This window comes from Pseudoalteromonas sp. OFAV1, from assembly GCF_021532595.1.
Lineage (GTDB): Bacteria > Pseudomonadota > Gammaproteobacteria > Enterobacterales > Alteromonadaceae > Pseudoalteromonas > Pseudoalteromonas lipolytica_C.
This window is the reverse complement of record NZ_JAKGBG010000009.1, coordinates 57,672-115,342: the sequence shown is the minus strand read 5'-3', so window position 1 is coordinate 115,342 and position 57,671 is coordinate 57,672. Positions and strand designations below refer to the sequence as shown.

The window sequence follows — 57,671 nt, the reverse complement described above, 5'->3', positions numbered from 1 at the left end:
AACAAAAGCTTTGGTACTTATTAACCCAAATAACCCAACAGGTGCAGTTTACAGCGATGATTTGCTTATGGAGCTTATTACCATTGCTCGCGAACATAAGTTGCTGTTATTGAGCGATGAAATTTACGAGAAGATTTTATACGATGGTGCAACTCACAGCTCAATTGGAGCCTTATGCGATGACGTGCCAATTATCACCTTTAATGGTTTAGCTAAAACATACCGCGCAGCAGGTTTGCGAATGGGGTGGATGGTGTTAAGCGGCCGCACTAGCATGATGGACGATTTAAGCCGTGGCTTGGATATGCTGGCATCAATGCGTTTATGTGCCAATGTACCGGCACAATATGCTATTCAGCAAGCCTTAGGTGGTGTGCAGTCAATTGACAATTTGATTAACCCTGGTGGTCGCTTGTATGTGCAACGCGACATAGCTTGGCGTGGATTGAATGCTATTGATGGCATTAGCTGTAAAAAGCCTAAAGGGGCACTCTACGCATTTGCGAAAGTAGATACGGCGCACTTTAATATTATAGACGATGAACGCATGATTTTAGATTTACTCAAAGCCGAGAAAATCTTACTTGTGCATGGTCGTGCTTTTAATTGGCCAGATCCTGATCATTTCAGATTGGTGTTTTTACCAAACAAAGATGATTTAACAGAAGCGATGAGTAAGATGCAGCGATTCTTCGCTGATTATCGACAAAGCTAAAAAAAGCGAGCCGAGGCTCGCTTTTTTAATAAGCTTTATCAACACGCACCGTGTTATCGGTGAGATACACAAGGCGAACTTTATCGCCTTGATTAAACAGCATCTGGTTGTCTTTATCTTGAACAACCATGTATTGTTCACCGTTTTCTACTTTTATCATTAATTCAACGAGTTGATATTGTATAACGCGACTGTTTTGTTGACGGTTGTGAGCAACAGAGCCACCAATCATTGAACCTAAAATAGTTGCGACGGTACGACCACTGCCGCCGCCAAACTGATTACCAATAACACCCCCGAGTAATGCACCGCCAAAGGTTTCCCAGCCATTAGTTTTGTCTCTAACTAGCTCTTGATCAGTAATCGTTCGTACCGATTGCACAGATCCAAATAACACCTGCTGTACTGGCACTGCTTTATTACGCTGATAATCAGCGTAACTAGGCGAGCTGAGTAATAAACAGCTTACCAGGATTGTTACTAAGTATTTCATACATCCTCCTGACTACCAGCCAAAAGTTGATTTCTCGCGTGTTTTACGGATTTCAGTTTCATCAGCCCATTCAACTAGGCCACTTTTTAAATCCATTAAACGCATAGTAAATTTGTAATACACATCAGCCTTATCAGCATTTGACTTAACAATGCTCGATAAGTTGCCGTATAACATGTACTGAGCCCCAACTTGTTGACCAAATGCAATCGCTGTACTTGGGTTAACTAGCGGGTCATCGTTTTGAAAATTAAGTTGCTCACGTACCGCTTCAACGCGTGTCATATCAACAAAGCGAAACTTACCACTGCGTAGTAATTGTGTTGAGATTGAATCGGTGATTGATTCTGTATCAATGTGTTCACTGGTTTTATTCTTAATACGCTCTACAAACACGACTGGGCGACTATTTGCTGTCATTGTGCCAACCACAGGTGAAGCAAGTAACGAGTCTGTCATTTGGCTTGCTACTTTTTGTAGATCGGTTGATCCAAAGTTGATATCAGTTGTTTCAACAGCCTGAGCATCGCCGTAGCTAACCACCGCTTTATTGGCACAACCAGAAAGCAGCAAAGTGCTAGTTATCGCAATGGCCGCAGCCGATTTAACAGAAAGTAATTTCATCATGGTTTCCTTAATCTTCAAATTCTTGTGCTTCTGTTGACACTTCACGCACTGCAAGCGAGAAGGTGACAGCATTTGCTGTCGGGGCTAAGCCCGGTAACTGTGTTTTAGCAAATCCAAATAAGGTAATGGGTTGCCAAGGAGAGTGATTGCCGCGTATAACAAAACCATCAGCGTCATACCAAGTAAATTGGTACTGTAAATACTGTGATTTTTTATATTGGCTTGCCAATGTTACAACCACATCTGTTAAGCCGTTTGTTTGGCGTGTTTTTACATCTGTAATTGCAAGTTTTTGCCCTAGTTCTGGGTTATTAACGATCAATTGTTGGTTATATTGTTTTGCAGTTTGCTCAACACCAATGCCAGAAGTGGTCGGGCGTGAGGAGCAGGCCGCAACAAGTAAAATGGTTAATAGTGGCACTAAATATTTCATCATTGCTCCTAAAGTTGAACGACATGTGTGTCATAGTAGCTATTAATAGAGGTTAGGAAAATTAAGGTTAACCCTTGCTTACTAACCGAAAAGTTTATTTCGCCACGACCTGGTACAGATAAAACATGTTCACCAGTTGTCATGGTATTTTGGGCAATACTTAATTGACTTGGTAAGGTAAGCCAACTTCTTGTATCTGCTTGTTCAGAGGCCATGTTATATATATTGGCTAAAATATTACCCACATCGCCGCCGCTTCTTGCCAGTTCAGCACGCATCTTTTCTTTTGCAACCAAGCGCATTACTTGTCTGGTAATTCTTCCTGTACTTTGATCTTTAAGTGTTTTCGCTGCTAGTGCCTCGAGCCTAACGATTGGTTTAAGGATGAAGTTGTCGCCATCCAATGTAATGTTCTTGTCGTTATTTGCATAAGGTGCGCCGCGGTATACAGGCATAGCGATACTATAAAAACGCGCATCTCCACGGGACGAATAAATAGGCAAGCGTAATTGAAACTCTTGTCTTGCTGGTATTAAACCTTGCTCTGCAATTACAATTACTTGGCCTGTGTTTGGCTTATGCTGCTTAAGTTCACCAAAGCGTTTACTAAATTCTTCAAAGTCTTGCTCAAAGCCTTGTTTTTTAGCAAGTCGTAAAACAGTTTGTTGTAGGTAGCTATTATCGCTATTTATTTCGAGCGCTTTTTTATAGTCGATATAGGCATCATCAAACTGTTTATCCGCCTCATAAAGCAGGCCCGACAAATAGAACGTAAAGGCATTTTGAAAACCATTTTTAACATTGCCAATTAACTCGGCCATATCGGGATAACCCTCAGCTGCATTTTCTGCTTGTTCATCAAGTACAGCTTGGTTGTCTTTTAATGCATCTTCTTGCACTTTATTTGCGCGTCTAACTTCAACTAATGCTGATTCAAGTTGGTTATCAAATACGTAGCTCAGTGCTTTGTAACTATGTAACATGGTCATTTCATAGGCTGCAGGCTCATAACCAATCACTGAATCATTTGTTAATAATGAATTTGTTTGTTCAAGACTTGTGCTTAGTTGTATTTTGGCTGCTTGACGCTTTTTTTCCATGTTTTGATAAACAGTTTCAAAGGTCTCATTGGCCTGAGAATTCTGTTTCGCTAAAAATTCAAGACGAGCAGTTTCAAGCTGATTCAATAAATAGTTACTGTGGCCACGGCTATTGCTCGGCAACAATTGCTGCGCATTTTCTATATTATTTTGAGATACAGCTTGGCGCACAGGTCTTAGCTGCGTCGCATAATCTTGGAATAGATCAGTAATACCTATGGTACTGCAGCCTGATAACAGTAAAACAGCGCCAATAAATAAACGTCGATGCACTGAACACTCCTTTTAAACAATGTACTCAGATTAGCATACGCGGCTTAACCTTCTATGATAAATTATGTAAAAAATCGTAAGTTAATAGACAACTTACTGGTCTAGTGTTTTTTAATGTTAAAGGAACACCACATTTGTTAAGTACTGTACTCTATACTTTAATTGCACTGTGTGCGTTTGCAGCTAACTCCTTGCTGTGTCGTATGGCATTACAAAGTGGTGATATCGACCCATTAAGTTTCACTGCCTTACGCTTGGTAAGTGGGGCATTGATGCTGCTTATACTGTTGCAGTGGCAATTAAAATCGCAAAGAGCTAAGCCTTTAACCGATAAAGGTAACAATATTAGTGCGCTTAGTTTATTTGTTTACGCGCTCTGCTTTTCAGTTGCCTACGTTGAGTTAAATACCGGCACGGGCGCACTTATTTTATTTTCTGCGGTGCAACTGACTATGATAGGCCACAGTGTTTTTAACAAAGAGCCGCTTAGTAAAGTGCAGTGGGGGGCGTTGTTTGTAGCCTTTGCTGGCTTTATTTATTTAATGTTGCCCTCTGCAACAGTGCCCTCTTTTTTACCCGCTATGCTTATGGCAATAAGTGGCGTAGCGTGGGGAATTTACAGCATTCGTGGAAAATCATGCAGATCACCGCTGCAAGCAACTAGTTTTAACTTTTTAAGAAGTTTAATACTTGTGCCGATTTTAGTCCTTGTAGCTGCTTTAGATTGGCAAGCAGTCTCAGCCACAGGGATTTGCTTAGCTATAGCCTCAGGAGCACTTGCATCAGGAGTCGGTTACAGTATTTGGTATGTTGCACTACCAAAACTAAAAAGTAGCCAAGCGGGTGTGGTACAACTAACAGTCCCAGTGCTTGCTACAATAGCGGGGGTGCTATTTTTAGATGAGCAACTGACAACGCGTTTAATAATAGCCAGCGCCTTAATTCTTGGCGCTGTTTTGGTGTTTTTAATGGCTAAAAAGCGCAGTCTTTAGATTTAGGGTCATTGATATTTAATACGTAGCGCTCATAAAGCGTGTTAAGTTCAGCTAACATCGCTTGTTTGCCGCTAAGCTCACTTTGTTCAATACATTGCTGTAATGTTTCAACTGACAAATACTGCATCATCTTTGCTGAAGCTCTGATATGGCTAATATGCCAAGGCTCAGGGGCAACCCCGCCTTTATATTCTTGGTAGGGGCGATAAAAACCATACTTTTCAAGGTTATTATCAAGCCATACAGCAAGCTTAGTAAATGGTCCTGTGGTCGAATACTCATCAGGTGTTAATTGCAGTTGATAATCATCGTCAATAGGGCGGGTATCGTAGATGTCGAGGTCGGTACCAAAGTGATGCCTGCTTGCCCCCGGTAGTGCAGAGTAAAGCATAATCGCGTGACACTTTTCAGTATCAGTTAAACGTTGTAAGTCTACCGTTTTTTGCTCAAGAGTATAAACTGGGCGAAGACCCTGAAATTTAGCATTCCAAATAGCACTTTGACGCTGAAAATCGCGAAAGCTTGAGGCTATCGCCAAATCAATACCTGCTTCTTTCGCGCCTTGTTGAAGGGCTAAAAAGTCATCGACAATATCACCATGCAAGCGGTGGTTTTGTAGCCCAACTAAATGTGAGCTACTTAACCCTGTGGCGCATTGTTTAAGCTCGGTTTGGTTCATGTAAGCAGTTGCTCTAAAATGATTTCATAAATATCTGCAAGCTGAATTAAATCATCTGTGCTAACACATTCGTTTACTTTATGAATGGTTTCATTACGAGGGCCCAGCTCAATAACTTTGGCACCTGTTTGCGCAATAAAACGGCCATCAGATGTACCACCGGTGGTTTCAAGCGCTGTGTCGCGTCCGGTTACCTGCTTAATAGCGTGTACCGTAGCATCAACTAACGGACCGTGATCGGTTAAAAACGGTAGTCCATTAACAATCCAACTTAGTTCATAATCAAGGTTATGTTTTTCAACAATATCAACAACTCTTTGTTGTAGCTGTTGATAGGTTACTTCGGTACTAAAGCGAAAGTTGAATTGAATGTCGAGCTCGCCTGGGATCACATTGCCAGCTCCGGTGCCACCATTTATATTTGAAACTTGAAAGCTTGTTGCAGGGAAAAACTCGTTACCCTGATCCCACTCGGTTTGGCTAAGTTCAGTTAACGCCGGTGCAGCTAAGTGAATTGGGTTTTGTGCTAAATGTGGATAAGCAACGTGACCTTGTACACCTTTAACGGTTAAAAAGCCTGTTAATGAGCCGCGACGACCATTTTTTACTACATCACCCAGTTTATCTCGCGACGATGGTTCGCCAACTAAGCATAAATCAATCTTCTCACCACGGGCTTCAAGGGTATCGATAACACGGGTTGTCCCGTTGATAAACGGGCCTTCTTCATCTGATGTAATTAAAAATGAAATAGACCCTTTATGATCTGGGTGTTTTGCAATAAAGCGCTCAGTGGCAACAACCATAGCTGCTAAGGAGCCTTTCATATCGGCTGCACCGCGTCCGTGTAGCATGCCGTCTTTTACCAGTGCCGAAAAAGGCGGGTGCTGCCAATTTTTTTCAGGACCTGTTGGTACAACATCTGTGTGACCAGCAAAACAAAAATGCGGTGACGCATCTCCCTTACGAGCCCAGGTATTTAGCGTATCGGTGAAAAACAGTGATTCAATATTAAAGCCAAGTTTTTCAAGGCGCTCGTTCATTAACGCTTGGCAACCAGCATCTTCAGGGGTCACTGATTCACGCTGGATAAGTGCTTGAGCAAGTTCAATAACAGCGTGAGTCATTAGGCAAAAATCTCATCGTATTGAGCTGCTTTAAAACCTAAGTGGTATTGGCCATTATGCACAAGTACCGGGCGCTTGATCATCGCAGGTTGCTCAACTAATAATGCTAATGCTGATTCTTTATCGAGATTTTGTTTTTGTTCATCAGATAACTGGCGATAAGTTGTGCCGCGTTTATTAACTAAATCTTGCCAATCAATATGCGCTGCAAATTCATTAACTAGCTCTGCACTGATGCCGTCTTTACGGTAATCATGGAAAGTAAACTCTTGATTATTATCAGATAAATATTTTTTCGCTTTTTTAATTGTATCGCAATTGCTGATACCATACATGATAGTCATAAATTCTACTTTTTAGTTACAGTGAGTAAAGTATCTACCCCAGCAATGACCTGAGATAGTGAATAATAAAGGGGGCCAAGATTATGGCTGTTGAGCACGCAAACTGTGCCTAGCATAGGGCTGCTTAGCTCGCGTAGGTCAAAATAGGCTAATCGCTCACCTTGGCTAATTTTACTGCCATTTAGCTTAGCAATGTTGGTGTGGCTAATATGCTCTTCTATAGATGAAAACGATAAATTTAATAATATTTTCAAACCATTTTTGGCCTGTAAAATATATTCTTTTCCTGCATTTTTAACTTGTAATAGTGTGCCATCGAAAGGGGCAATAATATTGTGGCTCGTTAGTTCTACACAAATCCCAGGACCAACGGTGGCATACCTAAAAAAAGGCTCTGGGTGTTCAGCCATACTTTTAACACGACCTGTAAAAGGGCTTTTGATTGCCATACAACGCGCTTTTCTTAGGCTGCGCTCAGGCAAATATTGAACGTCGATACTCATGGCTTATTTAACGTCACCTATCACATGGTAACCGTCTTTTCGAAGTGCTGTAATGGCTTTTGCCATGCTTTGCTTTTTCACCAAGACATAATCGGTATCGTACGTTGATAAAGCAAAAATCGAAATTGACGCTTTAGCAAGCACACCAGAAATGTTCGCCATAATACCCGTTAAAGAAAAGCCAAGAGGGCCAATCACTTCAAGTGCTAGCCAATCAGTTTCTTGATCTAAACTGTCTATTGCAAAGGTACTTGGGCATACAATTGATAGCTCATCGGCGGTTTTAGCAATAAAGAAAATAGCTTGTTGGAGTAGGGCAGGATCAATCGTTGCATCAACATCTAAACTATGAATGGTAAGTTCTTCACTATGAAGTTGTAACGTTTGTTTTGACATCTGTGATCCTATCTTTGAAGCCTTTGAATTTATAGTATAGGTAAACAAAGTTAAGATAAAGCGCAATAATTTTGATTGCTGGGGATTTGCTCAGTTTAGCCTTTAAATATTGTCCACAGATTCTGTGGATAAATATGGGAATAGCTCAGTATAAAGAAGGTAATAGGCTAATTTATAAAGAATTTATAAATTAGCCTAATTTTTGAAGGGTTAATTTTCTAAGCTTTCAACTTGCTTAGCTTGAATCGCCGTAAGGGCAATGGTGTAAACAATATCGTCTACTAATGCACCACGGCTCAAGTCATTTACTGGCTTACGCATACCTTGCAGCATTGGGCCAATACTAATTAAGTCAGCACTACGTTGCACGGCTTTATAGGTTGTATTACCGGTATTTAAATCTGGGAATACGAACACCGTCGCTTTACCTGCTACAGGGCTGCCAGGAGCTTTCTTAATCGCAACGTTTTCCATAATTGCAGCGTCGTACTGAAGTGGGCCATCAATCACTAAATCAGGGCGCTTTTGCTGGGCAAGCTTAGTGGCTTCACGCACTTTTTCTACGTCAGCACCTGAACCCGAAGTACCCGTACTGTAGCTGATCATTGCAACACGAGGCTCAATACCAAACGCGGCGGCTGAGTCTGCTGATTGAATTGCAATATCGGCTAGCTGCTCTGCGGTTGGGTCTGGGTTAATTGCACAGTCACCATAAACCAGTACTTGATCAGGTAACAGCATAAAGAATACCGATGAGACTAACGACGAGCCCGGTGCAGTTTTAATTAACTGTAACGGTGGGCGAATGGTGTTTGCAGTGGTGTTAACAGCGCCCGAAACTAAGCCATCAACTTTACCTTGCTCAAGCATCATGGTACCAAGTACCACATTGTCGAGTAGTTGCTCTTGGGCAATAACTTCAGTTAAGCCTTTGTTTTTACGAATTTCGACCATCGGCGCAACGTAATCGTTAATTACATCACTCGGTTCAATAATTGTAACGTTATCGTTGAGCTCTACACCTTGTTGCTCTGCAATACGTAAAATCTCTTCTTTGTCACCAAGCAGGATTGTTTTAGCAATACCACGTTGGCCACAAATTGCCGCAGCTTTAATCGTACGCGGCTCATTACCTTCAGGTAAAACTACGGTTTTATTCGCTTGACGAGCTTTGTCCGTTAGTAAGAAACGAAACGCAGGCGGTGACATTTTACGAGTACGGCCAACACTTTTCGCAAGGCTGTCTAACCAATCAGAGTCGATATGGCTGGCGTTATGATCTTTCACCTTATCGATACGTTGGTCATCATCACATGGTACTTCCATATTGAAGTTGTGCAGCAAGAGTGACGTGCGCCAAGTATCTTCCTCTGTTGCAAGAATTGGCAGGCCTGTGTCCATGGCTTGCTCGCACAATTTCATAATGCGATCTTCAGGCTTAAAGCCACCGGTTAATAAAATCGCCCCAAGTTTGGTGCCATTCATGGCCGATAAACAAGCCGCAACTAATACATCAGAGCGATCGCCTGGTGTTACCAGTAATGCACCCGGGGTAAAGTGGCTTAAAATGTTTGAAACCGTTCGCGCACAGAAAGTGACACGACGTAAACGACGGTGAGCCATGTCGCCTTCGTTAATGACTTCGGCTTTTAAGTATTCACATAAATCGCGCACACGCGGCGCTACTAGGTCGAAATCCCACGGAATTGAACCTAATAACTTAAATGGGTGCTTTCTGAAAATCGGCAGTGATGCTAAACGGTTTAATTCGTTTTCAAGTTGCTCAGGCTCATGGGCCTCAACAAGGTCTGCACGTGCGCGACCTTCGTCATCTAAAGGAGCATTTACTTTGTTGAAAATACAACCTAGCACGCGAGGGTGGTTAACACCGCCATAGTTGCCAGAGGCGATTTCTAAACGGTCTTCAATTTGGTCATTGCTATCGTTGCTTGGTGTTAATACAAAAACAATATCAGCACCCAGTGTTTGCGCGATTTCGCGGTTTACACGGCCAGCATAAGGCTGACGACGTGTTGGCACCATACCTTCGATAATCGCAATTTCGTCTTCTTTAATAGTGCTTTCAAAGCGCTCTACGATTTCTTCTAGTAAGTCGTCGCCTTTACCATCACCAATCATTTGCTCTGCATAGCTCAGCTCAAATGGTGTAGGTGGATTAATTGGCGAGCCATGGGTGACAATTTGCGTTGACTTTTCTGGGCCTGTATCGCCAGAACGAGGCTGTGCGATTGGCTTAAAAAAGTTTACCTTTAGCGCTTTTTGCTCAAGCGCGCGGACTAAACCAACAGAAACAGACGTTAAACCAACCCCCGTTGAAATAGGGATCAACATAATTCTATGTGCCATTTACTTAAGCCTCCTGTGCAATACGGGCTGCATCGTTTGCAATAACCCATTCTTCGTTGGTTGGGATCACAAACGCTTTCGCATGCGCTTGGCCTTTTGAAATTAGACCTTCTTTACCAAAACGTGCCGCTAAGTTTGCATCTTCATCACACTCAAGGCCTAAAAAGCCTAATTGAGTGATGACTTTGTCACGAATAATATCTGAGTTTTCACCGATACCGCCGGTAAAAATAAGTGCATCTAAACGTTGTAGAGGAACTAAAAAAGCAGCTATTTGTTTAGCTAAGCGGTAACAGAAGATATCGAGTGCAAGGTTTGCTTGCGGGTGGCCTTCAACGGCGGCTTCTTCGATAGTGCGGCAGTCATTTGATAATTCACTAATACCTAGCAAGCCACTTTGCTTATTGAGTAAATCATCAATTTCTTGAGCAGTGTAATTAAGTTGCTGCGTTAAGAAAGTGAATAAACCCGGATCGATGCTACCACTGCGAGTACCCATCACTAAGCCTTCAAGCGGCGTAAGACCCATACTGGTATCTACGCTCTTGCCATCTTTAATCGCACACACTGAGCAACCATTACCTAAATGTGCACTGATCACATTAGTTTGCTCGCGCACTTTGCCTAATAATTTTGCTGCTTCACCAGCAACGTAGTAATGACTGGTACCATGAAAACCATAGCGTCTTACGCCATGCTCTTTATAAAGCGAGTAAGGCAAAGCATATAAGTAAGCAATATTTGGCATGGTTTGGTGAAACGCAGTATCAAACACGGCAATTTGTGGCAGCGCTGAGAACGCTTGCTTTGCAGTGCAAATACCCAATAAGTTTGCTGGGTTATGAAGTGGTGCAAGTGCCGCTGTTTTTTCAATAGCTGCAAGTACATCATCGTCGATAAGTACAGATTCAGTGAAATGCTCGCCACCGTGCACAACACGATGACCTACAGCGATTAAATTATTTGCAAGACCTAAGTTATTGACTAGCTTAACTAATTCAGCAATCGCCGCATCGTGGGCTTGACCTTTAGCAAGTTCAATCAGCTTTTTTTCACCATTATATTTATATTTGATTGAAGGCGTGTCTGAGCCAAGGCGCTCAGCTAAACCTGAAATAACTTCGTCAGAAGTGGTGGCATCTAAAATGGCAAATTTTAAACTTGAACTACCACAGTTCAGTACTAAAACATGGTGTGGTGGGTAAAGGGGCGTTGGCATAGCTAGGTCCTAAAAGTACGATATCAGTCAGTGTATATTAAGGCTTGATAATTAGAATTCTTTGCCAGTATAGTAAATAAGTATTTTGTTGCTACACTTAACAAAGGTGGGCTGTAATTATACTAAAGTCTCGTTGACTTAAGCCGATAACATTTTATCTCATTTAGACTATTAACGTTAGTGTCATTGACATAAATTGTTATAAAAACGAGGACAGGTTTTGCAGGGATTGTATCCGGGAGTGTGTTACACTCAGTTGTGAAACAGTATGAAAACCCGAGGAGTGATGATGCAAAAAGGTGTCATGTCACAAGTGCAAACAGGTCGTCAGTACGCGAAAAAATGGCCAATGCGACAAGAGCTAGCTCCAATGTTTGCTGAATTCAGAGTGATCAAAGCCACTGACTTGGCGATCACAGTCATGCCTATTCTGGCTATGTTCACAGTGTTCATGCAAGTAAACTATTTAGGTAGTGATTACTTCCCTCAAGCTATTACTATCGCTTTATTTTTTCTGTCGTTACCTTTTCAAGGCTTGCTGTGGTTAGGTCGTCGCGCTCAAACCCGTTTAGAACCAGCTATGTTAAGTTGGTATACCGAGCTGCATAGTAAAATGAAGGCACATGGCTATCAGTCACAACTCACAACTGAAAAACCATGCTACACAGATTTAGCTCAACTTTTAAAAGATATGTTCGAAAAGATGGATAAAGCGTTCACAAAAGAACACTTTTAATCACGAATAAACTGGCTCACATAAAACGATAACGTTACTTTTTGTGGGCCTTGTTGCTCTATCTGCTGCCAATGCTCTGGGCGAAACTTCCAAGCAAACGGTGTCATCATAATTAAATGTTTAATCTCATCAATAGGCAATAGCACCTGTTGCTCTAGTAAGTTTATTGACTCTTTACTAAATCCTGCTGGTGGCTCTATCTCTGTATGTGGTTTTACATCCGCATAAATAAACGCTTTTAATTCTTTAAGATGCCAAGGTCCTGGGCTTGCAACAATTAGACTGCCTTGCGATTTGGCAAGTCGAGCAAGTTCTTGTGCAAATAAGGGGGCAAACACACTGACAAGCACATCGGCAGATGCGTCAGCAAAAGGGGCTTGACTAATCGAGGCAACACTAAAGTTTGCATTTTCATAACGCTTAGCCGCGTATTTTACCGCCGGCTTCGAAATATCAACACCATATACTTCGGCACTCGATTGCGCTGCTATTGCTTGGGTATAAAAGCCTTCGCCACATCCTAAATCAATTACTGTATTTGGTTTCAGTGATGCCACTAACTCAGCTAAAGCTTGCTGTAAAAAAAGGTAGTGCCCCGCACTTAAAAAAGCTCGGCGTGCTTGCACCATTTCAAGGTTATCACCCGGTTGTTTCGACTTTTTATTTTGCACGGGTAGTAAATTGACATAACCCTCTTTGGCGATATCAAAACTATGGTTGTTGTCACAGCGGTAAGTTTTATCGGTTAGCGTAAGTTCAAGTTTGCAAAGCGGGCAGTGATAGTGAAGACTCATGAGTCTAAATAGTCCTTATCATAAAAGGTTTTAACCCAGTGCGGGCGATAGGTGATCAACAAGGTAATAGCCATGCCATTGAGCATTGCTTCAGGAAACCAAATTATGGCACATAGAATGAGATAGTTTTCTGAAATCTCAATAAAACTGTAATCACCCAATAAGTAATAAAACACACCACTGGTAAGTATTTTGATACAAGCGATAACAGCCGCGGTTAGAAATGCGCATAAAAAGATATAAATAAAAAAGTGTCTTGGTAAATAGCTATAGCAAAGTACAAAACACAAGTAACTCAGCGTGATAGGTATAAATGCCGTAAATAGTAAATGCACAGGTAATAAGGGCAGTGGTAACTGAGCGACTAACACCAGCAGTAGACTTGCAAGGCTGCTTGCAAAAATAGCTAGTCGCCAACCTAAAATCAGGGTCACTGCGGTGACCCCTAATATATGCAATTCGAGGCCCGGCAATATTCCCGCTTTAATGCGCCATAATATTGCAAGTACTAAAGCACACGCGAGCACACCCACTTGTCTTATTGGTGTTGCCAATAATTGGGATGCGCTTTGCTTATCAAAGCTTAGCCAAAGTACTAAAGCCACACAGCTCCACAAAGGGAGCTGCCATTGCATCGTCTCTATCATGCGTTAAATGTTGACCAAATTGGCGCATGATCAGATGGTTTTTCGATACCACGTAATTCGTAATCGATACCTGAATCAACACAACGCTCAGCAAGCGCTGGGGTTGCTAAAATCACATCAATACGTAAACCGCGATTGTCATCAAAACCTTTTGAGCGGTAATCAAACCACGAATATTGTTCGGTTTTTTCTGGGTATAGTTCACGGAAGGTATCTTTAAAGCCCCAGTTTAATAACGTGCTTAACCATTCACGCTCTTCTGGTTGAAAAGAACATTTACCCGTTTTTAACCAGCGCTTACGGTTAGGCTCTCCAATACCAATGTCGAGATCGGTTGGTGAAATATTAATGTCGCCCATCACAATAACATCTTGCTCTGGTGTGTGATTATCTTCTAAGTGGGTCATTAGATCTTTATAGAATTGACGCTTATATGGGAACTTGGTTTCATGGGCAATATTATCGCCTTGTGGGAAATAGCCATTCATTACAGTAAGATCGCGACCATTTTCTTGGGTCACTGTTACGCTGATCATTCGACGCTGTGATTCATCTGTATCGGTTGCAAAACCTTTTACAACCGATTTAGGTTCTTGCTTACATAGCATTGCCACGCCGTAATGCGCTTTTTGACCATGGAAATAAACGTGATAACCCATTTTTTGTACATCCTCAAGCGGGAAGGCTTCATCATGCACTTTGATTTCTTGTAAGCCAATGATATCTGGTTGATGTTTATCAATCACCGCTTGCAACTGGTGTAAACGGGCGCGCAGGCCGTTAATGTTAAATGAGATTACCTTCATGGATTACCTATCTGAATTTTTGTTTATTCGTTTAGCGCAATTCTACCATCAAAATAGGGCTTATTCATGAGCAAATTACGAAAATCAAATTGAATAAATGTTGAACAATTGCTGCTTATTTTAAAAACATTGTTAACTCAGTATTAATAATTAAATTAAATAAATAATTCAGTTGATCTACTTATTTTTGGTTATATAATGCGCGCAAATCACCCGTTCATATTATGTACTATTTAAAGGTAAACCATGAAAAAACAATTAGTGATGCTTTCTCTTGCATGTATCTCATTTGGCTCATTAGCAAGCAACCCGCACTACTTTTCAGCTGATAACCGTATTGAATCAAAGTTATGTAGCTTAAGTGCGAACGAAGGGTTTACCGCTGCACGTAAAGAAGCAGCAAAGCATGGCATTTCAATGTCACGTTTTTCAAAGAGCATTTTATGTAACGGTACTGACATCCGTGAAATTGCTAAAAAAGCACAATCACAAGAAGCTGCAACAAAGGCAGCTGTTGAAGTGTTTGCTAAAAATGAGCAAAAAGAGACTCAACTTTGTATCACTGCACTTAAAAAAGGTTTAACACCTGTGCGTGAAAAAATTGGTAACTTAAATACTTTAAAATGTAATGGCGAAGCAGTAACAGATTTCGTTAAGCGTTACCAAAACGCAGCTATCTAATAGCAACATTATAGTTAGATTGAAAAAGCGCTCTTTAGAGCGCTTTTTTTATGAAAAAATTACAGTAATTAATGAAAAGCTTGCTAAATTATAGGCTTAACCTTAACTTAACTAGGTTGTAAGTGCTTGATTTTAGCCAATAAGGCATTTTGGCATTCAACTTGTAACAGTCGAAGTGAATCTAATCGACTACAAGGAAATGTCTTATGAAAAAGTTAACTTTAGCATCAACAATTTTAGCAGCATTAAGCCTATCAGCCTGTTCTGCGAGTAACTCTTTAGCAAAAATCGACAGCGATTTTGGCAGCCTAGATAATGACAACGACGGTTATATCTCTAAAGTAGAAGCTGACGACGGTGCTATTTGGGAGCACTTTTCAAATATCGATACCAATATGGATGAGCAAATCAGCCGTACTGAATTTAATGCTTACATGCAGTTAAATACAGGTAAGGTGGCAACTGATAGTGAGGTATCTGAATCAGCATTTAAAGCTGAAATCGCTAAATTTGACCCAATCGAAAATGACTTTAAATCGTTAGATAACGATAAAAATGGCTATATTTCTATTGAAGAAGCGGATGACGACGACATTGCAAATCACTTTGGCTATATGGATAGCAACAAAGATAAGCGTGTAAGCCGCAATGAGTTTATTAGTTACATTAATAAATATGGCAGTGAAGTTGCCGAAGACGATGCGTTAGAGATGCTTAACAAGAGCTAATTTTATAAAGCAGCTATTAAATACCCCAAAAGCCAGTGTTTTACGCTGGCTTTTTTATAATAATTTTTCCAACCTTGGTCGACTTCTGTCATAATAGAGCGTTAGTGAGTAAAAATGACCTTTAGTAGCAATGGCCGCAAAACGTATCAGTGACGAACAATTAGTCGAAATCATAGAAGCCGCGATTTTTGTTGCCGGAAAGCCCGTGTCTAAGCGTCATTTAAAAGAGACAGTATTAGCTGATTTAAGCGTATCTATGCCACGCATAAATAATGCAATTGACCAAATTCAAACGCATTATCAAACTCGAGGCATTAAGCTTGTTGCCGTTGGCAGCGGTTATCGGTTTCAAGCATGTGCAAGTTTAGCACCTTGGCTTGCAAACTTATGGCAAGAGCGAGCACCGAAATACTCAAGAGCACTATTAGAAACTTTATCCTTGATTGCCTATAGACAACCCATAACCCGTGGTGAGATTGAACAAGTACGGGGGGTTACAGTTGGCTCAGGGATAATTAAAACATTATTAGAAAGAGAGTGGATAAGAGTTGTTGGCCACAAAGAAGTGCCGGGGCGTCCTGCTTTGTACGCCACCACTGCTGCTTTCTTAGACTATTTTTCATTAGCTGGTTTAGATGAATTACCACCACTGCCTGAGCTTCAGGAAAGTAAAATCAACCAGTTATTGAGCGATCCTTCTGTGAGAGAACTATCTGAATGAGTAATTTAGAAACTGAAAAGTTACAAAAAGTATTAGCCCGTGCTGGTGTGGGTTCACGTCGTGAAATGGAAAAATACATTGATGCCAACCGCGTAAGTGTTAACGGTAAAGTTGCCCGTTTAGGTGACCGTGTAGAGGCAAGCGATGTAATCCGTGTTGATGGTCACGTTGTGAAAATTGAAGACAAAGCTGAGCGTATTTGTCGTGTGCTTATGTACAACAAACCCGAAGGTGAATTATGTACACGTAAAGACCCAGAAGGTCGTCGTACCGTATTTGACCGTTTACCACGCGTTGATGGCGAACGTTGGATTGCGGTGGGTCGATTAGATATCAACACTGCAGGTTTAATGCTTTTTACTAACGATGGTGAACTTGCTAACCGTTTAATGCACCCAAGTTACGAAGTTGAGCGTGAATACTCAGCGCGAGTGTTTGGGGAAGTAACAAACGAGACTTTACGAACATTAACCAAAGGTGTTGAACTTGAAGATGGTCCAGCAAAATTTTTAAATATTAAACCGCTTGGTGGTGAAGGTATCAATCGTTGGTTTAATGTTACGTTGACTGAGGGACGTAACCGCGAAGTACGTCGTTTATGGCAATCGCAAGATGTAGAAGTTTCTCGTCTTATTCGTATTCGCTACGGTAAGTTAGAGCTTGATAAGCGTTTACCACAAGGTGGTTGGGCTGAGCTTGATTTAGATACCGTTAACTATTTACGTAAAACAGTACAGTTAGGTCGAGAAACACAAACTAAGTTGTCGGCTATTCCTGAAAAACGTAAAGACAAGCGTGCTAAAATTAACCAAATCCGTAAGGCGGTTAAAAAGCACAATCAACGCGCTAAACAAACTAAGCGTCGTTAATCAGCAATATCATTGTTTGCAGATAAACAGATTTATTTGCAAACAGGCATAAAAAAAGCAGCGATTCGCTGCTTTTTTTGTTTCACAATGCTAATTAAGCATTTTCAACTGCTGTACGCGGGTCAACATATTCCATGTTGAAAGCTTCTGCTACTTCTTTATAAGTAACTTGGCCTTTGATCACGTTTAAGCCTTTTAAGAAATGTGCATCATCAAGAAGCGCTTTCTTATAGCCTTTGTTAGCAAGGTTGATGATATACGGTAATGTTGCGTTGTTAAGTGCAAACGTAGAAGTACGTGGTACAGCACCTGGCATGTTAGCAACACAGTAGTGAACAACGTCATCAACGATGTAAGTAGGATCTGCGTGAGTTGTTGCTTTAGAAGTAGCGATACAACCACCTTGGTCGATCGCAACGTCAACGATAGCAGAACCAGGCTTCATTGCTTTGATGTGCTCAGCTGTCACTAGTTTAGGCGCTGCTGCACCTGGGATTAGTACGCCACCGATCACAAGGTCAGCTTCTAGTACGTGTTTTTCTAACGCATCAGCAGTAGAGTAAATAGCTTTAACTTTGTTACCGAACTGTGCGTCTAATGCACGTAATACGTCGATGTTACGGTCAAGAACAACAACATCAGCACCTAGGCCAACTGCCATTTGCGCTGCGCTACGACCAACCATGCCGCCACCGATAACAACAACTTTAGCTGGCTCAACACCAGGTACACCACCCAATAACATACCACGGCCGTGGTTTGATTTTTCAAGCGCTTGTGCACCAGCTTGGATAGACATACGACCAGCAACTTCACTCATAGGAGCAAGAAGAGGTAAACCGCCACGAGCGTCAGTTACAGTTTCGTAAGCGATACAGATTGCGCCGCTTTTAACTAGGTCTTCAGTTTGTGGAAGATCCGGTGCTAAGTGAAGGTAAGTAAATAGAATTTGGTCTTCGCGTAACATTGCACGCTCAACAGCTTGAGGCTCTTTTACTTTAACGATCATTTCAGCTTTAGCAAAAACGTCAGCAGCGGTTGGTAAAATTTCAGCACCAGCTGCAACATAATCTTCGTTAGTGAAGCCAATGCCCATACCTGCATCAGTTTCAACAAACACTTGGTGGCCATGGTTTACTAGTTCACGAACACTCGCAGGAACCATACCTACACGGTATTCATGGTTTTTAATTTCTTTAGGTACACCAATAATCATAGTTTTTCGCCTTAATAGAACGGGATAAAATTTTTGACTATTATATTCATGACATGCCAGTGTGTCTCACCTTTTTTAAGTTGTATTCTAGTGATATAATCTAAAAAATTAATTTTAACAGTTTAAAACTCTGGTTTGTCTTATGCACCAATTACTCGACCGAATTGACCGTAAAATTTTAATGGAATTACAGCTCGATGGTCGGATCTCTAACGTAGAGCTGGCAAGGCGTGTAGGCCTAAGTGCAACACCCTGTTTAGAGCGGGTAAAAAAGCTCGAAAGGGAAGGGTACATACTCGGTTATAAAGCCGTGGTAGATCCAGCAAAACTCGGGCAAGGATTGTCGGTTTATGTGGAAGTGACTATCACTAAAACATCACCCGATGTATTTGAAGAATTTAACGCTGCAGTTAAAAAGCACGATGAAATTATTGAATGCCATTTAGTATCAGGTAATTTCGACTTTCTATTAAAAACGCGGGTAAACGACATGTCGGAATATCGAAATGTTTTAGGGGATATTCTACTAAAACTTCCTAATGTCAGTGAAAGCCGAACCTATGTGGTAATGGAAGAAGTAAAAGGTGAGCAAGGGGTCATTATTCGCCCATATATTGCCTAAACTGTTAAAATACACATTGAGTAACAAAAACTTGTTCATTATCAGTCCATCAAGGTTAAGATAAAGTGCATCAAACGGCATTTCCTGCTAAGGTATTTCACTGCTAATCGATGAGTAAAGAATAATAAGGAATAGGGAGCTATGCGCCTAAATGGTGTTCAAAGACTGTTAGAAACGGGGCTAATTATTAGTACCTTTGCAGCAGTATTTATTTTATGTGCATTAATCAGTTTTGATCCAGCCGATCCTTCTTGGTCGCAAACCGGTGAATTTGTTAATGTTAAGAATATTACCGGCACCGCAGGTGCATGGATTGCGGATATCCTTTTGCTTAGTTTTGGCTGGCTAGCTTATCTTGTGCCAGTAGCCATTCAGCTGTTTGGCTATTTACTGTTTAAACAACCTCATCGTATTTTACAGCTTGACTACACCACGCTTGCTCTAAGAGTCATTGGCTTTGCGTTATTCATTACCTCAGCCACGGCAATTAGTAGCATCAATTTTGATGACATATATAATTTTTCATCGGGCGGGGTAGTAGGTGATGTGATTGCCACAGCCATGATGCCTACTTTTAATTTCACTGGCACCTCTATTTTATTGTTGTGTTTCTTTTTTGCCGGCCTAACGCTACTAACAGGAGTTTCTTGGGTTCAGTTTGTTGACTTTGTTGGTAAGTGGGTGATGAAAATATTCTACTTCTTACGCGCGCAGTTTTCTGCATGGTTAAATCGCGAAAGAGAAGCGGTTAAACCAACGTCAGCCGAGCCAGACGCTAACTTTGAACAGCAAGATAGCAACCCAGCTATAGGTTTCAATGACATAGACGAGCCAGCAACAAAGCCATCACAAACACAGAAAAAACAGCCAAGCAGTAGTGATGATGAATTTGAAGGTTTTGATGAGCTTGACGATATTCTTGACCAAGAAATTGGCTTTAGTGCGCTTGATGACGAATCATTCGATACTGTATCGGCACTTAATGCGCTTGATCAAAGCCCAGTCGTTGAGCCAGAAAAACCTGTAACAACGGTTGTATCGCCTGCGCGCCCAATGCCAAAGGCAAAACCTGCGTACCAGCCACCGCCAACGGCAAAAGAAAAGTTTGAAGCCTTACTAGATGAGCAACCGCCTACAAACCCATTACCATCGCTAGATTTACTCGATCGCCCAGATAAAGCGAAAAATCCATTATCACAAGAAGAGCTCGATGGTATCTCACGTTTAGTTGAAACCAAACTACTTGATTTTAATATTCAAGCTGCGGTTGTGGGTGTTTATCCAGGTCCGGTTGTAACTCGCTTTGAGCTTGATTTAGCGCCGGGTATCAAAGTAGCCAAAATCACTGGCCTAGCGAAAGATTTAGCGCGTTCACTGTCTGCTGTGAGTGTTCGTGTTGTAGAGGTTATTCCGGGTAAAACCTATGTTGGTTTAGAGCTACCTAACAAACACCGTGAAATCGTGCGTCTAAGTGAAGTTATTAACGCACCTAAATTTGAATCAAACCCATCACCACTCACCATGGTGTTAGGCAAAGACATTGCTGGTGAGCCAGTATGTGCTGACCTTGGCAAAATGCCGCATTTACTCGTTGCAGGTACCACAGGTTCAGGTAAGTCAGTGGGCGTTAATGTAATGATATTAAGCTTACTGTACAAATCGGGCCCTGATGATGTTCGTATGATCATGATTGACCCGAAAATGCTTGAACTTTCGGTGTACGAAGGCATCCCACATTTATTATGTGAAGTTGTTACCGACATGAAAGAAGCAGCCAACGCTTTACGTTGGTGTGTAGGCGAAATGGAACGTCGTTATAAGCTAATGTCGGCGCTTGGGGTGCGTAACTTAAAAGGTTACAACCAAAAAGTGCTTGATGCGAAAGAAGCGGGTCACCCTATTTTAGACCCACTTTTTAAAGACACAGATGGCATGGCCGATGGCCCTGAAGAGCTTGGTAAATTGCCAAGTATTGTGGTGGTGATAGACGAATTTGCCGACATGATGATGATCGTGGGTAAAAAAGTGGAAGAGCTGATTGCTCGTATTGCACAAAAAGCTCGTGCTGCAGGTATTCATTTAGTGCTAGCAACACAGCGCCCATCGGTTGACGTTATTACAGGTTTAATTAAAGCGAATATTCCAACGCGTATGGCGTTCCAAGTTTCAAGTAAAATTGACTCGCGTACCATTTTAGATCAGCAAGGTGCCGAAAACTTACTGGGTATGGGTGACATGCTTTACTTACCGCCGGGTACCAGTGTGCCAGTGCGTGTACATGGCGCGTTTGTCGACGACCACGAAGTTCACGCGGTTGTAGATGATTGGAAAAAACGTGGTAAACCAAATTATATAGATGAAATTTTAAGTGGTGATGCCACAGAAGAAATTTTACTACCTGGAGAAACCAGTGAAGACGGTGATGAAGAGTCAGATCCGCTTTACGATGAAGCAGTATCATTTGTAATTGAAACCGGCAAAGTGTCGGTATCGAGTGTGCAGCGTAAGCTTCGCGTAGGTTATAACCGCGCAGCTCGCTTAGTTGAACAAATGGAAACATCAGGCATTGTTAGCGCACCGGGTCATAACGGTGCTCGCGAAGTCTTAGTGCCAAATGGTGGAGCAAATTAATGAAAAAAATTAAATACCTAGCCCTAATTATGGGTTGTTTATTAAGCGGTCAAAGTTTTGCAGACGACAGCGAAGCGTTGCAACAACAACTGGCTGCGATTAAAAGTTTTAAAGCACAGTTTTCGCAACAAGTGACCGATTCTCAAGGTGAAGCTATCATGCAAGGTGAGGGGAACATTGCCCTTCAACAGCCTATGATGATCCGCTGGCAACAACAAAGCCCAGATGACACCTTGTTTGTATCAAATGGCGACAAAACTTATTACTTCGACAGCTTTGCTGAACAAGTAACCATTATGAATACCCACAGCCTAATTGATTCAACACCGTTTGTATTGTTAACCTCAAAAGATCCAGAGCAGTGGGCTAAATACCAAGTTGTGGCAACCGATGCTGGCTTTAGTGTCACGCCAAACAAAGGCGTTGAGAGCCAAGTTGAAAAGCTAGACATTCGCTTTAATGCTAAAGAGCAAGGCCTCTCATCACTAACGGTATTAGATACCTCAGGTCAGCAGTCTTTATTTACCTTTAAAGATGCCAAGGTAAACGAAGCACTGGCAGCTCAAACCTTTGAATTTACGATTCCTGAGGGCGTTGAAGTTGACGACCAAAGCCAAGGTGATTAAGGCTTGAGTAACCTCGGATTTAATTTTGGTCCTGATGTGCGTCCACTAGCGGCGCGCATGCGACCTGAAACACTTAATGACTACATTGGTCAGCAGCACCTTTTAAGCCCCGATAAACCTCTTTACCAAGCGATTCTTGCAGGCCGATGCCACAGTCTTATTTTGTGGGGGCCGCCAGGCGTTGGTAAAACTACATTAGCGCAAATTATTGCAAACCATGCCGATGCCAGCCTTATTCAAATGTCGGCGGTCACAGCGGGTGTTAAAGACATTCGTGAGGCAGTAAGCGAAGCAAAAGCAAACCTTGCCGGGCGAGGGCAACGCACCTTATTGTTTGTTGACGAAGTACACCGCTTTAATAAATCTCAGCAAGATGCATTTTTACCGCATATTGAAGATGGTACCTTTATTTTCGTAGGCGCAACCACCGAAAACCCATCATTCGCACTTAATAACGCGATACTGTCTCGTGCTCGTGTGTATGTTTTAAAAGCGCTTGAACAAGCCGACTTATTTACCGTGATTGAGCGTGCTTTACGTGAAGACGTAGAGCTTAGCCAAAAACACATAGACATTGCCGATAACGCTAAACAAGCGCTTTGCCAAGCAAGTGATGGCGATGCGCGTAAAGTGCTGAACCTGTTAGAACAAGCGGTTGATTTAACTACGGAGCAGCAGGGCAAATACCTTGTTGATCAACATGTGTTAAGCCAAGTTTTACCAACTCACTTAGCCAAGTACGACAAAGGCGGTGATGAGTTTTATGACTTGATTTCAGCGTTCCATAAGTCAGTACGAGGTAGTTCACCTGATGGCGCCTTATATTGGTACTGCCGTATTTTAGCCGGTGGCGGCGATCCACTTTATGTTGCAAGGCGCTTATTAGCGATTGCTACAGAAGATATTGGCAATGCCGACCCGCGAGCAATGGAAGTGGCACTCAACGCGTGGGATATTTTTCAACGTGTTGGCCCAAGTGAAGGTGAGCGTGCTATCGCACAAGCCACCATTTACTTAGCCAGTGCCCCGAAAAGTAATGCCGTGTATATGGCGTTTAATCAAGCGCTGCAAGATGCTAAAAATGAGCCGAGTTATCCGGTGCCTGAGCATTTACGTAATGCGCCAACCAACTTAATGAAAGACTTAGGTTATGGTGCTGAATATCGTTATGCACACAATGAAGAGGGGGCATTTGCTGCAGGTGAAAAGTATTTCCCTGAGGCAATTAATGATCGCCAGTATTACTTCCCAAGTGACCGTGGGCTTGAACAAAAAATAAAACAAAAGCTGGACTATTTAAGCCAGCGCAACGAGCAAAGTGATATTAAACGGTATGAATAGTTTGAAACTTTACATGATGATTGCGCTAGGTGGTGCATCGGGAGCGTGTTTACGCTATTTTCTTAGCGAAACCATGCTAAAACTGCTCGGTAGGGGATTCCCTTTTGGCACGTTGACAGTTAATATTCTTGGTTCATTGTTAATGGGCATTTTATACGGCTTGATTGAAAAAGAAATAATCGCTGTTAGCCCCGCTAAAACCTTAATTGGTATTGGCTTTTTAGGTGCATTGACCACCTTTTCAACATTCTCAATGGATTCGTTGTTGCTCTTGCAACAAGGTCACTTTTTTAAAATGGCCCTCAATATCACCTTAAACGTGGTGGTGTGTATATTTATGGCTTGGCTGGGCCTTCAGCTGGTAATGCAAAAAGGTTAAAAATCAAACATGTTAGATTCTAAATATTTACGTCAAGATATCGAACAAGCGGCTGCACGTTTAGCAACTCGCGGTTTCGAACTTGATATTGCAGCGGTAACTGCACTTGAAGAAAAACGCAAAACATTACAAGTACAAACGCAAGAACTTCAAAGCGAGCGTAATGCAAGTTCCAAAGCTATCGGCCAAGCAAAAGCGAAAGGCGAGCACGAAAAAGCACAACAGCTGCTTGATTCAGTAAGTAACCTTGGTGATCAACTAGACAGCGTTAAAGCTGAGCAAGACGCAGTACTTGAAGAGCTTAAGCAAATTGCACTTGCTATTCCAAACCTACCTGATGAGTCAGTACCAGTAGGTGAAGACGAAGACCAAAACGTTGAAATTTCAACCTGGGGTACGCCTAAGTCATACGACTTTGAAGTAAAAGATCACGTTGATGTTGGTCAAGATGTAAACGGCCTAGACTTTGAAATGGGCGTTAAAATCAGTGGTGCACGCTTTACTGTTATGCGTGGTCAAGTTGCACGTATGCACCGCGCTCTTACGCAATTCATGCTTGATACGCACACAGACAAAAACGGCTATACAGAAATGTATGTGCCTTACCTTGTTAATAGCGCAAGCTTATACGGTACAAGCCAATTACCTAAATTTGCTGGTGACTTATTCCACACATTAGGTTTAGTGGATGACGACGGTCAGCAACAGCCTGGTTTTAGCTTAATTCCTACAGCAGAAGTGCCACTTACGAACAGTGCTCGTGACGAAATTTACGACGAAAGCGACTTACCAATTCGTTTAACAGCGCATACGCCTTGTTTCCGTAGTGAAGCGGGTAGCTATGGCCGTGATACACGTGGTCTTATTCGTCAGCACCAATTCGACAAAGTTGAATTAGTACAACTAGTAAAACCAGAAGATTCAATGCAAGCGCTAGAAGAGCTAACAGGTCACGCTGAGCAAATCTTACAAGCATTAGAACTTCCATACCGTAAAGTGATTTTATGTACGGGTGATATGGGCTTTGGCGCTGCTAAAACTTACGATTTAGAAGTATGGTTACCTGCACAAAACACTTATCGTGAAATCTCATCATGTTCAAACATGGTTGATTTCCAAGCTCGTCGTATGCAAGCGCGTTTCCGTCGTCAAGGCGAGAAAAAGCCAGAGCTACTTCATACACTAAATGGTTCAGGTTTAGCGGTTGGTCGTACATTGGTAGCAATCTTAGAGAACTACCAGCAAGCTGACGGCTCGATTGTTGTACCAGAAGTATTACGCCCTTACATGGGTGGCTTAGAAGTTATTAAATAACATTTAAGTTCATAACGTTTAAAAACCGTATTTGTGTAAGCAAATACGGTTTTTTTATGCCTAGCAATAATAATTAATTGCGGTACAGAGAAATTTTAGTAGACTGAAAAACGTACAATAAATTTTATTAGTACTCACTCACAATACACGAAGGACTGCTGTTATGAAAAAACTACTCGCCGTAGCATCTGCTGCTTTGTATTTAGCAAGCTCTGTCGCTTTTGCTAAAGACAAACCTAATATTTTAATCATATTCCCCGACGATGTTGGCTGGCAAAACGTAAGTGCTTATGGACTAGGTACCATGGGTTACAAAACGCCAAACATCGATAAACTCGCCCACGAAGGCACAATGTTTACCGATCATTATGCGCAGCCATCATGTACTGCAGGGCGCGCAGCACTTATCACAGGCCAATATCCAATTCGTAGCGGCATGACCACGGTAGGCCGACCTGGCGCAGAGCTTGGTTTAAAAGCGGGTTCTTATACGCTTGCTGAGGTTTTAAAAGAGCAGGGTTATGCAACAGGACAATTTGGTAAAAACCACTTAGGTGATCGCAACGAGCACTTACCAACCGTCCATGGTTTTGATGAGTTTTTCGGGAATTTATATCACTTAAATACTCAAGAAGAGTTTGAGCAACGTGATTACCCAAAAGATCCAGAGTTTTTCAAAAAGTATGGTACCCGAGGTGTTTTACATACTTACGCAACTAATGTAGATGATAAAACGGTTGATCCACGTTTTGGTAAAGTAGGTAAACAAAAAATTGAAGATACCGGCCAGCTTTCTCGCGAACGTATGAAAAACGTAGATAAAGAGTTTATGGCTGCGAGCCTAGATTTTATCAAGCGTGCAAAAAAAGCTGATAAACCTTTCTTTGTTTGGTTTAATCCAAGTCGTATGCACATGTATACGCGTTTAAGTGACGAAAGTCGTTATTTAGCTGAAGAGTACACCACAGAGCATGATTTATACGGCAGTGGCCTAATTGAACATGACCAGCAAGTGGGTGAGTTAATGGCTGCGCTAGATGATATGGGTGTACTTGATAACACTATCGTTATTTACTCAACAGATAATGGTCCAGAGCACAGCGCTCGATTACACGGCGGTACAACACCTTTCCGTGGTGAAAAGATGACAACTTACGAAGGCGGCGTACGCGTTCCTATGATTGTTCGTTGGCCAGGTAAAGTCCCTGCAAATACGATACTAACGGGTATTCAATCGCACATGGATATTTACACAACCCTTGCAGCAGCAGCGGGTGAACCAAATATCGTGAAAAAAGCGCTTAAAGAACACAAGCAACCGATTGATGGCGTAAACAACTTAGATTACTGGTTAGGTAAAACAGACGAAAGTGCGCGTGATAGTTTTCTGTATTATTACGAATCAAGCATTAAAGCCGTACGTTACAAACAGTGGAAGCTTCATTTCGAAACAAGCGAAAACTATTACGCTCAGTACGAAAAGCAAAAGTTCCCGATCATCTATAACTTACGTATGGACCCATTTGAAAGCTTTGATGGCTTAACAGACCGTTCAGACATTGTGCAAGCTAAGCAATGGCTAAATGAGCCTGTGCAACATCTACTTGGTGAACACATTAAGTCATTGACTGAATATCCACCACTGCAAAAAGCAGCGAGCTTTGACTTTAGCCAACTGATGGAACAGTTGATGTCTGGTAAGCAGTAACACTCAATAAAACGATTTATTAAGTTGTTAATCTAAATAAATAGCCGCATCGGGAAACCATGCGGCTTTTTTAGTTTTATGCTAATGGGCAAAAGATTGTAAAAGCTAAAGTGGATCTAAAACCGAGCAATCAACGTATTCAAAGCATTAAGTTAATAGTGTGAAACATTATGAGTAATAAACAAAAGTCTGTGCCAACATCACGGTTTTCACGCGCTGTTCGGCTTGGCTCTTTAGCTAGTAAAGTGGCGGGTAATATGTTGTTTGAAGGCACAAAAGCATGGGCGACGGGCAAGCAAACATCACGACAAGAGTTACTGTTACAGCCCAAAAATATTCAGCGCTTTGCCGAACAGCTTGCAAACCTGCGTGGTGCCGCAATGAAATTGGGCCAGCTGTTATCCATGGATAGTGGCGAATTACTTACTCCTGAGCTATCTGCAATTTTAGCAAGGCTGCGTTCAGAAGCGACACCTATGCCGCAAAAGCAGCTAGTTAAAGTAATGCGTGAGCATTGGGGTGATGCGTGGTTAGAGCAATTATCGCATTTTGAACTCAGACCATTTGCTGCGGCATCAATAGGGCAAGTGCATATTGCTTATCGAGAATCGGGCGAAAAGTTAGCAGTTAAAGTGCAATACCCAGGTATTGCAAAAGGCATTGCTAGTGATGTTGATAACTTAGCTTACCTTCTGAAGCTCAGTGGCTTATTACCCAAAGAGGTAGAAATACAGCCTCTTATCGATGAAGCAAAACAACAGCTTATAAACGAAGCTGACTACGAATTAGAAGCAAATTATTTAAAACGCTACAGCGAGTGTTTAAAGGGTGACGACAATTACCTTATTCCAACTGTGGTAGATTCGCTTAGTTCTTCTCAAGTTTTAGTCATGAGTTTTGTTGAAGGACAAGAGCTCGATGAACTGGTAAACACAGAGCAAGCGCTACGTAATAAAGCTGCTCAGCAGTTAGTAAGCTTGTTTTTACAGGAGCTATTTAGCTTTAAATTAGTTCAAACAGATCCAAACTTTGCCAACTATCAATATCAAGTCGACAATCAACGCTTAGTACTTTTAGACTTTGGCGCCACCCGCGAACTACCTCAGCATATTAGTGCTGGTTACTTACAGTTATTATCTGCCGCGATTAGTAACGACAGAGCAGGTGTTGCAACAGCAGCACAGCAAATTGGCTATTTTCAACAAGGGCTTGCGCAAGAATATATAGATAATGTCGTTGATATATTTCTCCTTGCCTGCGAGCCACTGCGTCACCAAGGTGAGTATGACTTTGCAAATAGCGACTTACCAAAACGAATCAAAGAGCTCGGCCTAAAAATGAGCACCGCTTCAGAGCATTGGCACGCACCACCCGTAGATGCCTTATTCGTACACAGAAAACTAGCAGGCCTGTTTTTAATCGCTGCAAAGCTAGGCGCAAAAGTGAATGTGAACAGTATTTTTAAGGAGTTTAAAGCACAGAGGGATAAATAATAGAGCGGGAGTTTGGGGTGTAGAAAAAATGGTCGGCATAGCAGGATTTGAACCTGCGACCCCTGACACCCCATGACAGTGCGCTACCAAGCTGCGCTATATGCCGACGTTGCAAGCCATAGTACGGCTTTTTTTATAAAAATCAATACACCTGCGGTTTGTTTGGCTGTTTATTGTCCAGCTCTAATTATAAAGTGATCAGGCTAGCAGTTAATCTAGCCAATCGTTGATCGTTTTGTACATAAAGTCGCGTATTAATGGTTGAGCATCGGCGTTAGGGTGTAAGTTATCGTTTTGCATAAGCTCTGGTCGGCCAGCAATATCGATCATAAAAAATGGCATAAGTTCTGAGTTTGTTTCATTGGCAATGGTTTTAAAGCTGTCGGTAAAAAGCTTGGTATAACGCGGGCCATAATTTGGCGGGATCTGTACCTCCATTACGGCGGTTTTCGCCCCAGTTTGTTGGCTTTTTGCTATTAAATCACGTAGGTTAGCTTGTAAGCGCTTGATTGGAAAACCGCGTAAACCATCATTTCCGCCAAGCTCTATAAGCACGTGCGTAGGTTCAAACTCGGTTAGTAATGCATCGAGTCGTCTTAATGCACCGCCTGTGGTTTCACCGCTAATACTGGCGTTTACTAGGTATACTGATTGGTCTTTTTCATCGTACTTATCTTGTAACAATTTAACCCAGCCTTGCTCTTGTTTAAGGCCATAAGCGGCGCTTAAACTGTCACCTAAAATTAAAATTGTGTTGTCAGCTGCTGCCGTAAGTGGTTTGATTACTAACAGTAAAACGAATATAAAACGTAGGATTGGATGCATCATATGTCAGCGCTTTCTCAATTAAACATTATTCAAGTTAAAGGACTTTCTAAAACGGTCACCACGGTTGAGGGCGACCTCACCATCCTCAGTGACATCAGCTTTAATGTCAAGTCAGGAGATTCGGTTGCGGTAGTGGGCACATCTGGTTCGGGTAAGTCTACTTTATTAAGTTTATTAGCCGGCCTTGACCAATCAACCAATGGCAGTATTCATTTAGATGGTGCTGCATTACACGAATTAGATGAGGAAGCACGTGCTGCACTTCGCGCAGAGAAAGTGGGATTTGTATTTCAATCTTTCATGCTCGTGCAAAGTTTAACAGCTCTAGAAAACGTGATGCTACCGGCTGAACTTGCTGGAAGCAAAAATGCTAAACAACAAGCACTTGAGCTACTTGAAAAAGTAGGCTTAAGTCATCGTGTTGGCCATTATCCGTCGCAATTGTCGGGCGGTGAGCAGCAACGTGTAGCGATTGCTCGTGCATTTATTGGTACACCTAAAATTTTATTTGCCGATGAACCTTCAGCCAACCTTGATAGTAAAAACGGTAAGCTCATAGAGTCGTTATTATTTGAACTTAATCAAGAACACGGTACGACACTTATTTTAGTAACCCATGACGAGCAGCTTGCGCAAAAATGCCAGCAAATATTACATATTGAAGCAGGGCAATTAGTAACAGTAAAAGAAAGCGAAGGAGTGCAAGCGAATGTGGGCTAAATTAGCACTAAAACTGTTTTCACGTGAGTTTAAGCGCGGTGAGTTAACAGTGATCAGTGCAGCCATAGCTTTAGCTGTACTGACTGTTTTAACTTTATCTATGGTTACTGACCGTATCGGTCAAAGTATTGAGCAAAAAAGCAGTGCCTTTATTGCTGCAGATCGTGTCTTAGCAAGTAACCATGCTTTACCTGCTGAGTTTTTAGATAAAGCCGCCCAAGATAACATTCGCACCGCAAAAATAACCTATTTCGATACCATGCTATTTGCTGGTGACGAAATGCAGTTGGGTTCGGTTAAAGCGGTATCAAACACTTATCCATTAAAAGGCGAGCTAAAGATAAAATCTAGCTTAACTGCTGAGCCTCAGGTAACTGAAGACATTCCAACTCGCGGTGAAGTTTGGCTCAGTGAGTCGGTGTTCTATGCGCTTAATATTAAAGTTGGCGATAAAGTAGAGTTAGGAGCCGCCACTTTTGTTGCCAGTCATGTTGTAGCTGAAGAGCCCGATGCACCGTTTAATGTGTTTTCTAGTAGCCAACGTATTTTAATTAACGAAGACGATATTGCAAAAACTCAGGTTATTCAGCCGGGTAGTCGAGTGTTTTACCGCCAACTCTATGCTGGGGACGAAAGCGATATCGAAAATTTTTATAGCTGGTTAAAACCTCAAATGAAAGAAAACCAGCGTTGGTATGGCGTTAAAGACCGCCAATCGCCTATTTCTAATAGCTTAAACCGCGCCGAAAGCTACTTATTATTGGCAGGCTTACTTGGCATTATATTAGCTGCTGTGGCTATCGCGGTATCGGCAAAGCGCTATTGTGAACGCCAATACGACCCTGTTGCCATGATGAAAACACTCGGCGGTAGCCGCGCTATGATCCGTAAAATATATTTACTTCATTTGAGCCTTGTTTGTTCAATGTCGGTGATCGTTGGTTTGCTGATTGGTTATGGATTACAAGCCATTGCAACAGATTATCTAGCACAAAGCATGGGCTCAGTACTTCCTAGTGCATCGGCTAAACCGTGGATTATTGCAATTAGCACAGGTTTAATTTGTGCAATTATGTTCTCGATTAAACCATTACTCGATTTATTTGATATTCCGCCGCTGCGCGTACTGCGTCGTAACTTAGGCGATCGTTTATTGGTCAGTAAAATACACCTTGCTATGTCTGCACTTACCGTGTTTTTACTGATGTGGTTATTTAGTAATAATATTAAAATAAGCGCTATTTTGTTTCTCTCTACAGCGTTTTTAATTGCTGTGTTGTTTGGTTTATCAAAGGTTATATTTGGTGGCGGTCGAAAGCTCGGTTTAAGCCCTGGTAATAGCTGGTCTTTGGCAATTGCGTCTATCCAAAAACGCGCCAATGTGAATGCTGTACAATTGATTAGTTTTGCTTTGGCTATCAAACTGTTGCTGTTTTTAATTGTACTTAAAAATGACATGATCTCTGACTGGCAATCGCAATTGCCGGTTGATGCGCCCAATTCATTTTTAGTGAATATAACAGAGCAAGAACTAGAGCCAATAACGAGCTTTTTAGCAGAGCGAGATATGCCAACCTCTGACTTTTACCCGGTTGTCCGTGGCCGCGTAAACGCCGTTAATGGCGAGTTGGTAGCTCGTGAAGTCTCACAAGAAGACAATGAAAAGAAAGATGAAGAAGCCCGTTCCGGTATTGGTCGTGAGCTAAACCTAACTTGGCGTGAAGATTTACCAAGTCAAAATGAGCTTATTGACGGCACATGGTTCACAAAAGATTCTGTCGCAGAAGCTTCAGTTGAAGAGTCTATGCTTGAACGCCTTGATGTTAAATTAGGTGACACATTAACCTTTTTGATTGGTGCACAATCGTTTGATGCCAAAATCACCAGTGTGCGCAAGGTTAATTGGACAACATTAAAGCCGAACTTCTTTATTATTCTAAGTCCTGATGTATTGGCGAGTTTCCCTGCTACTTATATTTCATCGGTAAATGTAAAAGCAGATAAAAAGCGCGAGTTTAATGAGCTAATGCGCCAGTACCCAACGGTTAATGTGATTGATGTTGAAAGCTTTATAAAGCAAATCCGCTCAACCATAGAGCAAGTATCGTTAGCGATAGGGTTTGTGTTGGCAATTGTTGTTGCCTGTGGTGCTCTAGTGCTTATTTCACAAGTACAAGCAAGCCTAGGCGAGCGTATGCAAGAGATTGTTATTTTGCGAACCTTAGGTGCGAAAGGGCGCTTAATTAAAAATGCCACCTTATATGAGTTTTTACTATTAGGGGTCACAGCAGGCTTAGTCGCTGCCATTGTTAGTGATGTTGCATTATTAATAGTACAAAGGCAGATGTTTGAATTAGCAGGCAAACTGCATCCGCATATTTGGTTAATTGGCCCTGCGGTAGGGGGCTTATTTGTGGCATGCTTGGGTTATTTAATGATAGCCAGAACAATGCGCAAAAATACTCAAGGCTTATTGCGCTCGTTGGCATAAGAGAAAGCTGTGTGAAAAATGCTCGCAATTGCGGGCATTTTTTATGAATTGCAATTGGTTACTGGTAATTTATACAGTGCTCTGGCATTATTAACTGCAGATAATAATGATAATAGACGGGTCAGTTAGTTGGCGATTATTTTAGGAATTGATCCTGGTTCACGATTAACAGGGTATGGTGTGATTGCCCATCAAGGTGCAAAGTTTACCTATTTAGGAAGTGGTTGCATTAAATTAGCCGATCACGATTTTCCGGTGCGCTTAAAAATGATTTACCAAGGTATTAGCCAGTTGGTAGAACAATTCTCTCCAGATAGCTTTGCTATCGAAAAAGTGTTTATGGCACATAATCCAGACTCGGCACTTAAACTAGGCCAAGCCCGAGGTGCTGCAATTGTTGGTGCTTCAATGGCTGAGCTGCCAGTTTATGAGTATTCGGCAAGACAAATTAAGCAAGCAGTTGTGGGTAATGGTGGAGCCGATAAGTCACAAGTACAGCATATGGTTAAAAATATATTAAAATTACCGGGCACTCCGCAAGCCGATGCTGCTGATGCCTTGGCTATTGCTATTTGTCATGCTCACTCAGAACAAAATTTAATAAAACTTGCGGGGAGCGCTAGCAAAACCGTAAGAGGACGATTAAGGAAGTAATATGATTGGTCGATTAAATGGCTTACTAGTTGAAAAACAGCCACCAGAAATTCTTATTGAAGTAAGTGGTGTAGGCTACGAAGTACAAATGCCAATGACCTGTTTTTATGATTTACCGGCAGTGGGTGAGCAAGCGATTATTTATACCCACTTTGTAGTTCGTGAAGATGCCCAGCTATTATTTGGTTTTAACAATAAAACCGAACGCGCTTTATTTAGAGAGCTATTAAAAGCCAATGGTGTTGGCCCTAAACTTGGCCTTGCCATTTTATCGGGAATGTCGGCGCAGCAATTTGTAACGTGTGTAAATAATGAAGATGCGACTACTTTGGTTAAACTACCGGGGGTTGGTAAAAAAACCGCTGAGCGTTTAGTGCTTGAAATGAAAGACAGACTTAAAAATTGGGGTAATGACTTATTTACGCCATTTAGCGATAATGCGGTTATTGAGCCTGCAAGTAATAATACACTTGTGGCAAATAATGCTGCCGATGATGCTGTTTCAGCGCTTGAAGCATTAGGTTACAAATTACCGCAAGCACAAAAAGCGGTTAAAGCAGTTAATAAACCAGATATGACGACCGAGGTTCTAATTAAAGAAGCTCTAAAATCAATGTTGTGAGTAAACCATGATTGAAGCAGATCGCTTAATTGATGCATCTGAGCAAAGTAACGAAGACAGTGTTGACCGTGCTATACGGCCAAAGCTTCTTAACGATTACACAGGCCAGCCGCATGTTAAGCAACAAATGGAAATTTTTATTGAGGCCGCACGGCACCGTGGTGAAGCACTCGATCACTTATTAATATTCGGTCCACCGGGTCTTGGTAAAACGACTCTTGCTAACATTGTTGCTAACGAGCTTAACGTAAATATTAAAACTACCTCTGGCCCTGTACTCGAAAAGGCAGGGGACCTTGCTGCACTTTTAACAAACCTTGAAGAAGGTGATGTACTTTTTATTGATGAAATACATCGGCTAAGTCCACAAGTTGAAGAGATTTTATATCCTGCGATGGAAGATTATCAGCTAGATATTATGATTGGTGAAGGCCCTGCTGCGCGCTCAATAAAACTCGATTTACCGCCATTTACATTAATTGGCGCAACAACACGGGCAGGATCACTTACCTCACCGCTAAGAGACCGTTTTGGTATTGTACAGCGCTTAGAGTTTTATTCTGTTGAAGACTTATCAAAAATTGTTGCTCGTTCTGCCAGCTTTTTAAATTTAACCATGTGTGATGAAGGCGCGGCAGAAATAGCCAAGCGCTCGCGTGGTACCCCTCGTATTGCAAATCGTTTGTTGCGCCGTGTGCGTGATTACACCCAAGTACGCTCAGACGGTAAAGTAAATGCTTCGGTGGCTGAGCAAGCACTCGATATGATTGATGTTGATAAAAGTGGCTTTGATTATATGGACCGTAAATACTTGCTTGCTATTATCGAAAAATTTATGGGTGGCCCAGTTGGTCTTGATAACCTCGCTGCTGCCATTGGCGAAGAAAAAGAAACCATAGAAGATGTAATAGAGCCTTTCTTAATACAGCAAGGTTTTATTCAACGCACTCCACGCGGACGACTTGTCTCGGATATTGCCTACCTTCACTTTGGTTTAACACCCGATAAATAATCAAACCTAAAGCTTAGTTACAAGCTTTTTATTTATAAGTTTCGAGCAGCTCAAAAGGGCTGCTTTTTTAATTTAGGTAACTTGGTTTTATTTATTAGCAAGATAGGATTTACCGCTTACCGCTTACCGCTTACCGCTTACCGCTTACCGCTTACCGCTTACCGCTTACCGCTTACCGCTTACCGCTTAGTATCATTTTAACATCTGTAATTCACATGCTGTTAAGTTAGCTGTAGGTATTCTCGTTCACGTTTGCTCAGGCAAAAAAAAGCCCGCATAAGGATGCGGGCAAACAACAAGTTGAAGGAAGTAATCTTGGAAACTATGGTCAATTTGAACGAGGTTTTATCCTGTGCAAATTAACCTGGAGCAATACGAAACATCATAATGCAAAAAACTGAGCTTAATGAAAGACTCTTTCATGAGGTTGCTAGCTCGGTATAAGTAAATAATACGCAATGAAGGATTTTTCTTCAAACTAGAAAAATTTTATTTTCAGATAAAAAAAACTAATGTGAGTGAAAATTTAAGTTGTGTGCTTTTTGTTCGCTTTTTGGTGTTTTTATATTTAAGCTCATGAATAAAGTGGGTTTTAAAAATTTTATGAACTTCATTCAGGATTAGTTTAAGTATTCTGTAGTAGATTTGCAAAACTGCTTTTGGGTGTTTATGCGTGTTTTTTGAATAAAAGCGCTATTTTTTGAGGTTTTATTAGCTTTTTAGGATTTTTGTAATGACTTTTTATTAAGGTAAAAATATGCACAAAAAGACGAGTGAAACTTAATATGACTAAAAAATAGCTAAGCAATTTGCTTTTTACCGTTAATTGCCGCTAATTCACAGCAAGAGCGTTGTCAGTTTATAACTGACTATATACACTAGGCACAACTTTTGGCCTCATTTATGGTCAAACAGTGCGCATGTAAAAAATATAACAAATTATATAGAAATCTATTTTAGGAGTTTAACGTGGGATCAGGGCTTAACTTTTTAGATCTTATTCTAGAAGCCAGTGTACTTGTCCAGCTAGTAATGTTGGCATTAGTCGGTATGTCGGTAATGTCATGGGCAATTATTTTTCAACGTAAAAAAGCGATTTCTGATGCACTTAATGGCGCAAAGCGTTTTGAGCAAAAGTTTTGGTCAGGCGTTGATTTAAGTAAACTATATAATGAAGTGTCAGCCCGTCCTGGAGGCGCTTCTGGTGTTGAGGCACTTTTCGTCGCAGGTTTTAAAGAATTTGCTCGCCATAAGAAAAATTCAATTCAAAGCGCAAGTATTGTGATGGAAGGAACGCATCGTTCTATGCGCGTTGCTTTGTCTCGCGAAGTAGAAAAACTAGAATCAAGTCTTTCATTTTTAGCAACAGTAGGTTCAATTAGCCCATATATCGGCCTATTTGGTACGGTGTGGGGTATCATGAATGCGTTTATCGCGTTAGGCGAAGTTAAGCAAGCTACGTTACAAATGGTTGCACCAGGTATTGCAGAAGCACTCATCGCTACAGCGATGGGCTTATTTGCGGCAATCCCAGCTGTTATCGCTTACAACCGTTTTGCAAACAAAGTAGAAAAGCTTGAAGGTAATTACATTAACTTCATGGAAGAGTTTGCTAATATTTTACACCGCCAAGCAGCTACACAAATAGAGGCTAAAGCGAATGTATCAGCGTAAGAAACGTCGCCCTGTAGGGGAGATAAACGTAGTACCTTACATTGATGTAATGTTAGTACTGCTAATTATATTTATGGCAACAGCACCACTTATCACCCATGGTGTAAAAGTCGACTTACCGAAAATGGAAGAGTCTGATCTTGTTGATACCAAAGATACACCACCGATCATTGCTTCAATTGATGCCGAAGGTAAATATTATGTCAGTATTGGTACTGACCCTGAAGCGCCGATGGAGGCCCTTGATGTGGCGGCGGTTATAAAGCTACAGCTGCAGAAAAATCCAGATACTCCGGTTATGATTAAAGGCTCTGGCCGTGTTTCTTATCAAGAAGTATTGCTATTAATGGACTTTTTGAAAAACGCGGGTGTTCCGTCTGTTGGTTTAATGACTGAATCATTCGAGGAGTAGTATGCGTGCATCAATAATAAAATCGGTTATTTTGCACCTTGCTATCGTTGGTTTTTTAGTAGCGAGTGCAAACTTTCATATGCCAGCTCCTAAAGTCATGGAAGTAAACCTTAATCCAGCGTTACCTGCACCAGAAAAAGCTGTGTCTGCTGTTACCGTTGATCAACAACAGGTTGAGCAGAAAATTGCAGAGCTTAAAAAGCAAGAAGAAGCAAAAAAACAAGCCGAAGCGAAACGTATTCAAGAGCTAGAGCGTCGAGCTAATGAAGCGCGTAAGCAAAGAGAAGCTGAAGACCGTCGTCTTAAAAAGCTAGAGCAGCAGCGCCGTGCTAAGGAAAAAGAAAAAGCAGAAGCTGAAGCACAAGCGAAAAAAGCACGTGAAATTCAAGAGAAAGAACGTGCAAAAGCCAAACAAGCTGAAAAGCAAAAGCAAGAGGCTGAAGCTGCAGCAAAAGCAGCCGCTGATAAACGTAAAGCTGAAGAAGAAGCGTTAAAGAAAGCGGAAGAAGAGCGTAAGCGTAAAGCAGCTGAAGCAGAAGCTGAGCGTAAACGTAAAGCTGAAGAAGCTGAACGTAAGCGTCAACAAGCTTTACAAGAACAAATGCTGCAAGAACAGTTAGCAGCAGAGCAAGCTGCACGTAACAAGGTACGTCAACAACAAGTTCTAGGCGAAGTTGAAAAATACAAAGCGTTAATAATGGCACGCATTCAGCAAAACTTCTTAAAAGATGAGAAGATGAAAGGCAAAGAGTGTCGCCTTAATATACGTCTTGGTTTTAATGGCCTTGTGACTCAAGTAAAATCGCTTGGTGGTGATACCTTAGTGTGTGAAGCTGCAATGCGTGCAGTGCGTATGGCAGATACATTACCAGTATCACCTGATCGTGACGTATTTGAGCAACTAAAAAATATAAACTTAACCATAGCACCTAAATTTTAAAGGAATGATATGTTTAACCAGATAAAAACTGCGTTTTTTATTGTATTACTGGGCTTTCATGGCATTGCCAGTGCTGCCTTAGAAATTGTAATTACCGATGGTATCGATGGCGCTCGCCCAATTGCGGTTGTGCCTTTTAAATATCAAGGTGTTGGTCCTATCCCTGAAGAATTAAATAAAGTGATTGCAGCTGATTTAATGCGCAGTGGTAAGTTTAAGCCAATCGATGTAGCAAACATGCCGCAGTTACCGGGCAAAGATGCTGATGTTGACTATGGCGCATGGGTTAACCAAGGCGTTGAGGCTGTGCTTGTTGGTCAAGTAGAGCAACAGCCAGGCGGTCGCTACCTTGTAAAATATGAACTTATTGATGTTATTCGTGGGCAAATCACTGGCGGACAAACAAAAATGATGGCTAATGGCAAATTAATGCAAAGCCAAGATCATATTTTAGACGCCCGTGAAAGTGTGATTTCTGAAACCGGTTTTCGCCGTTATGCACATCGCATTAGTGATGTGGTTTACGAAGCGCTAACTGGCGAAAAAGGCGCATTTTTAACAAAAATTGCTTACGTTATCGTGCGTGATGATGAGCCAAAACCTTATCAGCTCGTTGTTGCAGATTACGACGGTTATAATGAACAAGTTCTACTTCGCTCTAAAGAACCTCTTATGTCACCAGCGTGGTCACCAGATGGGACTAAGCTTGCGTATGTAACTTTTGAGAATCGTCAAAGCCAAATTTACATCCAAGATCTTTACACTGGTAAGCGCGAGTTAATCACAAGCCATCAAGGTATCAATGGTGCACCACAGTTTTCACCAGATGGTAAAAAGCTACTTTTAGTACTTTCGAAAGACCGCAATGGTGCAACCGAAGTATACCTTTTAGACCTTGCTACGCGTAAAGAAACACGCCTAACAAATCACCGCAGTATCGATACAGAGCCTTCTTGGTTCCCAAATGGTGAAGATATTGTGTTTACGTCTGAAAGGGGTGGTAATGCCCAGATTTATAAGTTAAATTTAAAAACAGGCAGAGCTAAAAGAATGACGTTTGATGGTGATATGAATTTAGCAGGTTCTATTTCACCTGACGGAAAAGAATTAGTGATGGTGAATCGAACAAACGGTCGATACCATCTTGCTAAAAAAGAGCTAGCTACTGGTGCGTTCCAAGTGTTAACGAGAACACGCCTAGATGAATCGCCAAGTATCGCGCCAAACGGTTCGATGATTATCTATAGCACGCTTCATAATAATAAACAGGTATTAGCGTTAGTTTCTATGGATGGTCGCTTTAAAGCACGTTTGCCTGTACTAGACGGACAAGTTAAGGCACCGGCTTGGTCGCCTTATTTACAGTAATTTTACTGGTTTACTCAATATAGGAATCAATTAAATGCAACTTAATAAAACTTTAAAAGGCCTGCTAATTGCTGTGCCAGTGATGACATTAGCAGCATGTAGCTCTTCTTCTGATCTTGATGAAGGTGCTGCAAACCAATCTAACCAAGGTATGGTTGAGCAATCAAACAACAATGATACAGTTGAAGTTGCAACACTTACTCCAGAGCAGCAAGCTGAAGAAGCACTTCGTCAAAAATACGAAGCGTTACGTCAAGAGCAAATCATTTACTTCGGTTTTGATAATGCAAAAATTCAAAGCAAATATGCTGAGCTTTTACAAGCACACGCTGAATTCTTAGTACAAAACCCATCAGTTAAAGTACTAATCGAAGGTCACGCAGATGAGCGCGGTACACCTGAGTACAACATCGCGTTAGGTGAGCACCGTGGTCAAGCAGTAGAAAAATATTTACAAAGCTTAGGTGTTTCTGCTAGCCAAATGTCAGTAGTGAGCTATGGTGAAGAAAAGCCAATGGTTAAGTCTCGCACTGAAGAAGCGTTCGCGAAAAACCGTCGCGCAGTATTAGTTTACTAATAAAGAGTCATTATGAAGCCGAAAATTATTTTGGCAGCAATGATCTTAAGCGGGAGCACCCAGTTATGGGCTGCTCCCGCTCCTGTTTCAGAAGCTGCAAGCTCACAATCGAGCATTGAGAAGCGTTTAGTCGCGTTAGAAAACATGATGAAGTCACGTAATTTATTACAAGCTGAGCTTCAGCAGCAGCTTAATATATTACAAGACGAAGTAAGCCAAGTTCGTGGTATTACGGAAGAGCAAAGCTATAAGCTTGAAAAAGTACTTCAGCGCCAACGCGAGTTGTACCAAGAAATCGAGAATCGTGTAAGCCAAGCATATAGCCAACCTGCTACGCCAGCTCAACCTACAAACAGCTATACCGATGTAGGGGCTACGCAAGCGATTAGTTCAGACTTATCAGAAAACGAGGCTTATGAGCGCGCTGTAGCGTTAATCATGAAAGATAAACGTTATGAGCAAGCGATTCCTGAGTTTCAAACATTCTTAACGACTTATCCTAATTCAGTATATGCATCTAATGCACATTATTGGTTAGGTCAGTTGTTAACAATACAAAATGATCAAGCGGGTGCGACTGAACACTTTAAAAAAGTAGTCAATGAGTATCCTAATTCTAACAAGCGCCCAGATGCGATGCTAAAGTTAGGAAACTTATTAGCTGATCAAGGTTTAAGCGAGCAAGCACTTAAAACCTTTAATGATTTAATTAATCAGTACCCAAGTACGACTGCTGCAAAATTAGCCACAGAACGTCTGTCGCAAATGTAGATTTGACCTGATTAGACTGCTTTTTGACTTAAGCGGTCTAAAATTAGGCATCTAGACATAAAAACTTAAAAAAAGAGATATTTTCTGTTGCACTCAGCATTTAAATAAGTATTATAAGCGCCCGCAGCAGGCGATTGGTAACAACAGCCGAATTGCGGAAAAAAGAGCGGGTCATTAGCTCAGTTGGTAGAGCAGTGGACTTTTAATCCATTGGTCGATGGTTCAAGTCCATCATGACCCACCATTCTATTATAATGGTAATCTTTAATCGACGGATTTACGTATAGCTTTTATAAGCATCAGAGCGGGTCATTAGCTCAGTTGGTAGAGCAGTGGACTTTTAATCCATTGGTCGATGGTTCAAGTCCATCATGACCCACCATTCTTTGAATGGTTCTATATCGGCGGATTTACGTAGCTTTTAATAAGCAGCAGAGCGGGTCATTAGCTCAGTTGGTAGAGCAGTGGACTTTTAATCCATTGGTCGATGGTTCAAGTCCATCATGACCCACCATTCTTTTTGAATGGTCATATCGGCGGATTTACGCAGCTTTTTTACAAGCATCAGAGCGGGTCATTAGCTCAGTTGGTAGAGCAGTGGACTTTTAATCCATTGGTCGATGGTTCAAGTCCATCATGACCCACCATTCTTTTTGAATGGTCTTATATCGGCGGATTTACGCAGCTTTAATTAAGCGACAGAGCGGGTCATTAGCTCAGTTGGTAGAGCAGTGGACTTTTAATCCATTGGTCGATGGTTCAAGTCCATCATGACCCACCATTCTTCGAATGGTCTTATATCGGCGGATTTACGCACTAAATACCAGAGCGGGTCATTAGCTCAGTTGGTAGAGCAGTGGACTTTTAATCCATTGGTCGATGGTTCAAGTCCATCATGACCCACCATTTTAAATGGTATTTTACATCGGCGGATTTACGTATCTAAATATCCAGAGCGGGTCATTAGCTCAGTTGGTAGAGCAGTGGACTTTTAATCCATTGGTCGATGGTTCAAGTCCATCATGACCCACCATTTCTAAAAATGGTATCTCACATCGGCGGATTTACGCATCTAAATATTCAGAGCGGGTCATTAGCTCAGTTGGTAGAGCAGTGGACTTTTAATCCATTGGTCGATGGTTCAAGTCCATCATGACCCACCATCTCTTACTTACCTTTTCTATCTAAGTTATCCTTTATTTATCTTAACAGCGCACAGCAATACTGTTCTTTAGCTTAAGATTCTCGTATAATTCGCGCCATGAATGCACTGTGGACTAAGTGGTCGAGAAATGAGTCTAGCTGAACAAATTATGCCTGAAGATTATATCTTCCCTCCAAAGCCAGCTCCGTTATCAAAAGACGAGCAAGCCGAGTACAAGGCACGTATCAAACAATTATTGAAAGATAAGAACGCCGTTCTTGTTGCCCATTATTACACTGATCCTGAAATTCAAGCGCTTGCTGAAGAAACAGGTGGTTGTGTTGCTGACTCGCTAGAAATGGCGCGTTTTGGCGCTAAGCACGACGCAGATGTAATTGTGGTTGCGGGTGTTCGCTTCATGGGCGAAACAGCAAAAATCCTTACGCCAAATAAAACAGTTGTTATGCCAACACTTGCTGCAACCTGTTCATTAGACGTAGGTTGCCCAATCGAAGAGTTCTCTGCGTTTTGTGATCAGCATCCAGATCGCAAAGTAGTAGTGTATGCAAATACATCAACTGCAGTTAAGGCGCGTGCTGATTGGATAGTGACTTCTTCATGTGCCCTAGAGATCGTAGAGCACTTAGACGAGCAAGGCGAAAAAATCATTTGGGGTCCTGACAAACACTTAGGTTCTTATATTCAAAAGAACACAGGTGCTGACATGATCATGTGGAATGGCGCCTGTATCGTTCATGACGAGTTTAAAACCAAAGCACTTAAGGATATGAAAGCCTTACACCCAGATGCGGCTGTATTGGTTCACCCAGAGTCACCTGCGGAGATTGTAGCCTTAGCAGATGCAGTTGGTTCAACAAGCCAACTTATCAAAGCAGCGCAAACTATGGACAACAAAAAGTTCATCGTCGCGACTGACCGTGGCATTTTCTACAAAATGCAGCAGTTATGCCCAGAGAAAGAATTCTTTGAAGCACCAACAGCAGGTGAAGGTGCAACGTGTAAAAGCTGTGCACATTGCCCGTGGATGGCAATGAATGGCTTAAAAGCGATTGAAGAAGCACTGACAGACCCAGAAGGTAAAGAAGTGTTTGTTGATATGGACTTACGCGAAGGCGCATTAAAGTCGCTTAACCGTATGTTAGAGTTCTCAGCAACGCTTCAGCGTTAATGTTTATACAAAAGGCAAGGTGTTTACCTTGCCTTTTTTGTTTGATTACTAATCACTTAACTACACTATTTTAAAAAGCCCTTGCGTCTGTAGGGTTGTTTTCATACTATAACGCCGCGCTAAACTCTAAGCGCCTTAGGTGACGTGTCCGAGTGGCTGAAGGAGCACGCCTGGAAAGTGTGTATACGGCAACGTATCGAGAGTTCGAATCTCTCCGTCACCGCCATTTCTTTATCTACCAAGCTTACTTTAATTATTCTCAAATGGTTTAAAGGCGTATTTTAGCTAGTCTAATTATCCAAGCTGTTAATTCTTTCACACTCTTTCCAAAAAGACTGTCCTAATACTCTGTTTATTTCTTCTGCTGAAGTGAGGCCTTTTGATAATGCTTCTAAGGCCACTTTATATAAAGACCTCGCACCGCTTTGAGCTGCAACCTCTCTTAACTTACTGGTACTCTCTCCAGCTCTAATTGCATCGGCTAGTTGATAGTCTATAGTGATTATTTCGAACAGAGGGATGCGTCCTTTGTAACCAGTGTGATCGCACTCATCGCAACCTGATGGCGACATAATATTTATATCAGGAAAGATACTTTTAAAGCGTTTGCCATGGGTATCTGTGGCCAATGGGCCACTTAGATTACAACTAGGGCATAGTTTTCTAATTAAGCGCTGTGCTGCAACACCTTTTAAAGAGTCGGCAATAATAGGCCGTGACACACCTAAGCCTATTAATCTTGAAATAGTCGTAATTGCATCACTAGTATGTAAGGTGGTCATCACAAAATGCCCCGTGATTGCAGCGCGAAAGGTCATTTCTGCGGTTTCTTCATCGCGAACTTCACCCATCAATATTACATCAGGGTCTTGTCTTAAAATACTTCTGAGGGCGCTGGAGAAGGTAAGGTTCTGTTGAGGATTAATATTAACTTGGGCAATACCTTCAATTTCATATTCTATAGGGTCTTCAACTGTAACAAGGCACTTTTCGGGTGAGTTTAATTCTTTTAAGGCAGCATAAAGTGTACTTGTTTTTCCTGACCCGGTAGGGCCTGTTATCACAAAGATACCTTCGCTACTTTGCAGTAAGTTTTTAAATGTGTCGAGCTCTTGCTGTTGTAAACCAATATCATCTAACTTGTTTACAACAGATTTGATTAGCAGGCGGATGACTACTTTTTCTCCCCCTTTAACAGGTAATGTCGATACCCGTAGGTCAACATCTTGGCCTTTAAGCTCTAAACTCACACTACCATCTTGTGGGACCATTTTTTTTGCTAAATTAAGGCCAGCTAATGCTTTTATTCTTTGTATTATTGGGATAAAAACTTGTGCAGGTAATTCTGATATGACCCTTAACATGCCATCTACTCTGTAACGAACTATGCCGCCATTATTAAAGGGTTCTATATGGATATCACTGGCTTTAAATATAAATGCCTCTAATAGCATTTCAGATACAATTTTAACGATGGCTGAGTTTGAAGAGTCGGGCTCATTTCGTTTGGTTCGTGTGTTAAGTTGGGTTGTTTTTATAATAATGTCATTTTCAGATAGCATTTGCTCCTGATAAAACATTTCTGTCCATTTTGCTATGAGCTCGGGTGATGCCAATACTGACTTAACATGCAGGGTCGTTAAAAATTCAACCATTGCTTCCATATCAGTATCAAATGGGTGGGGTGAAGCAACTGTTAATAAGCCATCAGCAAAGTCCACAGGAAAAATGCCATACTCTCTGGCTACTTTAAGAGAAACATAATGAAGCAATTCTTCCGGCACATTGGTAGGAGGTTTTGCAACCTCTAACTGGTAACTCTTTGCAATCATTTCAGTTAATATTTTGCTGTCGACTTGCAAAATTGCCTCTGCACTTTTCCATGCTGAAATCGCAGATTCACCGTTATACATTTCTTCAATATTAATATTGCTGTTAGTTGATTTTTCAATGCAAAATCGTTTTAGCCAATTAAAAGTGGCATTACTTCTGTGTACTTCATGTTTATCAGCCATACTCATTCCATATATATTTTGTCGTCTTTGGCATCAAACGTAATTGTTGAATTACCATGTGGAATGGTTAGGCGAAAATGTTCGTTGGTAATTTTTTCATAAGTTACATCCATAACAGATGCAATAGGGCTTGGTAAATCATCTGGCAGTTCTCCGTAAGTTGTGCGGTAATGTTCTACATCTTCTGCAATCATTAATAATGCAACTGAGCTGCCCGTTTGATAATCTCTGTCATAATTTACAGGGTGAGTTTCATGACCGATAACTAGTGCTTTTGCTAACAAAAACCCAAAAGCAATATATGTTGCATAAGGAAGCCAGCTCGGTAAAACAATAAAAGATCGATTTTTATTTCGTTGAGTATTTTGCGTTTCATTCATCGCTTGCGCGATACTTTCTTGCCATCGTTTATTGGTTGAAATCATTTTTATCTTCCTAGTTACTTATTCTTGATGGCCGTGCTGCTGACCTATATGTTGTTCAGGGTGTTTTACCCAGCCCGGAGGCCAATTCAAGTTAGAACCTGCATTACTGCGACTGCCTGATTCTGATTCACTATTTGTACCAGTTTCTGTACTTGTACTCGTTTGGCTACCCGTGTTGCTATCACCAATACTTCTATCTGGAGGTGGGGTGTTACCTGTGTTACTTGCATCAGGAAGTTGGGGGTTACCATTATTACTTGCTTCAGGTTGCTGGCTAGTCCCAGCATTAGCTAATTTAGGTGGTTGATTGATTTTGGGAAGGTTTGAATTTGCAGCTAAAGGCTCTTTATTTGTTTGGTGTGTCTCATAAGGTGTTGCTAACGCAATAATCATCATATTAGGAGTCACGAAAGAGTGTTTTAACTCAGTTATGTGATCTAAGGCATTAAGTACATTTAAACCGTTTTGACTATTTGCTTTTAAAAATAAAACAGGAAAAGCCTCATGACCGGTAAAATTAAAAAACCCAGAATGATTAACTAATTGAGCTGAAAATCCAATATCAAACTCTTCAGAAAACTGACTGGCAAGTCCTGGTAAATAGCTTGGGGCTTGACCAAAACTTGAACTTGAAAGCTCATTTGGCTTTGCCAGTGCATCTGGTGAAGTTGCTATAACATCCTGATATGCAAGCCCTATAGAATGGATTCTATATAACAAGGTAGCTGCTTTAGATTCATTTACATAGCTTTGATAATTAGGTAGAGCGATTAAGGATAAGATCCCTATAATTGATATAGCTACCATAAGCTCTACCAATGTGAACCCATTACTTTTAAAAAAGTTGAGCTTTCCCAAAATCGTTGATTTCATTAATACAATTCACTATTTAAGTTATATCTTCTTAAATATAGACAAAATCATAGGTTTTTCATCTTAGTTTAATTTATATTTTTCGTAACTTAAGGATGGTTAATTAAGTAAATTCAATGTTCTACAGTATAGTTGTTTGAAGGTTTTTCAGAGTTACTTTGCCAAACGATATGAGGAAACGAAAAGTTGTTACATGAATTAAAGTCAATAAGGAAAATTGCGCTTTGGTAGGTTTTATTAACCTATCATAGCAAAGTGCTTTTCGAGATAACATTTAGCGCGCATGGCTATGTGGCTACTGACCTTTCTGGCAAGTTCTATTACTAATAATTCAAGTTGTTCACGGCTATAGCCAAGTATTACACAGCGCTTTAGTTGCTCACTAACTAATCTGCTGACATCGTCTAACGCAAATAATGCACCTAAAGAGGCAAGCTCAAACACGGCGTTGTTTTGCTGCTCTATGCCAAACGGCAGCTGACCCAATGTCAGTGCGGTTTTTAGTTGCTGCTCTGTGCGTTTGATAAGCAGCGAATTTGAACCTTGAATATCATCAAGCGAGTTTAAAATATCTAGCGCCAACAATGCTTTTGGCACCCCAGAATACACACTAATATGCGGTAAAATATCACACAACTCTTGCATTGATACGCCATCATTCAATGCGTGCTGACATGCTCGTTTTAACAAAGGCTTGTCATGAACGGTTACCAAAGCAGCGATCGCGACAAACACAAATAGATCCGTGTTATTTGGGTTCATAATTTCTCTTTTGATTTTAGGTATTGAATATATTGAAGTTTTGTAGCAGTGGCTGATTACATAGAGTATGTAATCGAAAAATTGAAAATACATTATGGTCGATGATGGCGGTTTCTGCTTGCCATAAATGATGTAATTTTTGCCTAAAGCAACGAACTGTTACCTTAAATGGTCCTAACTTCAAATTACGGTGATACACTTAATGGAGTATTTATTAGAGGTAATCTAAATGCGTCAGGCATTATTAGAAGCAGTGAAAGCGATAGCGGTTGCAGATGGTAGTTTTGAAACAGCTATTCCAGAGTTATTGGTGTTCCGACGAAGCGAAGTTTCATTGCCGATGGCCTGCGTGTATGAATTAGGACTGGGCATTAGCTTGCAAGGCGCAAAGCGAGTGGTACTAGGTGAGCATAGTTATGATTACACTGACGGCCAATCACTCGTGACCTCAGTCGATGTGCCTGTTGCCTCACATATTACTCGTGCTAGTAAAGAGCAGCCATTTTACGGCTTATATCTACGCTTAGATGCTCATGAAATAAGCCATATTGTTGCTGAAATGGAGTTTGCAGGGCAAGATAAGTTCCCTAAACATCAAGCTATGTCGGTGGTTGATACTGATAACGGCTTACTTGATGCTTTGCTTAGGCTTATTCAACTCGACAATGAGCCACATTTAAAAGCTAATCTTGCGCCACTAATTAAAAAAGAAATCATATTGCGTTTATTAAATAGTCCTCATAGCCCTTATTTAAGACAGATTGTGATGTCTGGCTCTGCCCATCAAAAAATCGCCAAAACCTTATGTTGGTTAAAAGAAAACTTTACCAGTCAATTTTCAATCGATGATTTGGCTCGTGATGCACACATGAGCCCGTCAACATTCAGGCTGCATTTTCGTGATGTAGTAAAAATGAGCCCATTGCAGTATGTAAAAAACTTACGGCTACAAGCGGCAAGACAACTAATGCTCAATGAGCGAATAGATGTAGGCTCTGCAGCTTTAAAAGTGGGTTATGAAAGCCCATCCCAGTTTAGCCGCGAGTACACTCGCTTTTTTGGTAAGCCACCGATAAAAGATATTTCAGCACTGCGCTTACAACAAATAGCATAAAAAAGGGAGCGCATGGCTCCCTTGTATTTAAAATCGTTTTTTCGGCACTCTCAGTTGTGAGTCAAACTCGTCGGGGAATAAAATGGTGCCGTCGTCTTGATCTGTTGGGAACACCGCAATCAGTAAGTCATCTTGTTCAAGGCCGGGTGTCCAGCGACTTAACCAATCTTTTACTGGAATCGCTTTGGGCTCGCAATCTTGCCATTCACCGGTTGCCCAGCTTTGTGCAAACTCGCGGCTAGGCCATACAGGAACACAGTCGTCGTCTTCGTTAGAGAGCATGACACAGCCATGTTCATCATTGAGGATCCATACTTGTTTAAACTCTTGAACCGTTTCAAACATATAAGCGAGTCGTTTCTTTGCGCCTAAGGCGAGTACAGCATCAAACTCAGTTTCAACACGTTTAGCAGTTGCATTATTCATGACAAGCTCACTCTTTTAGTTATACACAGCTACACCTTAATCATAAGGTGATAAATAAATATGACAAGTAAAGTTAATAGCTAAATTAATTTACTAATGCAGCGAATAGATCGTCAGCAAGTTGTTGCAGAGATTTTGGTTCTTGATTTGTTAGTGCATAGGTACGAATACCGTATATACCCATTACTAAAAAGCGCGCCAACTGTTGAGCTGGCTTGCTACTTTTAAATTCGTTGTTATCAAGGGCTTTTTGAATTTGTTCGGCGAGGGCATTCTCGTAGGCATTAAGGTTACCACGCAGCACACTACAAATTTGTGGATCATTGCCTTCAACCTCAGAAATACTTTTTGTAAGCAAACATACCTTGGCAACTTCACCTTCAATACATTCATCAACAATCACAGTTAAGTAATGTTTGAGGGTCGATAAAATTGATTGTTGGTCATTAAAAAGGGCAGTAAATTGTTGGTTTCTGTCTTTTTGATACTGCTCAGTAGCGGCTAAAAATAAGCCTTTTTTGTTGCCATAAGCCGCGTAAATAGAGCCCGGATGAAGATGAGTCACTTCTTTTAATTTTTGCATACTGGTCTTCGCATAGCCATATTGCATAAAGGCATGCATGGCTTGGCGTAGTACAAATTCAGTATCAAATTCAGCAGTTCTCATTAAAGCTCCTCACGATATATAATACCAATCCGCAATAATACTTAGTCATTTTGAGGGATTAAACCTGTCGCTACCCGCGTTAAAAATTTCTGATTTAGAACAACTAAATAACGAAATTTTTGCCTTGTTATCAACGAGGTTTTCTTGCCTCAAAATAGACCACTTAATTAAGCGAATTGGTATAAACGAAGTTTACGTAATCTTGAACGAATATTCAAAATAAACCTTGAAGTTAGTATGTTTCGCCCTTATCTTGAATGTATGTTCAAGATAAGGATAAAACCATGACAACCGATTTACTTTCTCCATTTAAACTAAACGACAGTATTGAGCTGCAAAACCGTGTACTAATGGCCCCACTTACACGCTGTATGAGCGACGATAACCTCGTTCCAACCCAAGCGATGGTTGATTATTATGCGCGCCGTGCCGATGCCGGTTTAATTATTAGCGAAGCAACGATTATTCGCCCAGATGCTCAAGGTTACCCAAATACACCGGGTCTATTTACCAGTGAACAAATTCAAGGTTGGAAGAAAGTGACCGATGCTGTGCACGCGAAAGGCGGCAAAATGTTTGCTCAGCTTTGGCACGTAGGTCGTGTTGCTCATCCTCACTTTTTTGGTGGTGATGTACTGGCACCATCAGCAATTGGTGTAGAGGGTTCGGTACCAAGAATGCGCGAGTTAACTTACGTGACACCAAAAGCTGCAACCATCGAAGACATCCAAGGTTTAATTGCTGACTACGCAAAAGCGGCTGAAAATGCAATTGAAGCGGGTTTTGACGGCGTTGAAATTCATGGTGCGAATGGTTACTTGATTGATCAATTCTTACACTTTGCTGCCAATCAACGTGAAGACCAATACGGTCAAACACCAGAAAACATGTCACGTTTTGCTCTTGAAGTTGTTGATGCTGTAGTGGCAGCCATTGGTGCAGATAAAACAGCATTACGCTTATCGCCAGGTGCGTATTTTAATATGACTGAAAGCGACGGTGATAAAGCAGTATTTGATTATCTATTACCAGCACTTGAAACACGTAACCTTGCGTACCTACATGTTGGTATCTTTGATGACAGCATGCGCTTTGCAAGTTTAGGTAATAAGTCGGCGTCTGAATATATGCGTGGTGCTTATAAAGGTACCTTGGTAGGGGTAGGTAGCTATAGCTTTGAAACAGCAAATCAAGCTATCGATAACAACCAATTTGATTTAATTGCGATTGGTCGCCCATTCATTGCGAACCCAGATTACATCAGTAAAGTTAAAAATGGTGAAGCGTTAACACCATATAGCGAAGAAATGCTGGCTGAGTTGATTTAAGCAAATCTAATAATATTGTCCAACCAACAAGCGCCCAGTTAATTTAACTGGGCGTTTTTCTAATACTTTCTTATTTATTAAACAGTTGAGTCTTAAATCTGCCATGAAAATGCATTAATTGTTTAACTGTTGTGTCAAAAATTTTGACCCTAAATGTCATACACGCTCTGCATACTGTGCCCGCTTTTATATACGTAACCTTGGAAAAACAATGAGCACAGTAACTAAAAAAACAAAACTAAGCCTTGTAATCGCAACGCTTTTAGCAACATCGGCAAATGCAAACACCAATAACGAAATTGAAGAAATTACCGTTGTTGCAAAGCCAACCAGTTATGCAAATAACGTCATTGAACCTGCCATGCTTGAGCAACAAAGTTCAGTATCAAGTGTGTTAGCCGTGATTGATAACTTACCGGGTATTAGCATCAACGAAGGTGATGCATTTGGTGGTGACGATTGGTCAACCACCATTACTATGCGTGGCTTTAGTATCGATGGTAATCAACAGCAATTAGGTATGACGATTGATGGTATTCCTAATGGCGGTTCTAACTATGGTGGCGGCGCAAAAGCAAACCGTTATCTTGACAGCGAAAACTTAGCAACGGTTGAAGTAGGGCAAGGTACGTCTGATATTGCCTCTGCATCACTCGAAGCGCTAGGCGGTACATTTAATTTTGTGAGTGTACAACCGAGTACTGAGCAAAGCACCACGTTTGCTTATACAACGGGCGATCACAATGCTAGCCGTTACTTTGTTAAGCACGAAACCGGCACTGTGTTTGATAACACGCAAGCCTATATTAGCTATTCGCAAACAGACACTAGCCGCTGGATTGGCGATGGCAGCAATGGTGGTAAAGACAACCAGCATATCGAAGCTAAGTTTGTATCAGACTTTAGCGATTTAACCGTATCGGGTCGTGTTTCGTATGATGATGTTCACGAAATTAACTATAACAGCATCAGCATTAGTGAGTTTGAACAAAACCCTGATTGGGATCGTTTAACTTGGAATTGGACTGGTGTGCCGCATTTTGATCAAATGTTTGCTGAGGGCTGGGGTACACTGCGTGAAAATACCCTTGCGTATGTAAAGTTTGATTACGCATTAGGTGCCACTTCAAACTTAAGCTTGTCGCCTTACTATCATAAAAATTCAGGTCGTGGTGATTGGATCCCGCCTTATTTAACGTCACCAGTTGATGGCGATGGTAACCCAACAACAATTGGTGGTGAAAACGCAGGCAGCTATGGCTTTACAGATAGCGATGGTAATCCACTTGCACCTGCTGCAGGTTGTACGGCAAGTTTAGAGTGGCCATGGTCATCTGGCCCCGGCTTAAACCCAGCCTGTTACCCAGATGATGCTATTCCGGTTATGTCGTATCGTCATACTCACTACAAAAAAGACCGCTTAGGTATGACCGGTGAGTACCAAGTAACGCTTGGCAATCATGATATTGAAGCCGGCTTTTGGTTTGAACAAACAGACCGCGATGAATCACGTGACTGGCATAAAGTTATTGATGCCCGTGTCTATCATCATTTTGACCAAACACCTTATTGGACACAGTATAAAAACACCTTCGAAACAGATACATTCAAATGGTACGTGCAAGACTCAATCAGTTTAGGCGATTTCACACTTAATTTAGGTGCTAAACAGTATCTTGTTGAACTGCAGCGTTATAACCATTTTGAAGATGAATATTCAGATAAGATCGACAGTGATTCAGACGTACTATTCAGCGGCGGGGTGTTGTATCAGCTATCTGCAAGCACAGAGTTATTTACCAGCTACAGCGAAAACTTTGCGGCAATTAAAGATGGCGTACTTGAACGCGATTCATCAACATTGACCGAAATTGAACCTGAAACAGCTGAAAACATCGACCTAGGTGTGCGTTACAGTGATGACCGTTTACGTTTAACGGCAACCGCTTACAGCATCGAATTTGATAACCGTATTACCTTTATTGCTCCGGGCAGTGATACCGATGGTATTGACTACACGATTGGCACGAACGGTTCTTACATCAACGTTGGTGGTATAGAGTCAACGGGTGTGGAGCTTTCTGCAAGCTATATGCTGACTGACAAATGGAACCTTTACACATCGTATACGTACAATAACTCTGAGTATCAATCGAACGATCCAAGTGCTTACAACAGCGAGGGTGAGTTACTTGAGGATGCATCAGCCAGCTTTAAAGCGGGTGATGAAGTGATTGACTCAGCACAAGATTTATTTGTGGTATCGGCAGACTACTACAGTGGTGATTTCCGCTTTGGTTTATCGGCTAAATACACTGGTGAGCGTTTAGGTGCATGGACTGATGAGCAAACCCGTTCGCGTAATGAGGTTGATGGTTACACCTTGGTTGATTTAAACATTGGTTATAACACCAGCCTTGATTCAGGCGTGTTTAAATCAATCGACCTTGCATTTGTGGTGAATAACCTGTTTGATAAATCATATCTCGCAGGTGGCACAGGTAATGGTTCTACCTACTTTATTGGTGCACCACGTACCGCAGCTTTAACACTTACAGCGCAGTTTTAAGTAATAAACTAACGTTTTAAATAGCCCATCGTTGATGGGCTTTTTTGCAGGTGATATATGAAAAAATTAATTTTAGCCTCGGTGGTGGTAGCGGCATCACTATTAAGCTTAAACAGTAAAGCTGCCGACAATGTTGTGCTCGTTACTCTTGATGGCCTTCGCTGGCAAGAAGTGTTCTTTGGTGCAGACAAAAACTTAATTGATAACACTGATTTTGTTGCAGATACAGATGAGCTAAAGGCGCTTTTTTGGCGAGATGACCAAGCACAGCGTACACAAGCGTTAATGCCATTTTTTAGCGAAATACTGGCAAAGCAGGGCGTTTTGATTGGTGATAGAACTCAAGGTTCATTTATGTCGGTAAGCAACCCGTGGTATTTCTCATACCCAGGTTACAGTGAAATATTAACCGGCATTGTAGATGAAAATATCGATAGCAACGATAAAGTGCCTAACCCCAACAAAACCATCTTAGATAGTTTAAATTCTCAACCCGAGTTTAAAGGTAAAACCGCGCTTTTTGGTAGCTGGGATGTGTTTCCTTATATTGTAAATCGCGAACGAAGTGGAGTGTTTGTTAATGCTGGCTTTGAATCTTTTGATGCGGTGAAATCAGCCGAAGTGACTCTGCTAAACCAAATGCAAAGCGAGATCCCAAGCCCTTGGCACAATGTTCGCCTCGACAGCTTTACCTACCGATTTGCCAAACAATATTTATTAAATAAACAGCCGCGTTTACTGGTTATTAGCTTGGGTGAAACCGATGACTTTGCTCATAACGGTAAATACGATGCCTACTTAAAATCGGCTAAACAAAGTGATGCGTTTATTCGTGACCTTTGGCAAACAATTCAACAAACACCGGGCTATAAAGACAATACCACATTGATCATTACCACCGATCATGGCCGTGGCAGTCATGCTGATGATTGGCAGCATCATAGTTCGAAGCGTGCTCTGGCAGGTTCAGAGCAAGCTATTAAGCACTTTCCAAATGGTATTGTTGGCTCTGAACACATTTGGCTAGCAGCCATCGGCCCAGATATAAAAGCAACAGGCTTAATAAAGCCAAGCAATGAGCTTAAACAAGCGCAAGTAGCGGCAACTGTACTGAGCATTTTAGGTGTAAATCGTCAGCATGTTAATCCGAAAATGGCGGCGCCGATTAAGGAGATTTTAAAATGAGTTTAACGCTTAGTTTTCTTAGAAGCACCTTATCTGGGTTAATCCTAGTTAGTAGTGTGAGTGCGATTGCTGCGCCAAGTAAAATTTTGTTTGGCTCATGTGGTCATCAAGACAAAGCTATTCCAATTTTTGATGCCATCAACAAAGAGCAAGCGGATTTATTTATGTTCCTTGGCGATAACATTTATGGTGATACCGAAGATATGTCGGTACTTGCCGATAAATATCAACGCTTAGGACAAAAGCCGGGCTTTAAAACATTACGTGCGAATACCCCGATAATAGCCATGTGGGATGACCATGATTATGGCGAAAATGACGCTGGTAGCGAATACCCAAAAAAGCAGCAGTCACGAAAAATCATGCTGGATTTTTGGCAAGAGCCTGCGGATTCTGCTCGCAGGACTCGTGAAGATGGTATTTACACTTCGTACACGTACGGTGAAGGTGAGCAAACTGTAAAAGTCATCATGCCAGATCTCCGTTTTAATCGCGCACCGCTGAATCATGTATCGGCGGTGACCTACCAACTTGAACGTAAGCCCGCAAAACAAGGGCCTTATAGCCCAACAACTGATAAAAACGCCTCTATGCTTGGTGAAAGCCAATGGCAATGGCTCGAACAAGAGCTTAAGTCAGACGAAAAGATAAAAATCATTGCCTCAAGCTTACAGCTATTGGCTGATTTTACAGGCTGGGAGTCATGGGCTAATTATCCTGCTGATCGTGAGCGTTTATTTACGCTTATTAAAAAGCATAAAGTAAACGGTGTAATTATTGTCAGTGGCGATACCCACTGGGGGGAGTTGTCTAAGTATCAACAAAACCTAGATTACCCACTTTATGAGATGACCAGCTCTGGACTAACAGAAAAGTGGAAAGATGTTAGCCCTAATAAACACCGTGTGGGTGATTACACTCATGAGGTTAACTACGGCGATTTAACAATCGATTGGCAAAAAGCAGATCCTACCATTCGTATTGCGCTTAAAGGTATTAAGGGTGATGAGATCATGCACACCGAGTTTGCGTTATCGACGATAAGTCCATACCAGTAAATATTGCCTGTAGCGCATACCCGTAATACGTACCCGCAGCTCATGGCAAACATGGAATTAAGCCTTGTTTGCGGGTATTTCTCTCTATCCCATCTAATTAAAATATCTTACACTGTGTCAATTAGTTAGTTTCAAGCAAGGACAGTGTAAAGTGCTGAATATAATTCAATCAAATCGCATGGAAGCACTGCAAGCGCGGTTTCACGCTCTTCTTAAAGTTAATCCATTAACGAGCCCCTTTAAAAAAGAAATTGTGCTTGTGCAGTCACCGGGTATGTCGCAGTGGCTAAAAATAGGTTTAAGCGAACACTTAGGGATTGCCGCTCAGGTCGACTTTCCGCTGCCTTCGAGTTTTATATGGCAGCTTTACCAACAATTATTGCCAGATGTACCCAGTGAATCACCGTATAACAAAGCTAACCTTGCTTGGAAGCTGTTTGCGATTTTACCAAACTGCATTGATGAGCCGCTGTATTTACCACTGAAAACCTATTTAGATGGTGACAGTGAGGGGCAAAAAACCTTTGCCTTGTGCGAGAAAATTGCCGACGTTTATGACCAATACTTAATGTATCGCCCCAATTGGATTACCACTTGGGAGCAGGGCATCGATGAGCTTGATGATGTTGATGTGGGTATTGCGCCATGGCAGCCAGATCTTTGGCGCAAGCTGGTGGCGCACAGTAAAGAGCTTGGGCAAAGCCAATATCACCGCGCCAACATGCAAGACAAACTCCTTGCAGCCCTTGAAAAAATGGACGCAAGCTTATTACCTGAGCGTATTAGTTTATTTGGTATTTCTGCAATTGCGAGCAGCCAGCTTGAAGTGTTTCAGGCTATTGCGAAAAAAACGCAGGTATTTTTGTTTTTCTTCAACCCCAGTGAGCATTACTGGGGCGACACACTCGATGAAAAAACAGCAGCCAAAATTGCTGCTAAATATGCCAAACGCCCGCAGTTACAAGCACTTGAAGACAGCGCTAAAAACCCTGATCACGAGTACTTTTTTATTGGTAATCCGCTACTCTCGTCATGGGGTAAATTAGGCCGAGACTATTTTGAGCAGCTACTACAACTAGATGCGCAGTGGCTAGACGGATTCGATAACGATTTTGATCAAAGCTTGCTATCGCAAATTCAGTCTGAAATTTACCAATTAGCCTTCAAGGGTGAGTCATTAACGCCTGATAAAGAATGGTTCATTAATGACGAAGGCAAACTGCCAATTCAGGCAGATGATACCAGCATTGTGCTGAGCGATTGTCACACTCCACTTCGTGAAGTAGAAAGACTACATGATTACTTGCTCAATTTATTCAATGAAAATAAAGCGCTAACACCGAAAGATATTATTGTAATGATGCCGGATGTTGGCACATACAGCCCGTATATTGAGGCGGTGTTTGGTGGTGCCGAAGGGCGACGCTTTATCCCTTATGCGTTAGCCGATTTAGCCATAGAGCAAGAAAAACCTGTGCTTAGTTCGTTTGCTAGTTTAGCTGATTTACCATACTCACGCTTTGGTGTATCTGACATTCTTGATTTACTGCAAGTCACGCAAATTGCCGAAAAATTTAACCTCGAAGCCCATGAGTATGAGCAAATAGGTTTTTGGCTTGAACGCGTTGGCGTTAAATGGGGCTTAGATGCCGCTCACAAAGACAGTTTTGGCTTACCCGCAATAGATTTAAACACTTGGCAACATGGCCTAAACCGCTTGTTACTTGGCGTTGCGCAACGTGATGAACAATTGCCGTTTTCGGGGATTTACAGTGCCGATGAAGTTGAAGGCATGGCACTGAATACCTTAAATAAACTCATTGAATTTATTGATGTACTTGCCCGTTATAAAGCCAAGCTGCAAGCTGATGCACCACTTAACGAAAAGGCAGAAATTCTAAAAGAGTTATTAAGCGATATATACAGTGATGAAGGCGAACAAAGCTGGGATTTATTAGTGCTGCAAAAAGTGCTTGATACACTGATTAAGCATTATGACAATGGTGATTACCAACAAGCCGTTTCGCAGCGCATTGTAAGTTACCTTGTAAAACAAGGTATTCAAGAAAAAGGCGTAGGGCAGCGCTTTTTAGTGGGGCAAGTTAACTTTTGTACGCTGATGCCAATGCGTGCAGTGCCATTTAAAGTAGTGTGTATGCTAGGTTTAAATGATGCGGATTACCCGCGTACCGTTCAGCCAATTGGTTTTGACTTAGTTCCTTACTCAAAACGCCAAAAAGGCGATCGCTCTCGTAAACTCGACG

55 protein-coding genes and 10 tRNA genes (2 of these 65 cut by a window edge) are annotated in these 57,671 nt (G+C 41.5%); 42 read left to right on the top strand and 23 right to left on the bottom strand.

Annotated elements, in window-relative coordinates:
- On the top strand, positions 1-715 hold the 3' portion of the coding sequence (locus L1267_RS07635; RefSeq protein WP_235382500.1) for a pyridoxal phosphate-dependent aminotransferase. The gene continues 503 nt to the left of window position 1, outside the view; the window shows 715 of its 1,218 coding nt (coding positions 504-1,218); the start codon falls outside the window, past its left edge; its stop codon occupies positions 713-715.
- A gap of 25 nt (positions 716-740) precedes the next feature.
- Here the strand turns inward: L1267_RS07635 and L1267_RS07630 are convergent, their stop codons facing one another.
- From L1267_RS07630 to L1267_RS07615, 4 genes are read right to left on the bottom strand one after another with little or no spacing between them, the layout of a single operon-like run.
- Positions 741-1,208: a glycine zipper 2TM domain-containing protein gene (locus L1267_RS07630; protein WP_135925151.1), complete on the bottom strand. Its 468-nt coding sequence runs from the start codon at positions 1,206-1,208 to the stop codon at positions 741-743.
- Between the two features lie 12 nt (positions 1,209-1,220).
- Positions 1,221-1,832 (bottom strand): penicillin-binding protein activator LpoB, encoded by a 612-nt coding sequence (lpoB, locus tag L1267_RS07625; protein ID WP_421968116.1) that lies wholly within the window; start codon positions 1,830-1,832, stop codon positions 1,221-1,223.
- Positions 1,833-1,842: 10 nt separating this feature from the next.
- Positions 1,843-2,268: a YcfL family protein gene (locus tag L1267_RS07620; RefSeq protein WP_135926286.1), complete on the bottom strand. Its 426-nt coding sequence runs from the start codon at positions 2,266-2,268 to the stop codon at positions 1,843-1,845.
- Positions 2,269-2,276: 8 nt separating this feature from the next.
- Positions 2,277-3,641, bottom strand: a complete 1,365-nt coding sequence (locus tag L1267_RS07615; protein WP_138557365.1) for a COG3014 family protein — start codon at positions 3,639-3,641, stop codon at positions 2,277-2,279.
- Between the two features lie 134 nt (positions 3,642-3,775).
- Here L1267_RS07615 and L1267_RS07610 point away from each other — a divergent pair, with 134 nt between their 5' ends.
- Complete coding sequence (locus tag L1267_RS07610; protein WP_235382498.1) at positions 3,776-4,633, top strand: DMT family transporter; 858 nt, start codon at positions 3,776-3,778, stop codon at positions 4,631-4,633.
- Here the strand turns inward: L1267_RS07610 and L1267_RS07605 are convergent.
- The 7 genes from L1267_RS07605 to L1267_RS07575 form a co-directional block, all read right to left on the bottom strand.
- Positions 4,614-5,315, bottom strand: coding sequence for a M15 family metallopeptidase (locus L1267_RS07605; RefSeq protein WP_235382497.1), 702 nt, complete (start codon positions 5,313-5,315; stop codon positions 4,614-4,616). The two genes, L1267_RS07610 and L1267_RS07605, sit on opposite strands and share 20 nt — an antisense overlap.
- Positions 5,312-6,442, bottom strand: a complete 1,131-nt coding sequence (gene dapE / locus L1267_RS07600) for a succinyl-diaminopimelate desuccinylase (protein WP_235382496.1) — start codon at positions 6,440-6,442, stop codon at positions 5,312-5,314. The genes L1267_RS07605 and dapE overlap by 4 nt, the downstream gene beginning before the upstream one ends.
- Positions 6,442-6,786, bottom strand: a complete 345-nt coding sequence (locus L1267_RS07595; protein WP_199526709.1) for an ArsC family reductase — start codon at positions 6,784-6,786, stop codon at positions 6,442-6,444. Before L1267_RS07595 ends, dapE begins: the two co-directional genes overlap by 1 nt.
- A gap of 5 nt (positions 6,787-6,791) precedes the next feature.
- A complete protein-coding gene (locus tag L1267_RS07590) occupies positions 6,792-7,289 on the bottom strand; it encodes a PTS glucose transporter subunit IIA (protein ID WP_138557368.1) in 498 nt (165 codons plus the stop codon).
- 3 nt (positions 7,290-7,292) lie between these two features.
- Positions 7,293-7,685: an ACT domain-containing protein gene (locus L1267_RS07585; protein WP_135925133.1), complete on the bottom strand. Its 393-nt coding sequence runs from the start codon at positions 7,683-7,685 to the stop codon at positions 7,293-7,295.
- A 210-nt stretch (positions 7,686-7,895) separates the two neighbouring features.
- Positions 7,896-10,052: a phosphate acetyltransferase gene (pta, locus tag L1267_RS07580; protein ID WP_135925130.1), complete on the bottom strand. Its 2,157-nt coding sequence runs from the start codon at positions 10,050-10,052 to the stop codon at positions 7,896-7,898.
- Positions 10,053-10,056: 4 nt separating this feature from the next.
- The gene (locus L1267_RS07575) at positions 10,057-11,271 is read right to left on the bottom strand and encodes an acetate kinase (RefSeq protein ID WP_235382495.1); all 1,215 of its coding nucleotides are present in this window, start codon (positions 11,269-11,271) and stop codon (positions 10,057-10,059) included.
- 289 nt (positions 11,272-11,560) lie between these two features.
- Here L1267_RS07575 and yfbV point away from each other — a divergent pair, with 289 nt between their 5' ends.
- Positions 11,561-12,007, top strand: a complete 447-nt coding sequence (yfbV, locus tag L1267_RS07570) for a terminus macrodomain insulation protein YfbV (protein ID WP_138557370.1) — start codon at positions 11,561-11,563, stop codon at positions 12,005-12,007.
- Here the strand turns inward: yfbV and L1267_RS07565 are convergent.
- The 3 genes from L1267_RS07565 to xthA are packed head-to-tail and all read right to left on the bottom strand — an operon-like array spanning position 12,004 to position 14,254.
- On the bottom strand, positions 12,004-12,801 hold the full coding sequence (locus L1267_RS07565) for a putative RNA methyltransferase (RefSeq protein ID WP_235382494.1): 798 nt from the start codon (positions 12,799-12,801) through the stop codon (positions 12,004-12,006). The genes yfbV and L1267_RS07565 overlap by 4 nt on opposite strands.
- Positions 12,798-13,448 (bottom strand): energy-coupling factor ABC transporter permease, encoded by a 651-nt coding sequence (locus L1267_RS07560; RefSeq protein ID WP_135925113.1) that lies wholly within the window; start codon positions 13,446-13,448, stop codon positions 12,798-12,800. The genes L1267_RS07565 and L1267_RS07560 overlap by 4 nt, the downstream gene beginning before the upstream one ends.
- Positions 13,445-14,254 (bottom strand): exodeoxyribonuclease III, encoded by an 810-nt coding sequence (xthA, locus tag L1267_RS07555; RefSeq protein WP_235382493.1) that lies wholly within the window; start codon positions 14,252-14,254, stop codon positions 13,445-13,447. The genes L1267_RS07560 and xthA overlap by 4 nt, the downstream gene beginning before the upstream one ends.
- A gap of 246 nt (positions 14,255-14,500) precedes the next feature.
- Here xthA and L1267_RS07550 point away from each other — a divergent pair, with 246 nt between their 5' ends.
- From L1267_RS07550 to rluB, 4 genes are all read left to right on the top strand, one after another.
- Positions 14,501-14,935: an exonuclease III gene (locus L1267_RS07550; protein WP_135925109.1), complete on the top strand. Its 435-nt coding sequence runs from the start codon at positions 14,501-14,503 to the stop codon at positions 14,933-14,935.
- A gap of 206 nt (positions 14,936-15,141) precedes the next feature.
- Entirely contained in the window at positions 15,142-15,663 is a 522-nt protein-coding gene (locus L1267_RS07545) for an EF-hand domain-containing protein (RefSeq protein ID WP_235382492.1), read from the top strand.
- A gap of 130 nt (positions 15,664-15,793) precedes the next feature.
- Complete coding sequence (gene scpB, locus L1267_RS07540; RefSeq protein ID WP_135925105.1) at positions 15,794-16,384, top strand: SMC-Scp complex subunit ScpB; 591 nt, start codon at positions 15,794-15,796, stop codon at positions 16,382-16,384.
- Positions 16,381-17,253 (top strand): 23S rRNA pseudouridine(2605) synthase RluB, encoded by an 873-nt coding sequence (rluB, locus tag L1267_RS07535; RefSeq protein ID WP_235382491.1) that lies wholly within the window; start codon positions 16,381-16,383, stop codon positions 17,251-17,253. The genes scpB and rluB overlap by 4 nt, the downstream gene beginning before the upstream one ends.
- A 94-nt stretch (positions 17,254-17,347) precedes the next feature.
- Here the strand turns inward: rluB and ald are convergent, their stop codons facing one another.
- Positions 17,348-18,469: an alanine dehydrogenase gene (ald, locus tag L1267_RS07530; RefSeq protein ID WP_135925100.1), complete on the bottom strand. Its 1,122-nt coding sequence runs from the start codon at positions 18,467-18,469 to the stop codon at positions 17,348-17,350.
- Between the two features lie 142 nt (positions 18,470-18,611).
- Here ald and lrp point away from each other — a divergent pair, with 142 nt between their 5' ends.
- The 8 genes from lrp to L1267_RS07490 all read left to right on the top strand — a co-directional run bounded on the left by lrp (position 18,612) and on the right by L1267_RS07490 (position 28,583).
- On the top strand, positions 18,612-19,091 hold the full coding sequence (gene lrp, locus L1267_RS07525) for a leucine-responsive transcriptional regulator Lrp (protein ID WP_063704651.1): 480 nt from the start codon (positions 18,612-18,614) through the stop codon (positions 19,089-19,091).
- 141 nt (positions 19,092-19,232) lie between these two features.
- Entirely contained in the window at positions 19,233-21,722 is a 2,490-nt protein-coding gene (locus L1267_RS07520) for a DNA translocase FtsK (RefSeq protein WP_235382490.1), read from the top strand.
- Complete coding sequence (gene lolA / locus L1267_RS07515) at positions 21,722-22,348, top strand: outer membrane lipoprotein chaperone LolA (protein WP_235382489.1); 627 nt, start codon at positions 21,722-21,724, stop codon at positions 22,346-22,348. Before L1267_RS07520 ends, lolA begins: the two co-directional genes overlap by 1 nt.
- A gap of 3 nt (positions 22,349-22,351) precedes the next feature.
- Positions 22,352-23,689 carry a replication-associated recombination protein A gene (locus L1267_RS07510; RefSeq protein WP_235382488.1) on the top strand — a complete coding sequence of 446 codons (1,338 nt, stop codon included), beginning with the start codon at positions 22,352-22,354 and terminating at the stop codon, positions 23,687-23,689.
- A complete protein-coding gene (gene crcB, locus L1267_RS07505; protein ID WP_074989576.1) occupies positions 23,682-24,068 on the top strand; it encodes a fluoride efflux transporter CrcB in 387 nt (128 codons plus the stop codon). Before L1267_RS07510 ends, crcB begins: the two co-directional genes overlap by 8 nt.
- Before the next feature lie 9 nt (positions 24,069-24,077).
- A complete protein-coding gene (gene serS / locus L1267_RS07500; protein WP_105174304.1) occupies positions 24,078-25,382 on the top strand; it encodes a serine--tRNA ligase in 1,305 nt (434 codons plus the stop codon).
- Between the two features lie 163 nt (positions 25,383-25,545).
- Positions 25,546-27,090, top strand: a complete 1,545-nt coding sequence (locus L1267_RS07495; protein WP_235382487.1) for an arylsulfatase — start codon at positions 25,546-25,548, stop codon at positions 27,088-27,090.
- A gap of 170 nt (positions 27,091-27,260) precedes the next feature.
- Positions 27,261-28,583, top strand: a complete 1,323-nt coding sequence (locus L1267_RS07490; protein WP_235382486.1) for an ABC1 kinase family protein — start codon at positions 27,261-27,263, stop codon at positions 28,581-28,583.
- A gap of 29 nt (positions 28,584-28,612) precedes the next feature.
- Here L1267_RS07490 and L1267_RS07485 read toward each other — a convergent pair.
- Together L1267_RS07485 and L1267_RS07480 are read right to left on the bottom strand one after the other, a co-directional pair.
- Positions 28,613-28,689: transfer RNA gene (locus tag L1267_RS07485), tRNA-Pro, on the bottom strand.
- Positions 28,690-28,793: 104 nt separating this feature from the next.
- Positions 28,794-29,411 (bottom strand): arylesterase, encoded by a 618-nt coding sequence (locus L1267_RS07480; protein WP_135925084.1) that lies wholly within the window; start codon positions 29,409-29,411, stop codon positions 28,794-28,796.
- Here L1267_RS07480 and L1267_RS07475 point away from each other — a divergent pair, their 5' ends adjacent.
- The 21 genes from L1267_RS07475 (at position 29,412) to L1267_RS07375 (ending at position 43,211) form a co-directional block, all read left to right on the top strand.
- Complete coding sequence (locus L1267_RS07475) at positions 29,412-30,131, top strand: ABC transporter ATP-binding protein (RefSeq protein WP_135925082.1); 720 nt, start codon at positions 29,412-29,414, stop codon at positions 30,129-30,131.
- Positions 30,121-32,622 (top strand): ABC transporter permease, encoded by a 2,502-nt coding sequence (locus L1267_RS07470; RefSeq protein ID WP_135925079.1) that lies wholly within the window; start codon positions 30,121-30,123, stop codon positions 32,620-32,622. Before L1267_RS07475 ends, L1267_RS07470 begins: the two co-directional genes overlap by 11 nt.
- 129 nt (positions 32,623-32,751) lie before the next feature.
- Positions 32,752-33,276 (top strand): crossover junction endodeoxyribonuclease RuvC, encoded by a 525-nt coding sequence (ruvC, locus tag L1267_RS07465; RefSeq protein ID WP_054561285.1) that lies wholly within the window; start codon positions 32,752-32,754, stop codon positions 33,274-33,276.
- A gap of 1 nt (position 33,277) precedes the next feature.
- A complete protein-coding gene (gene ruvA / locus L1267_RS07460) occupies positions 33,278-33,898 on the top strand; it encodes a Holliday junction branch migration protein RuvA (RefSeq protein ID WP_135925076.1) in 621 nt (206 codons plus the stop codon).
- 7 nt (positions 33,899-33,905) lie between these two features.
- Positions 33,906-34,910, top strand: coding sequence for a Holliday junction branch migration DNA helicase RuvB (gene ruvB, locus L1267_RS07455; RefSeq protein ID WP_135925074.1), 1,005 nt, complete (start codon positions 33,906-33,908; stop codon positions 34,908-34,910).
- 969 nt (positions 34,911-35,879) lie between these two features.
- Positions 35,880-36,584 (top strand): protein TolQ, encoded by a 705-nt coding sequence (gene tolQ, locus L1267_RS07450; protein WP_135925071.1) that lies wholly within the window; start codon positions 35,880-35,882, stop codon positions 36,582-36,584.
- Complete coding sequence (tolR, locus tag L1267_RS07445) at positions 36,571-36,996, top strand: protein TolR (RefSeq protein ID WP_135925068.1); 426 nt, start codon at positions 36,571-36,573, stop codon at positions 36,994-36,996. The genes tolQ and tolR overlap by 14 nt, the downstream gene beginning before the upstream one ends.
- 1 nt (position 36,997) lies before the next feature.
- On the top strand, positions 36,998-37,936 hold the full coding sequence (gene tolA, locus L1267_RS07440) for a cell envelope integrity protein TolA (RefSeq protein WP_135925066.1): 939 nt from the start codon (positions 36,998-37,000) through the stop codon (positions 37,934-37,936).
- 9 nt (positions 37,937-37,945) lie between these two features.
- A complete protein-coding gene (gene tolB / locus L1267_RS07435) occupies positions 37,946-39,304 on the top strand; it encodes a Tol-Pal system beta propeller repeat protein TolB (RefSeq protein ID WP_135925063.1) in 1,359 nt (452 codons plus the stop codon).
- Between the two features lie 34 nt (positions 39,305-39,338).
- Positions 39,339-39,881 carry a peptidoglycan-associated lipoprotein Pal gene (gene pal, locus L1267_RS07430; protein WP_135925061.1) on the top strand — a complete coding sequence of 181 codons (543 nt, stop codon included), beginning with the start codon at positions 39,339-39,341 and terminating at the stop codon, positions 39,879-39,881.
- Positions 39,882-39,893: 12 nt separating this feature from the next.
- Positions 39,894-40,652 (top strand): tol-pal system protein YbgF, encoded by a 759-nt coding sequence (ybgF, locus tag L1267_RS07425; protein WP_135925058.1) that lies wholly within the window; start codon positions 39,894-39,896, stop codon positions 40,650-40,652.
- A gap of 168 nt (positions 40,653-40,820) precedes the next feature.
- Positions 40,821-40,896 (top strand) — tRNA-Lys (locus L1267_RS07420).
- A gap of 62 nt (positions 40,897-40,958) precedes the next feature.
- Positions 40,959-41,034: transfer RNA gene (locus L1267_RS07415), tRNA-Lys, on the top strand.
- Between the two features lie 56 nt (positions 41,035-41,090).
- Positions 41,091-41,166: transfer RNA gene (locus tag L1267_RS07410), tRNA-Lys, on the top strand.
- Positions 41,167-41,223: 57 nt separating this feature from the next.
- Positions 41,224-41,299, top strand: a tRNA-Lys gene (locus L1267_RS07405).
- A gap of 58 nt (positions 41,300-41,357) precedes the next feature.
- Positions 41,358-41,433: transfer RNA gene (locus L1267_RS07400), tRNA-Lys, on the top strand.
- A gap of 49 nt (positions 41,434-41,482) precedes the next feature.
- Positions 41,483-41,558, top strand: a tRNA-Lys gene (locus tag L1267_RS07395).
- A 51-nt stretch (positions 41,559-41,609) separates the two neighbouring features.
- Positions 41,610-41,685 (top strand) — tRNA-Lys (locus L1267_RS07390).
- Positions 41,686-41,739: 54 nt separating this feature from the next.
- A tRNA-Lys gene (locus L1267_RS07385) sits at positions 41,740-41,815 on the top strand.
- 129 nt (positions 41,816-41,944) lie between these two features.
- Entirely contained in the window at positions 41,945-42,985 is a 1,041-nt protein-coding gene (nadA, locus tag L1267_RS07380; protein ID WP_135925056.1) for a quinolinate synthase NadA, read from the top strand.
- A gap of 138 nt (positions 42,986-43,123) precedes the next feature.
- Positions 43,124-43,211, top strand: a tRNA-Ser gene (locus tag L1267_RS07375).
- Positions 43,212-43,275: 64 nt separating this feature from the next.
- Here L1267_RS07375 and L1267_RS07370 read toward each other — a convergent pair.
- From L1267_RS07370 to L1267_RS07355, 4 genes are all read right to left on the bottom strand, one after another.
- Positions 43,276-45,000, bottom strand: coding sequence for a GspE/PulE family protein (locus L1267_RS07370; protein WP_235382485.1), 1,725 nt, complete (start codon positions 44,998-45,000; stop codon positions 43,276-43,278).
- A 2-nt stretch (positions 45,001-45,002) separates the two neighbouring features.
- A complete protein-coding gene (locus tag L1267_RS07365) occupies positions 45,003-45,425 on the bottom strand; it encodes a hypothetical protein (RefSeq protein WP_235382484.1) in 423 nt (140 codons plus the stop codon).
- Between the two features lie 18 nt (positions 45,426-45,443).
- Positions 45,444-46,232, bottom strand: a complete 789-nt coding sequence (locus L1267_RS23745; protein WP_442960554.1) for a hypothetical protein — start codon at positions 46,230-46,232, stop codon at positions 45,444-45,446.
- Between the two features lie 303 nt (positions 46,233-46,535).
- The gene (locus tag L1267_RS07355; protein ID WP_235382483.1) at positions 46,536-47,060 is read right to left on the bottom strand and encodes a carboxymuconolactone decarboxylase family protein; all 525 of its coding nucleotides are present in this window, start codon (positions 47,058-47,060) and stop codon (positions 46,536-46,538) included.
- Between the two features lie 229 nt (positions 47,061-47,289).
- Here L1267_RS07355 and L1267_RS07350 point away from each other — a divergent pair, with 229 nt between their 5' ends.
- A complete protein-coding gene (locus L1267_RS07350; RefSeq protein WP_135925043.1) occupies positions 47,290-48,174 on the top strand; it encodes an AraC family transcriptional regulator in 885 nt (294 codons plus the stop codon).
- Positions 48,175-48,201: 27 nt separating this feature from the next.
- Here L1267_RS07350 and L1267_RS07345 read toward each other — a convergent pair whose 3' ends face one another.
- Together L1267_RS07345 and L1267_RS07340 are read right to left on the bottom strand one after the other, a co-directional pair.
- Positions 48,202-48,600 carry a DUF2750 domain-containing protein gene (locus L1267_RS07345; RefSeq protein ID WP_135925041.1) on the bottom strand — a complete coding sequence of 133 codons (399 nt, stop codon included), beginning with the start codon at positions 48,598-48,600 and terminating at the stop codon, positions 48,202-48,204.
- An 85-nt stretch (positions 48,601-48,685) separates the two neighbouring features.
- On the bottom strand, positions 48,686-49,267 hold the full coding sequence (locus L1267_RS07340; protein ID WP_235382482.1) for a TetR/AcrR family transcriptional regulator: 582 nt from the start codon (positions 49,265-49,267) through the stop codon (positions 48,686-48,688).
- 284 nt (positions 49,268-49,551) lie between these two features.
- On the opposite strand from L1267_RS07340, the gene L1267_RS07335 reads away from it, so the two are divergent.
- From L1267_RS07335 to recC, 5 genes are all read left to right on the top strand, one after another.
- Positions 49,552-50,595, top strand: a complete 1,044-nt coding sequence (locus tag L1267_RS07335; RefSeq protein ID WP_138557142.1) for an alkene reductase — start codon at positions 49,552-49,554, stop codon at positions 50,593-50,595.
- Positions 50,596-50,806: 211 nt separating this feature from the next.
- On the top strand, positions 50,807-53,164 hold the full coding sequence (locus L1267_RS07330; RefSeq protein ID WP_235382481.1) for a TonB-dependent receptor domain-containing protein: 2,358 nt from the start codon (positions 50,807-50,809) through the stop codon (positions 53,162-53,164).
- A 57-nt stretch (positions 53,165-53,221) separates the two neighbouring features.
- The gene (locus L1267_RS07325; protein WP_235382480.1) at positions 53,222-54,349 is read left to right on the top strand and encodes a sulfatase-like hydrolase/transferase; all 1,128 of its coding nucleotides are present in this window, start codon (positions 53,222-53,224) and stop codon (positions 54,347-54,349) included.
- Positions 54,346-55,407 carry an alkaline phosphatase D family protein gene (locus L1267_RS07320; RefSeq protein WP_235382479.1) on the top strand — a complete coding sequence of 354 codons (1,062 nt, stop codon included), beginning with the start codon at positions 54,346-54,348 and terminating at the stop codon, positions 55,405-55,407. The genes L1267_RS07325 and L1267_RS07320 overlap by 4 nt, the downstream gene beginning before the upstream one ends.
- A gap of 151 nt (positions 55,408-55,558) precedes the next feature.
- On the top strand, positions 55,559-57,671 hold the 5' portion of the coding sequence (gene recC / locus L1267_RS07315) for an exodeoxyribonuclease V subunit gamma (RefSeq protein WP_235382478.1). Its footprint extends 1,232 nt past the window's final position; the window shows 2,113 of its 3,345 coding nt (coding positions 1-2,113); its start codon is at positions 55,559-55,561; its stop codon lies beyond the right edge, outside the window.

Coding starts and splice junctions, on each gene's coding strand:
- L1267_RS07630 (WP_135925151.1), bottom strand. CDS start 1,208: ATGAAATACTTAGTAACAATCCTGGTAAGCTGTTTATTACTCAGCTCG.
- lpoB (WP_421968116.1), bottom strand. CDS start 1,832: ATGAAATTACTTTCTGTTAAATCGGCTGCGGCCATTGCGATAACTAGC.
- L1267_RS07620 (WP_135926286.1), bottom strand. CDS start 2,268: ATGAAATATTTAGTGCCACTATTAACCATTTTACTTGTTGCGGCCTGC.
- L1267_RS07605 (WP_235382497.1), bottom strand. CDS start 5,315: ATGAACCAAACCGAGCTTAAACAATGCGCCACAGGGTTAAGTAGCTCA.
- dapE (WP_235382496.1), bottom strand. CDS start 6,442: ATGACTCACGCTGTTATTGAACTTGCTCAAGCACTTATCCAGCGTGAA.
- L1267_RS07595 (WP_199526709.1), bottom strand. CDS start 6,786: ATGACTATCATGTATGGTATCAGCAATTGCGATACAATTAAAAAAGCG.
- L1267_RS07590 (WP_138557368.1), bottom strand. CDS start 7,289: ATGAGTATCGACGTTCAATATTTGCCTGAGCGCAGCCTAAGAAAAGCG.
- L1267_RS07585 (WP_135925133.1), bottom strand. CDS start 7,685: ATGTCAAAACAAACGTTACAACTTCATAGTGAAGAACTTACCATTCAT.
- pta (WP_135925130.1), bottom strand. CDS start 10,052: ATGGCACATAGAATTATGTTGATCCCTATTTCAACGGGGGTTGGTTTA.
- L1267_RS07575 (WP_235382495.1), bottom strand. CDS start 11,271: ATGCCAACGCCCCTTTACCCACCACACCATGTTTTAGTACTGAACTGT.
- yfbV (WP_138557370.1), top strand. CDS start 11,561: ATGCAAAAAGGTGTCATGTCACAAGTGCAAACAGGTCGTCAGTACGCG.
- L1267_RS07565 (WP_235382494.1), bottom strand. CDS start 12,801: ATGAGTCTTCACTATCACTGCCCGCTTTGCAAACTTGAACTTACGCTA.
- L1267_RS07560 (WP_135925113.1), bottom strand. CDS start 13,448: ATGATAGAGACGATGCAATGGCAGCTCCCTTTGTGGAGCTGTGTGGCT.
- xthA (WP_235382493.1), bottom strand. CDS start 14,254: ATGAAGGTAATCTCATTTAACATTAACGGCCTGCGCGCCCGTTTACAC.
- L1267_RS07550 (WP_135925109.1), top strand. CDS start 14,501: ATGAAAAAACAATTAGTGATGCTTTCTCTTGCATGTATCTCATTTGGC.
- L1267_RS07545 (WP_235382492.1), top strand. CDS start 15,142: ATGAAAAAGTTAACTTTAGCATCAACAATTTTAGCAGCATTAAGCCTA.
- scpB (WP_135925105.1), top strand. CDS start 15,794: ATGGCCGCAAAACGTATCAGTGACGAACAATTAGTCGAAATCATAGAA.
- rluB (WP_235382491.1), top strand. CDS start 16,381: ATGAGTAATTTAGAAACTGAAAAGTTACAAAAAGTATTAGCCCGTGCT.
- ald (WP_135925100.1), bottom strand. CDS start 18,469: ATGATTATTGGTGTACCTAAAGAAATTAAAAACCATGAATACCGTGTA.
- lrp (WP_063704651.1), top strand. CDS start 18,612: ATGCACCAATTACTCGACCGAATTGACCGTAAAATTTTAATGGAATTA.
- L1267_RS07520 (WP_235382490.1), top strand. CDS start 19,233: ATGCGCCTAAATGGTGTTCAAAGACTGTTAGAAACGGGGCTAATTATT.
- lolA (WP_235382489.1), top strand. CDS start 21,722: ATGAAAAAAATTAAATACCTAGCCCTAATTATGGGTTGTTTATTAAGC.
- crcB (WP_074989576.1), top strand. CDS start 23,682: ATGAATAGTTTGAAACTTTACATGATGATTGCGCTAGGTGGTGCATCG.
- serS (WP_105174304.1), top strand. CDS start 24,078: ATGTTAGATTCTAAATATTTACGTCAAGATATCGAACAAGCGGCTGCA.
- L1267_RS07495 (WP_235382487.1), top strand. CDS start 25,546: ATGAAAAAACTACTCGCCGTAGCATCTGCTGCTTTGTATTTAGCAAGC.
- L1267_RS07490 (WP_235382486.1), top strand. CDS start 27,261: ATGAGTAATAAACAAAAGTCTGTGCCAACATCACGGTTTTCACGCGCT.
- L1267_RS07480 (WP_135925084.1), bottom strand. CDS start 29,411: ATGATGCATCCAATCCTACGTTTTATATTCGTTTTACTGTTAGTAATC.
- L1267_RS07475 (WP_135925082.1), top strand. CDS start 29,412: ATGTCAGCGCTTTCTCAATTAAACATTATTCAAGTTAAAGGACTTTCT.
- L1267_RS07470 (WP_135925079.1), top strand. CDS start 30,121: ATGTGGGCTAAATTAGCACTAAAACTGTTTTCACGTGAGTTTAAGCGC.
- ruvA (WP_135925076.1), top strand. CDS start 33,278: ATGATTGGTCGATTAAATGGCTTACTAGTTGAAAAACAGCCACCAGAA.
- ruvB (WP_135925074.1), top strand. CDS start 33,906: ATGATTGAAGCAGATCGCTTAATTGATGCATCTGAGCAAAGTAACGAA.
- tolR (WP_135925068.1), top strand. CDS start 36,571: ATGTATCAGCGTAAGAAACGTCGCCCTGTAGGGGAGATAAACGTAGTA.
- tolA (WP_135925066.1), top strand. CDS start 36,998: ATGCGTGCATCAATAATAAAATCGGTTATTTTGCACCTTGCTATCGTT.
- tolB (WP_135925063.1), top strand. CDS start 37,946: ATGTTTAACCAGATAAAAACTGCGTTTTTTATTGTATTACTGGGCTTT.
- pal (WP_135925061.1), top strand. CDS start 39,339: ATGCAACTTAATAAAACTTTAAAAGGCCTGCTAATTGCTGTGCCAGTG.
- ybgF (WP_135925058.1), top strand. CDS start 39,894: ATGAAGCCGAAAATTATTTTGGCAGCAATGATCTTAAGCGGGAGCACC.
- nadA (WP_135925056.1), top strand. CDS start 41,945: ATGAGTCTAGCTGAACAAATTATGCCTGAAGATTATATCTTCCCTCCA.
- L1267_RS07370 (WP_235382485.1), bottom strand. CDS start 45,000: ATGGCTGATAAACATGAAGTACACAGAAGTAATGCCACTTTTAATTGG.
- L1267_RS07365 (WP_235382484.1), bottom strand. CDS start 45,425: ATGATTTCAACCAATAAACGATGGCAAGAAAGTATCGCGCAAGCGATG.
- L1267_RS23745 (WP_442960554.1), bottom strand. CDS start 46,232: ATGGTAGCTATATCAATTATAGGGATCTTATCCTTAATCGCTCTACCT.
- L1267_RS07355 (WP_235382483.1), bottom strand. CDS start 47,060: ATGAACCCAAATAACACGGATCTATTTGTGTTTGTCGCGATCGCTGCT.
- L1267_RS07350 (WP_135925043.1), top strand. CDS start 47,290: ATGCGTCAGGCATTATTAGAAGCAGTGAAAGCGATAGCGGTTGCAGAT.
- L1267_RS07345 (WP_135925041.1), bottom strand. CDS start 48,600: ATGAATAATGCAACTGCTAAACGTGTTGAAACTGAGTTTGATGCTGTA.
- L1267_RS07340 (WP_235382482.1), bottom strand. CDS start 49,267: ATGAGAACTGCTGAATTTGATACTGAATTTGTACTACGCCAAGCCATG.
- L1267_RS07335 (WP_138557142.1), top strand. CDS start 49,552: ATGACAACCGATTTACTTTCTCCATTTAAACTAAACGACAGTATTGAG.
- L1267_RS07330 (WP_235382481.1), top strand. CDS start 50,807: ATGAGCACAGTAACTAAAAAAACAAAACTAAGCCTTGTAATCGCAACG.
- L1267_RS07325 (WP_235382480.1), top strand. CDS start 53,222: ATGAAAAAATTAATTTTAGCCTCGGTGGTGGTAGCGGCATCACTATTA.
- L1267_RS07320 (WP_235382479.1), top strand. CDS start 54,346: ATGAGTTTAACGCTTAGTTTTCTTAGAAGCACCTTATCTGGGTTAATC.